The organism is Nocardia sp. NPDC056564, from assembly GCF_042793755.1.
Lineage (GTDB): Bacteria > Actinomycetota > Actinomycetes > Mycobacteriales > Mycobacteriaceae > Nocardia.
In genome coordinates this window covers 1-41,754 of sequence record NZ_JBHTUR010000036.1, presented here as the reverse complement: position 1 = coordinate 41,754, position 41,754 = coordinate 1, and the positions used below count along the sequence as shown (strand labels likewise).

The window sequence follows — 41,754 nt, the reverse complement described above, 5'->3', positions numbered from 1 at the left end:
GGACAGTTCGGGCGGGCTCGGCGGCGCTGTGCTCAGACTAGTTCGGGCGTGACCCGATGTCCCTCCTCGTCGTCGATGTGGGCCAGCCCGTCCTCGGTGATCTCGATGACCCGCGCGCTGGCGATATCGAAGAACAGACCCGACACGGTCACGCCGCGTTCGGCGACCGCCGCCCGGACCGCGGGATGCCGCTGCAGGTTCTCCAGCTGCACGGCCACGTTCACCATGCTCAACTGGTCGACCTCGCCGAATCCCGCCCTGGCGGCGGCGACGGCCACCGGGTGTCCGCGCTGGACCCGGTCCAGGCTCGGATGGGCGTGCGCGAGCCACTTGTCGATTTCCGGACCGGCCTTGGCGCCCGAGTGCAGCGCCTTCATGGCGCCGCACGAGGAGTGACCGCAGACCACGATGGAACGCACGTTCAGCTCCTCCAGGGCGAAGACCAGCGCGGCGTCCACCGACGGATCACCAACGGCCGGAACCAGATTGCCCACATTGCGCACCGTGAACAGGTCGCCGGGCCCGCTGTTGGTGATCATGTTCGGCACGATCCGCGAGTCCGCGCAGGTGAGGAAGAACGAATCCGGATCCTGACTGTCCCGCAGTTCGTCCAGGTGCGGCCGGACGACGTGCGCGTGGCTGCGGTGGTAGGCGGCCACGCCGGCCGCGATCGGGTCGGCGTGTTCGTCGCGCCGCCACGGGCCGAGGATGTCGGTCCACACCGCGCGCCCGAAGCTGCGCGAGGGCGGGCCCGCCGTCGCGTAGGCCATCCGCGCACTGCCGATCTCCACGAAATCGACGCTGCCGCCGCCGTTTTCCTGCTGTCGCACCCACTCCTCGATGGCCTCGAAGGCGGCGTGGTCGAGGAAGTCGACGGTCATCTCGACGGTGACGTCGGCGTCGGCGGGCACCTTCGCGAACTCGGCGGACAGCTTCGGCAGCGCGAGGAACGTGCAGGAGCCGTCGATGGTGATCATCCACCGCTGCGAACCCGGAATCTGCCTGGCGCTGATGGCGACTCGCACCACCCGCCACAGCAGCAGCGCGAAGGCCAGCGCGAGGCCGATCAGCACGCCCTCCAGCAGGTTCAGGAACACCACCGACGCCACGGTGACCGCGTAGACCAGCAGATCGCCGGTGCGCCGGGCCATCCGGATGTGCGCCAGTTTGACCAGCTGGATGCCGATCACGATCAGCAGGCCGGCCAGCGCCGCCTTCGGAATCTGTTGCACCACACCGGCCAACGCCACCGAGAACACCAGGATCCAGACGCCGTGCAGCACCGCCGACGCGCGGCTGCGCGCGCCCGCCTGCACGTTGGTCGCGCTGCGCACGATCACGCCGGTGACCGGCAGGCCGCCGAGCAGGCCGGAGAGCACGTTGGCCGAGCCCTGACCGATCAGCTCGCGGTCGAAATTGGTGCGCCGGCCCGAGTGCATCTTGTCCACCGCCACCGCGGACAGCAGGCTCTCCACGCTGGCGATCAGGGCGATGGTGATGATCATGATGACCACCGCCGACCAGTCGCCGCGCGGCAGCTCCGGCAGGCCGATCGCGTCGAACAGCGAGCCGTTCAACACGATTCGCTCGGCGCCGGTCGGCAGCACCATGGCGAGTATCGTCGCCACGAACACCGCGACCAGCGGCCCGGGAACGGCCCGCACCTTGGCGGGCATGTACTTCCAGCCGAGCATGATGGCGATCACCACCGCGCCGAGGAACGCGTCGCCGCCGTGCAGCGACATCAGCTGCTGGGGCAGCTGGGTCAGGTTCTTCCACGCCGAACTGTGCGACGAACCGCCCAGCAGCACGTGAATCTGTTGCAGCGCAATGGTGATGCCGATGCCGGCCAGCATCGCGTGCACGACCACCGGCGCGACCGCCAACGCGGCGCGCGCGATCCGGCTCAGCCCGAACAGGATTTGCAGCACACCGGCGGCGACGGCGATGAAACAGGTTACTTTCCAACCGAATTGGTTGATGGACTCGGCCACGACGACGGTGAGGCCGGCCGCCGGGCCGCTCACCTGAAGCACGGAACCGCCCAGCAGGCCGGCGACGATGCCGCCGATCACGGCGGCGATGAGACCGGCGGCGACGGGCGCACCGGAGGCGAGCGCGATGCCGAGGGACAGCGGCAGCGCGACCAGGAAGACCACGATGGAAGCGGGCACATCGTGGCGGAGGATCGATTGCAGACGATCGGACAGGGATCCGGGACCAGAATCCTTGCCCGCCGAAACCGGGGGTGTTATCGGTGGGGCCAAATCGTTCTCGACGACCATGACTATCTCCTTCGCCGAACTCGGCACAGCGGCCGAGGTCGGTTGACGATCAAATGTCCAGCAGGGCACACGACCGCGAACCGGCATCTCGCGGTGAAGCAGTACTCGACGCACCAGTGGGTCGAGTTGTAAACCTCAGCAAGGCTATTAGTAAAGACTAAGCAAAGCCTGAGAATCGTGCTAACTGCGCGTTAACACGACGTCAGGCCTGCCTGTCGGGCGCCGACGCGCCGCCGGGGACCGTCGCGACGGTTAAACCGGCTCTGCGGCGACACGGCGGCCCTCATCGTCGAATTCCGCGATGCCGTCCACGGTCACCTCGATCACCCTGGCCGTGCCGATGTCGAAGAACAGCCCGGACACCGCGACGCCCCGCTCCTCGACCCCCTGCCGCACCGCCGGGTGCGCGTGCAGGGTCTCCAATTGCAGCGCCACGTTCACCATGCCCAGCTGGTCCACCTCGCCGAATCCGGCCAGCGCGGCGGCCTCGGCGACCGGATGGCCGAGGCGGAAGCGGTCGAGACTCGGCCGCGCGTGCGCCAGCCAGTCGCCCAGGCCGGGGCCGGTCCGCACCTCGCGGTAGAGCGCCTCCATCGCGCCGCAGCCGGAGTGGCCGCACACCACGACCGCGCGCACGTCCAGCTTTTCCAGCGCGTAGATCAGCGCGGCCTCGACCGACACGTCGCTGCCCGCGGTGGGGACCAGATTGCCCACATTGCGGACGGTGAACAGGTCGCCGGGCCCGCTGTTGGTGATGACGTTCGGCACGATGCGGGCGTCGGCGCAGGTCAGGAAGAACGAGTCGGCGTCGGGCCGGTGCCGCAGGCCGTCCAGGTGCGGGCGCATCAGGTGCGCGTGACTGCGGTGGTAGGCCGCGATGCCCGCCGCGATCGGGTCCTCCCGGATGCCGGTGCGCCGCCACGGGCTGATCGCCTGGTCCAGGACCTGTCTGGAGTGTCCCCGCTCCGGTGGGCCCGCCATCGCGCGGGCCATCCGCGCGCTGCCGATCTCCACGAATTCGACAGTGCCGCCTTCGGATTCGTGGTGCGCCGCCCATTCGGTGATCCGCTCGTAGGACGCGTGATCGAGGAAGTCGACCGTCATCTCCACCGTGACCGCCACGCCCGCCGGAACTTTCGCCAGTTCCGCGGACAGCCTGGGCAGCGCGAGGAAGGTGCAGGTGCCGTCGATGGACACCACCCAGCGCCGCGCGCTCGCCACCGGCTCGGCGGTGATGGTCACCCGGACCACTCGCCACAGCAGCAGCGCGAACGACAGCGCGAGCCCGATCACCATGCCCACCAACAGGTTCAGGAACACCACGCTCAGCACCGTCGCCACGTAGACGTACAGATCACCGGTGCGCCGGGCGAGCCGGATGTGCGCGAGCTTCACCAGCTGCACGCCGATCAGGATGAGCAGCCCGGCCAGCGCCGCCTTCGGGATCTGCTGCACCAGCCCGGCCAGCGCCACCGCGAACAGCAGTACCCAGATGCCGTGCATGATGGTCGACGCCTTGGACCGCGCACCCGCCTGCGCGTTGGTGATGCTGCGCACGATCACCGCCGCCACCGGCAGACCGCCGAGCAGGCCGGAGACCATGTTGGCCGAGCCCTGGCCGATCAGTTCGCGATCGAGGTCGGTCGAGGTTCCCGGGCGCAGCTTGTCCACGGCGACCGCGGAGAGCAGGGTCTCCACGCTGCCGATCAGCGCGATGGTCACCACGGTGATCACGATCGCGGTCCAGCCGCCGGCCGGAATCGAGGGCAGTCCGATCGAGTCGAGCGGCGAGCCGTTCAGCACCAGCCGCTCGACGTGGGTCGGCAGCGCCAGCGACAGCACCGTCGCGATCACCACCGCGACCAGCGGCCCCGGCACCGCGCGGACCTGGCGCGGCAGGAACTTCCAGGCGATCAGGATGACGATCACCACGAGACCGATCAGCAGGTCGCCGCGATGCACCGACATCAGCTGACGCGGCAACTGGACGAGGCTGTCGAACGAGGAGCTCTGCGACGTGCCGCCGAGCAGCACATGCACCTGTTGCAGCGCGATGATCACGCCGATCCCGGCCAGCAGGCCGTGCACCACCACGGGCGCGATCGCCAGCGCGCCGCGCGCGATCCGGCTCAGCCCGAACAGGATCTGTACGGCGCCGGCGCAGACGGTGATGAAACACGTCGCGGCCCAGCCGAATTGGTGCACGCTCGCGGCGACGACCACGGTGAGGCTCGCGGTCGGCCCGGTCACCTGCACCGCCGACCCGCCGACCAGCCCCGCGACCACGCCGCCGGCCACCGCGGCGATCAGACCGGCGGCGACGGGCGCGCCGGAGGCGACCGCGACGCCGAGCGACAGCGGGAGTGCGACCAGGAAAACCACGATCGAGGCGGGCAGATCGTGCCGGCCGACAGCGGCCAGGCGTTCGGGTAAAGCGAAGTGGCGCAGCGACGTCCGTGGTGCGGAATCGGTGTCGGTGGACATATTTCTCCTTCGCCGGGCGGACGTGGACCGTCCCGGTTCATCGGTGGAACATGTACTGGCATCGAAAGCGAGCGGCGGGCGTAGCTCAACCGCTCGAGAGCGGCGACCCGGTTGACGCGAAGGTCTGGCTAATAGTAAAGACTTCGCAAAGCATTTGGAAAGGTTTCAAGTGGAATCGGCATAACCGTCACCGAATTGTGATCCAGATCACCGCCCGCTGGCAAGGGTCGGCTACTTCAGGTACCAGGCGATCAAGCGTTCGAGCAGGTCCAGATCGCAGGCCTCGTCCGGGACGGTGAGCACCGATTCGAGGTTGCGGCGATCGAACTCGATCCGTTCCAGCAGGTACTTGCCGGTGTAGGCCATGCGGGTGGCGACGGCCCGGTCCAGCGCGGTGAGCTTGCCGTCGTCCCATTCGCCCGGGGTGACGGGACGCAGGGTCATGCCGAGGCCGGCGCCGATCATGCGGACCGTCTCGTCCGCGGGAACGCCGACGCGGTCGGTCAGGTTGACGATCCGTGGCAGATTCTCGGCCTCGGCCAGCCCCAGCAACCACTCCACCGTCGTGTCGATCGGGACCAGGTTGAGCGTCGCCCCGTCGGCGACCTGCACGGCCGCGTCGCCGCCGGGGAATCGGCGGACGACCCGCTTCATGTTCGACATGAAGTTGTAGATGCCGAAATCCGAAGTGGTGTGGGCGGTTTTGGCCGAACCGACCACCTGGCCGAGGCGGAACACGGCGCCGTCGACGCCGTGCTCCCGGATGAAGTCGCGGAAGACCAGTTCGCCGCCGCATTTGGTCGCCTCGTAGACCGTTCGATACTGCGTGGCGTCGGTGGGCGGCAGCCAGGTTTCCGGGCTCGGTGTATCCGAGACGCCGCCGACGTAGGCGGTGCTGATGAGAAAGAACCGGGAGCCCGGCCTGCTGTGTTCGGCGAACAGTCGCAACGCCCGCTCGGTTCCCCGGGTGTTGACATCCTGGAGCAGCGCGGGCCGATTGGGCGAAAGATCCACCGCGGCAGCGAAATGCCAGAAATCGCAGGGCTCGGAGAAGATCGCGGCCGCTTCGAAGTCGTTGATGCCCAGGTGTTCCTGGGTCAGTTCGCAGTCGTAGGTCTCGAGCCCGGTGCGGTCGGGCGGCGTCTCACCGTCGATGATCGTGGCCGCCGCCAGCGCCTCGGGAACTCGTGTCCGTGCGCCCCTGGCCAATGCTTTCACCCGGACGCCGCGGTCGAGCAGCGCGCAGATCGTATTGCTGGCCACGTAGCCGTTCGCGCCGTCCACCACGGCCACTCGCGCATGTCCCATCAGACGCTCCACATATCGCGATCGAAGCGGCGGTCGATGGCGCCGGCCAGCCGATGCAGGCCGACGCCGGGATCCCGCGCGGCGTCGACGCACAGGCCGACCACGCTCGCGCACATGGCGGCGGCCAGTTCGTCGGTCCACAAGCGCTGTGCCGCATTGAAAGTCATCGCCATCGCCGCCTGGGTCCCCTTGATCGTGAGCATGCCGTCGATCGGCAGCACGTTGCCCACCGAGGTCCCGCGCAGCGCGTGCTCCGCGGCGACGCACTCGGGCCCGAACAAGCCCTCCCCCTCCGAGGCCTTCGGCACGTTCAGCATCTGCACCGGGAACAGGGCGCTGTGCGGATCGATCAGCGCGACGGACAGGTCCGGGCAGTCCTCCAGCACCTCGATGAACGGATACCACTGAAATCGGTAGGCCGACAGGCAGTTCTGCTTGAACGACGCGACGAGGTCGGCGAACGACAGCTCCGGCGACCAGCGGAACGCGACCATGAACGGGTTGAACAGCATCGCCACCGACTCGTGGAACCGCGGGTCCCTGCGTCCGTGACTGAAGGTCGGCATGAGGTACGCGGCGGAGCCGCTGAGCTGACCGAGGACCACGCCGTAGGCTGCGGCGATCACCATGAACGGTGTCGCACGCAGCTTTCCGGCCAGGGCGCGCACCGCGGCGATTTCCGCGGGCTCCCACCGGCGATCGCCGCGGCAGGTGATCGCCCGATCGTCGGGCGAGGCCTTCGCGGCGATCTGCAGAACCTCCAGGGAGCCGAGGTATTCCGGCCAGAACGCGCGGGCCGCGTCCGCCTCCGGTGTCTCCAGCGCGGCGAGTTCGTCGAGCACGAGCCGGCCGTAGCGCACCGCAGGCGGTTCCGGTGTCGGTTCCAGCCCGGCGGCGGCGCGATAGAACCGCCCGATATCGCGTTTGAGCACTTCCAGCGACCACGCGTCGGCGACGCTGTGGTGCACCGTCACCTGGAGCAGCCGCTGCTCCGCGGCGCGTTCGAGCAGCAGCACCCGGACCAGCGGCGGGAGGGTGAGATCGAAGGGAGAATTGTTGTGCTCGACCAGCTTTCCCGCGATCTCCGGATCATCCCAGGACGCGGCGCGGACCCGCTCGACCGTCGTCTCCGGTTCGATGTCGGCGCCGATGACCTGTTCGTCCATGCCCCGGCCGCGCACGATGGCGGTGCGGAGCGCGTCGTGCCGTTCGACGGTCCTGGCGATCGCGTCGAACAGCCGATTCCGGTCCAGCGCCCCGTCGATGGTGAGCCGGAAGGAGATGTTGAACGCCTCCGCCGCCCCGCCGGGCCGGATCGATTCGAGGAAATCCAGCAGATGCTGCCCCGGCGTCAACGGCAGCCGCTCGATCGATTCCGTCGGGCTCATTGCGAGCCCTGACGTAGAAAAGCCTGCGCGGCAACGGCATATGTCAAGGCATAGCGCTTGAGGTCGCGCACTTCCACGTACTCGTCGGTCTTGTGCGCGATCCACTTGTCCCCCGGCCCGTACACCACGCTCGGGACATTGCCGAAATGGGTCAGGATGGTGCCGTCCGTGGTGCCCGGCACGCCGCCGAGCACCGGCCGGACACCGTTGACCAGTTCATGCGCGCCGACCAGCGACGTGACAAGGGTTGTGTCCGAACCGGTTTCGACCCACGGACGATCATCGATCACGGTGATCGCGGAGCCGATCTCGCACTCGCGGGCGGCGGTGTCGACACACTCACCGATCCGCTTGAGCAGCATCTCGTGATCCACCCCGGGGACGGTGCGGACATCCAGGTACAGCGAGCTCGTCCCGCAGATCACGTTCAGCTGATCCGCGGTTCCGGCATGGACCACCGTCGGCGTGATGGAGGGTGCGCCGAGCGCGGGCGTCGTACCCGCCTCCGCGATCAGCTTGCGCTCGAGCGCCTCCAGGCCGAGTACCACCCTGGCCATGGCGGGCACCGTGTTCCGGCCCTGAAACGGCATCGCGCCGTGACTCATCACCCCGGTGAACTCCACCCGCACCCGGATCGCGCCCTTCGAAATCGGGCACACCTCATCGCCTTCCGGCTCGCAGCAGATCACCCCGTCGACATCGCGGACGAAGCCCTGTGCCACCGCCGCTTTGGCGCCGGTCATCATGCCCTCTTCGTCACACAGCAGGAGCAGCCGGATCCGGCCGGGGAACGGGCCTGCCTGCTGAACCGCCCGCGCGCCGTAAAGCATCGCCGCGACACCGGATTTCATGTCCGCGGAACCACGCCCGTAGAGCTTTCCGTCGCGGATCTCGCCGCCGTACGGGTCCACGGTCCACTGGCCGGGGTCGCCCTCGGTCACCACATCCAGGTGGCCCTCGAAGGCCAGCGTCGGGCCCGCGCCACCGCCGCCGGTCAACGTCACCACGATATTCGGGCGGCCACCCGCGTCGAAACGCTCAGCGCGCCAACCCCATTCCTCGATCTTGGCGAGCAGGAAGGCGGCTACGGCACGCTCGCCGCGGCCCTCCTCGTGTAAGGCATGGGTCCGCACGAGCTGCTGTGTGAACTCGATGAGTTCCGGCTCGTCGATTCCGGCATCCAGCGAAGCGATGTCCACGGTGTGACCCCCAGAAGTCAGATTGGTCCATGCTACGGCGCGGACGGTGTCTCCGGGTTAGATCCGCGTCCGTTGTGTCTTGATCCACGACATCGCCTGCCGCAGTCCGGTGACCTCGCCCGACTCGGTCACGACGGTCGTGCCGAAGGTGCCGTCGTCGGTCATCGGCCCGAGCGCCGACAACTGCCGCCGAATCTCGGCCGCCTCCCGCGCGCCCGCGCCGCCGTCGTCGAGCCACTCGTCCAGCGGCCGGAAACTGGTGGTGCGATGGCCTTCGACGATGTCGAGCGAGTTGTCCAGCAGCAGGTCGATGAGCTGGCGCTCGGTGAGCGTGCACGCGTGTCCCGGATCGCGCAGGCGCTGCAGCTCCTCGAAATGGGCGTGCGTGGCGCCGGTGAGGCCGGTGACGTTGTCCGCGATGATGACGTGCCCGCCCGGCCGGACCACCCGCGCCATCTCGGCGACGACGAGGCCGGGCCGTTTGACGTGGTGCAGAGCGCGCGTACACAGCACGAGATCGAAGGTCGCGTCCGCGAACGGCAGCTCCTCGACCAGGGCGACCACCAGCTGCACACCGCTGACGCCGTCGTTCACGCGCGCCTGTTCGAGCATCTGCGCCGACGAGTCGACGCCGACGATCTGCGCCCGCACACCCACTTTGGCGGCAACGGCCGCCGCGGCGGCGGTCCCGGTGGCGACGTCGAGGGCCCGTTCGAAGGCCAACGGGCGGATCATCTCGGCCAGCAGTTCCACGTCGAGGCGGCGCGCCTGCCCGCCCGCGTACGCCTGCGCAATTGTCGCGAACCTCAACTGGTTTCGGGAAACCTGCTCGCGGTAGCCATCGGTCATCTGTCGCACCTTCGGCGGCGTAAGTTCCGGCGATGTCACGGAACTGGTGGGACGGCGAACTCGGATATTCGCCGATATTCAACCGCCCTACGGTACCGTGTATTCACGCAAAAAGCCGCGTCCGTACACCGGGGGGACATCATCGGGACTGCCCGGTTCGTGGTCGCCACGGCGACCGGCCGACGATGCCCGAGATGTTGCCGGAGTCCGTATCTCGGTGCCCTGCGGTAGATCTCGTCGTTCGTTGGAGGCAGGTGGTCGATGGACGCCGCCCAGGTCCGGGTCAGCACCCTGTTGCTCGACTCGCCGCGCACGATCGTCGGAATGCGCGCCGCCGAGGTCGCCGCCGACGTCGTGGCCGCCGCCGCCCGGACGAGGGTTCCGCGCGTGCTGGTGATCGTGGGCAGTGGCTTCGCGGCCCGCGGCTGGTCCGAGCCGCTGCTGGCGGCGTTGCGGACGTTCCCGCTGCGCCTGGTGACCCAATCCGGTTTGCCGACACCCGAATCCGTGGCGCGGCTCGCGCACGACGTGCGGGCGCACCGCGCCGACGTGGTGGTCACGGTCGGCGGCGGCAGCGTCATGGACGCGGGCAAAGCCGCTGCGGCCCTGTCGGTCGGCCCCGATCCGACTCCCCAGTTCGTGGTGCGGACGTGTGCGGAGGAAGCGGGCGCCGAGGGCGTGCCGCCGGTCATCGCGCTGCCGACGACACCGGGGACCGGCGCGGAAGCGACACCGTTCGCCACCATCTGGCACCGCGACCAGGGTCGCAAGCTCTCCCTGCGCGGGTCCGCGCTCCAGCCGGTGACCGCGATCCTCGACCCCGATCTGCTCGTCGGCCTGCCCGAGGCCCAGCTCGTCAGCTGCCTGCTCGACACTCTCGCGCAAGGCCTGGAGGGCGCCTGGTCGATCCGGGCCGACGAGCGGTCCGAATGGCTGGGCGCGACCGCGTGGTCCCTGCTCGCCGATCTGCTCGACGAGCCGCACGCGGGCCTGGGCGCGGCGCAACGGCACGCTGCCCTGCTCGCCGGGCACTTCGCCGGACGCGCGATCGCCATCGCGGGAACCACTGTGTGCCATGCGCTCTCGTACCCGCTGACGCTGCGCTACGGGCTGAGCCACGGCCATGCCTGCGGGCTCACGCTGGCGTCGGTGCTGCGCTACAACGCACTCGTCGGCGACGACTGCACCGACCCGCGCGGCGCCGGTCGGGTGCACGGCGCGATCACCCGGGTGGTGCGGGCGGCCGGGTTTGGCACGGTCGACGAGCTGGCCCGGAAGATCGAGGCACTGGTGCGCTCGCCCGCGCTACCGCCTGCCCCCGATCTTCGCCACGAGGCGACTCGGATCGCCACCGAGGCCCTCGCTTACGACCGTGCGGGAAACAACCCGCGCCGCGTCGACGGAGACGGCCTGTCGCGCCTATTGGCCGGGACCGCGGAGAGAGACTATGCGCGTTGACAATTACAAGCTCATGCACTGGCTGAACACCCGGAAGATGACCACGGGGCAGGTGGCCGAAGCCGTCGGCCTGGACCACGGGCAGTTCGAGAAGCTGCTGTCGGTCAGCGACGAGTGGCCGGACGAGAGGGCCGACGCGGTGGCCCGAGCCCTCCAGATCACCCCCGAGCAACTGGTCGCCAGCGGTCGCTCCGACCTGACCGTGCTGGTCCGCACGGCCGAGGAACTGCGCGGCACCCGGCGTCCGATTCAGCGCGACGGCATCCATTTCTACAACTACTACACAATGGCGGCGCCGCAGGGCGCGGTCGCGCCGGTCATTCTCGACATCCTCTGCCCGGCGGATCGATTGCCCGCCTTGAACAATGGGCACCTGGAACCCGCCATCACCATCAATCTCGGGCCCGGAGACATCCACGGACGGTGGGGTGCGGAGCTCGGCGCGGCGACCTGGCAGGTGATCAACGCCAATCCGGACGAGGACAGGTGGATCGTCGGCGACTCCTACGTCGAACCGTCCTATTGCCCGCACACCTACTCCCTGGCATCGGCCGCCCCGGCCCGAATCGTCTCCTACACCGGTCAATCCTCCCTTGCCGGGCTCATCGACGACCTCAACGACTGGTCCGATCCCGCCGCGAACGCCATGCTCGGCTGGCTCGACGAGACCCCGACGCCGCAGGAGGTGGCGACCCTGCTGCTTGCCCGGCGCGGGCACACCATCGAGTCGGCCGCCGAGGCACTGGGCAAGCAGGCGAGCGACCTGACCGCGGCGCTCGACGAGGGCTCGCTCGAGCTATTGCGTGACCTGGGAACGACTCTCGGCTTCGACTACCGGCTGCTCCTCCGCCCGGCCACCCGGCACGACGCGGTGGGCAAAACCTTCAAGGACATCGCGGAGTGCCGCAAGGAGATACGCGACTTCCGCGGTTACCCGGTCACCTCGCTGGCCTCCGCCCCGCATCTGCCCGATCTCACCGGACTCTTCCTGCGCGTGACCGGTGAGTCCGGCACGAACCTCTGCGAACCGGCCGAGTCCCACTACCTGGTGACCGCCGGATCGCCCACGCTGCACTGGACCGATGCCGCAGGGCAGGAACGACATTCGGAGCTGGCGGTCGACGCGTCGGCCTGGGTCGCGCCGTTCGTGACCCATCGCTGGTCCGGCGACGGCGCGCTGATCAAGCTCGGCTCCGGCCGGCATCTCGGCTACCTCGACCTGTACGAGCTCACCAATACCTATGCCGCGGTGTCGACGTTGCGGCGCGGCCGCCGCGACCGTCGCGGCTGGGGTTACGACTCTTGAGAAATACCCTGCGTCACAACGGGAGACAAGATTGCGCGTCGTCTACACCGATCCCGCCTGGGCACTGAACGACCAGGGGCAGCCGGATCTCGCCCGCGCCGATATCGAACGCTCGGTGTTCGGCGCCGGCATCGATCTGCGTTTGGGCCTGTTCGACGGTCGGTACCGGTTGCAGGGTAACGACTTTCACGACCATGTCCGTGGCGCCGACGCGCTGGTGATCTATCGCTGTCAGGTCACCAAGGAACTCCTCGAGACGATCGAGCCGACCTGCCGGGTGATCGCCCGCAGCGGTGTCGGCATCGACAACCTGAACGCACCGCTGCTCGACGGAACCGGCATCGTCTCGTTCAACGTCCCCGACTACTGCGTCGACGAGGTCAGCACCCACACGCTGGCGCTGCTGCTCGCGCTGGAACGCAGGGTCTGCACCCAGGACCGCCTCGTGAAGGCCGACCAGTGGAACATCCACGCGGGCGGAGTACCCCGGCGAGTATCGGCCTGTACCGCGGGCATCATCGGCTTCGGCCGCATCGGCCGGGCGACCGCGCGCAAGCTGCAGGCGTTCTACCGCACGATCATCGCCTACGACCCCTACGTCTCGGCCGACCTCATGGCCGGTTACGGCGTCACCGCCGCGACGGATTTGGCCGAATTGTTCGGCACCGCGGACGCGGTCGTGGTGCACGCGGCGCTGACCGACGAGACGGACCGGCTCGTCGACGCCGCGGCCCTCGCCGAGAGCCGGCCGGGCGCCCTGCTGGTCAACACCGCCAGAGGCCGACTGGTCGACCCGGCCGCCGTGCTCGCGGCGCTCGAGTCGGGCCGGCTCGGCGGTTTCGGCTCGGACGTGTTCACACCCGAGGACCCCAACGACGATCCGACCGCCCGCAAGCTGCTCACCCGGGAGGACGTGGTGGTGTCCGCACACCGCGCGTTCCTCTCGATCGAATCCGAACGCAGCTGCCGGCGCCGGGTCGCCGAGGGCGTCGCCAGTGTCCTGGCCGGCGGTGCGCCGCCCGCCGCAGGCAGAGTGACCTGATTCGAGAGGCAGTGCGCGTGAGAGAGAACTTCCCTGCTCAGACGGGATCACCGACCGAGTTTTCCGCCGGAGCGCGGTTGCGCGGGCTACTCGCCGAGCCCGAACCGACGTACCTGATGGGCGCGCATGACGGCCTCAGCGCCCGCATCGCGGCCGCCGCCGGATTCACCGGCCTCTGGGCATCCGGCCTCTGTATGTCGACCGCCCTCGGCGCTCGGGACAGCGACGAGGTGTCCTGGGGCGAGCTGCTCGACCTCGCCGCCAGGGTGGTCGACGGGGGCATCCCGGTCCTCGTCGACGGCGACACCGGCTACGGCAACTTCAACACCGCCCGGCGCTTCGCCGCCCGCGCCGAGCAGATCGGCGCGGCGGGGATCTCCATGGAGGACAAGGTCTTTCCGAAGATGAACTCCTACTTCGGCGACAGCCACCCGCTGGCGCCGGTCGGTGACATGTGCACCAAGATCGCGGCCTGCCGGGACCGGGTCGGCGCGGAGTTCGTGCTCGTCGCCCGGACCGAGGCGCTGATCGCCGGGGCCGGACTGGCCGAGGCATTGCGGCGGGCCGAGGCGTATCGGCAGGCCGGCGCCGACGCCATCTTCATTCACTCCAGGAAGCAGACCGTCGACGAGATCGCCGAGTTCACCCACGAGTGGGCGGGGCGGCTGCCGCTGGTGATCGCGCCGACGACCTATCACACGGTCCCCAGGGAAACCTTCGCCGAACTCGGCATCGCCGCGGTCATCTGGGCCAATCAGGCGATGCGGGCCGCGGTGTCCGCGATGCGGCAGGTGTGCCGGGCGCTGCTGCACGACGGCGCGGCCGCGGTGGAGCCGACCATCGCCTCGCTCACGGAAGTGTTCGCGCTCATGGGTTATCCGGAGCTCGAGGACGACGAGGAGCACTACCTCGAGCTGGCGCGCAAGTGGGTGGAATCGTGATCGACGCCGACGATCTGCTCGGCGGGCTGATCGCGCGCGGCGTGGTCGACGTGGTCGGGGTGCCGTGCTCGTATCTGACGCCGATCATCAACCGGGTGGCATCCGGTTCGGCGGCGGGGTACCTGCCGGTCACGCACGAGGGTGAGGCGGTGGCGATCGCCGCGGGCTGCTGGCTGGCCGGTGCCACGGCCTGCGTCATGGGGCAGAACTCGGGGCTCGGCAATATGGTCAATCCGCTGACCTCGCTCACCCATCCCGGCCGAATTCCGGTGCCGCTGATCATCAGTTGGCGTGGGGAGCCGGGGCGCCCGGACGAGCCGCAGCACGAGCTGATGGGGGCGATCACGCCCGGTCTGTTGGAGCTGATGCGGGTCGGTCATGCGGTGATACCCGCCGAGGCTGCCGAAGTCGACGCCTGCCTGGCCGAAGGCTGGGCCGAAATGGACCGGGAGCAGCAGCCTTTCGCCTTCATCCTGCGCGACGGGGTCATGGCCGCGCAGCGGCTCGACGAGCCGTCGCTGGCCGCCGCGACGACGCCAGCGGTCGGCCCCGCCCCCGGGATCCGTGCTGCGCCAACGCGTTCGGCGGCGCTGGAGTCGCTGATCGGCGCGCTCGACGACTCCGCCGCCGTGGTGTCGACCACGGGCAAGACCAGCCGTGAGCTCTACACGATCGCCGATCGGCCGCAGCACTTCTATCTCGTCGGCGCGATGGGGTCGGCGAGCGCCGTCGGGCTCGGCGTCGCGCGGCATGCCCGCCGCACCGTGGTCGTGGTCGACGGCGACGGCGCGGCGCTCATGCGGCTCGGCACGCTGGCGACCGTCGGCGCGCACGCCGGGCCGAACCTGCTACATGTGCTGCTGGACAACGGGGTTCACGATTCCACCGGCGGGCAGCAGAGCCTCGCGGCCCAGGTCGACTTTCCGGCCGTCGCGCGGGCCTGCGGATACGCCCGGGTATACGACTGCGCGGATCTTGCCGAATTCACCGAGGCCATCAAGATCGCGCAGGTCGCGGCCGGACCGGCGTTCGTGTATCTGGCGATTCGACCGGGCTCGATCGCCGAGTTGGGCCGGCCCGCGGTCTCGCCGGCCGAGGTGGCACGCCGGTTCCGGGATTTCGTGACAGGAGGCGAACATGTTTCGTGACGGCGCGGTACAGTCCTCGTCCGCTGAACTCACCGTGCGCAACCCGTGGAACGGGGAGACCGTCGGTGCGGTCGCGCGGGACACGGTCGCCCAACTGGACGAGGCGATCCAGGGCGTTCGATCCGGTTGGCGGCCGTTGCGCGCGGACCAGCGGGCGGCGGTCCTCGGCCGGGCCGCCGAACTGATCCGCGCGCGATCCGGCGAACTGGCCGAACTGATCTCCCGGGAGTCCGGCGTGTGTATCGCCGAAACCCGCAGGGAGACCGAACGCGCCGCGGCCAACCTGGTCGTCGCCGCGACCGAGACCGAGCGGTTGCGCGGGGAGAGCATCCCGGTGCCGGGTCAGGATCGGTTGGCGCTCACCAAGTTCGAGCCGATCGGCGTGGTCGCGGCGATCACGCCGTTCAACCGGCCGCTCAATCAGGTGGTCGTGAAGGTGGCGCCCGCCGTCGCCGCCGGTTGTGCGGTGGTGCTGAAACCCTCGGAGAAGACGCCGCTTACGGCACTCGCGTTCGCCGAGATCCTGCTCGAAGCAGGGCTGCCGGCCGAAAACCTGGTCGTCACAACGGGTGAGCCCGGCGTGCTCGGTCCGGCGCTGGCCGGGCATCCGGACATCGACATGGTCACCTTCACCGGCTCCGTACCCACCGGACGCGCCGTCTCCGCGGCGGCCGCAGGCAAAAAGACCCTGCTGGAGCTGGGCGGAAACGATCCGCTGATCGTCCTGCCGGACGCCGACCTCGCGCTTGCCGTGCAATTGGCGGGCCAGGGCGCCTTCGCCACCGCCGGACAGTCGTGCCGGGGGATCAAGCGGATCATCGTCGCCGGCGCGGTAGCCGACGATCTGGTCGAGGGGCTGGTCGAGGCGGCTCGGCGCAGACGGTCGGGCGATCCCCTGGATCCTGCCACCGACGTGGGGCCGCTCATCAGCGAGGAGGCGGCGAAAACCGTCGAACGACGAATCGGAGACGCGGTCGCCGCGACGGCGAAGCTCCTGCTCGGCGGCGACCGGCGCGGTCCGCTCATCACCCCCGCCGTCCTTGATAACGTGCCTGCCGACGCCGAATTGGTGGTCGAGGAGACGTTCGGTCCGGTCGCCCCGGTCATCCGGGTGACCGACGCCGCGGCGGCGATCCGGGTCGCGAACAGCACGCGGTACGGGTTGCAGGCCGGGGTGATCACCTCGGACGTGGCCGCGTTCACCGAGATCGCGGCGGCGCTGCGGGTCGGTGCCGTAAACCTCAACGCGGGACCACATTTCGACTCACCACACATCCCGTTCGGCGGGGTGAAGTCCAGCGGGATCGGCCGCGAGGGCATCCCCTACTCGATTCGGGAGATGAGCACCGTCAAGACCATCACGCTGCCCTATCCACTACATCAAGGTTAGGACGACCATGACCGCGGAACCCGCTTCTCCCGACTACCAGGCCATGTTCCGACTCGACGGGAAACGCACCCTCGTGATCGGCGCGGGCAGCGGCATCGGCCGCGAATCGGCGCTCGCCCTCGGCGCGCTCGGAGCCGAGGTGACCTGCGCCGATATCGATCTCGCGACGGCCGAGGAAACCGCGAAGGCGGCCGGGCCCCTGGCCGCCGCCATCCCGCTGGATGTGCGGGACGCGGCGGCCGTCGACGCGGCCGCCGCGGCGCTGCCGGAGCTGGACGTGCTCGTGTTCACCACCGGGCGCAATGTCCGCAAGCGGCTGCTCGATTACGCGGTGGACGAATTCGACTCCGTGGTCGACCTGAATCTGCGCGGCGCCTTTCACCTGCTGCGGGCGTTCGGCCGGGGAATGGTGGCGCGCGGGAGCGGTTCGATCGTGGGGATGTCGTCGATCCGGGCGATCACCGTGGAGCCGGGGCAGGCCGTGTACGCGGCGACGAAAGCCGGTCTGCTCCAGCTGATCCGCGGGGCCGCCGCGGAGTTCGGTCCGGCCGGGGTCCGGGTGAACGCGGTCGCGCCGGGGGTGGTCCGCACCCCGCTGACCGACCCGATCTTCGAGGTGCCGCAGTGGCAGCAGGCCTACGCGGACAAGAGCGCGCTCGGGCGGTGGGCGCGGCCGAGCGAAATCGCCGGGGCGGTGGCGTTTCTGGCCTCCGACGCGGCCAGCTTCGTCACCGGCACGATGCTGACCGTCGACGGCGGATGGACCGCCGTCGACGGTCGCTACGAACCGCCGCGCTAGGCCGGCGGCGAATCGACCAGCGGGACCGCGTCGTTCACGAACGTGCCCATGTCCGGCGCCTCGAACAAGAGGTTCATCGGGATCTCGACGCCGAATTCGGCACGGAGCGCGGACATCAGCTCGCCGGCCAGGAGGGAGTCACCGCCCAGTTCGTAGAAGTTCGCGGCCGGTTCGGTATAGCCGGTGCCGCACACCTGCCCGACGATGACCCAGATACGTTCCTGCACAACCGCTCTCCTAGTCTGTCCGGCGCAGCTTGCCCGCGGCGGTCCGGCGCACGTCGGCCACGATCTCGATCGCCCTGGGGGTCTGGGCTCTGGTCAGTTCCGCGCGGCAGCGGTGCCACAGTTCGGCCGAGACCTGCTCCGGGTCACCGCGGTACAGACTCACCGCGACATGCACGACCTCGCCGAGCGCGGGGTCGGGTATGGCGCGGACGCGGACGTCGCGGACGGCGGGATGGTGTTCCAGCACCCGCTCGACGTCGCGGGGAAAGACCATGACGCCGCCGACGTTGATCGCGTCGTCCTTGCGGCTCACGAGCGTGACATAGCCTTCGGCGTCCAGGTACGCGAGGTCGCCGACGCTGAAATGCCCGTCTACCTCCGCGAGTTTCGGCCCGCCGCCGATATACGCAGGCTGGGTGGCGTTGTCGTCGGTCATGAACAGCTCGCCGGTCCGGCCGACCGGCACCTCCTGGAGGAATTCGTCCAGGATTCGCACCGAGCAGTGCCGCGGACGGCCGACGGAGCCCGGGTGTTCCAGCCACTCGTCGCCGCGGATGCTCAGCACGCCGATCCGTTCGACGCTGCCGTACTCCTCGTACACCCTGGACGGTTCGATCAGTTCCAGCCAGCGGCGTTTCACCGTTTCCGGGCACCTCGCGGCGGTGTGCACGACCAGCCGCAGCGACGAGAACCGCCGCCGGTTCCGGTGACTGGCTTCGATGAGCGTGCCCATCTGGGCGGGTACGGTCCGAAGTACCGCCACCCGTTCGGCTTCGAGCAGATCGAGGAACAGCTTGGGCGAGGCGTTGGCCGGGATGACGAGGCGGTGGCCCAGCGCGAGGCCGTGATAGAGCGCGCCGAAACCTGCGTGATAGAGCGGGAGTCCGATGATCTGGGTCTGGCCGTAGGCCATTCCCCGTTCTTCCTCCTTGCTGCTGAGCGGTCCGGTGTCCGGGTACGCCCACGGACGGTTCCGGATGATCAGCTTGGCGACGCCGGTCGTTCCGCCGGAGAGGGATATCGATCTCGGGATCCCGTCTGCCGGTAGCTCCGTCGGGACGGCCATGTCGTGTGCGGCGATCAGACTCAGGTCGTCTCCTTCGACGACCCAGCCGCGTGAATAGCGTTCGACGATGCCGGATCGCACGGTGTCCGACCAGCGGTAGTCCACCGGAAGGACGGCGGCGCCCACCTGCCACAGCGCGAGCGTCGCGACGACGTGGCCGATACCCGGCGGCAGCGCGACCGCGACGATGTCGCCCGCGCGTAAACCGTTGTGCCGGTACGCCTCCGCTCGCTCGCGCGAGGCGATCAGCAGGTCGTGCCAGGTGATCTCCGCGCCGTCGGTGAAGCCGCGCACCGTGACGGCCGCCTGCTGCGGCCGGTCCCTGGCGGTTCGCGCCACCAGTTCGCAGATCGAGACGGTCATGCGTTCATCCCTCGGTGCGGACGTATTCGTCGGCGATGGACAGGGTTTCGTCGAGCAGGGCCATGCCCTCGTGGATCTCGGCCTCCTCGATGATCAGCGGGGGGCAGATCAGGATGATGTTCCAGTGGGTGAGCAAATACAGGCCCTTGCGGAACGCCGCGGCCGTCAGCCTCGACATCGGTTCGGCGGCAGCGGCATCCGGGTTGTACGGGACCAGCGGTTCCTTGGTTTCGCGGTCCACCACCAGTTCGATGCCCCAGAAACAGCCGCTGCCACGGATATCGCCGATCGACGGATGCCGTTCGGCCAGCTTGCGCAGCTCCGTCTCGATCATCGGGCCCAGCCGATCCGCGCGTTCGATCAGCCGTTCCTTCTGATAGACGCTCAGCACCGCGACGGCCGCCGCGCAGCCGACGGGATGGGCGCTGTGGGTCAGGCCGTACGGGAAGACCGAATCCTGCAGCCAGCCGGAGAGCCGATCGCTCACCGCGACGGCGGCCAGCGGCACATAGCCGGCCGTGAGCCCCTTCGCGCACGTGATGATGTCGGGCACGACATTCCACCGGTCACAGGCGAACCAGCTTCCGGTGCGGCCGAATCCGGTCATCACCTCGTCGAAGATCAGCAGGATTCCGTGCTCGGTGCAGACCTCGCGGATCGCCTCGAGATATCCGTCGGGCGGGACGATCACGCCGTTGATGCCGGTGATCGGCTCGATGATCACGGCGGCCACGTTCTCGGCGCCTTCGTACCGGAGCAGCTCGCGCAGATGGGGCGCGCCCGTGCACACCGGGCACGGCGTGGGATGCCCTGCGGGACAACGGTACGTGTAGGGATCGAGCATGCGGACCACGCCGGGCACACCCGGCTCGCCCACCCAGCGGCGTGGCTCGCCGGTCAGCGTGAGGGCGCCCGCGGTGCTGCCGTGATACGAGCGGTAGCGGGCGATGACCTTGCTCCGCCCGGTGTAGGCGCGGGCCAGCCGGATAGCCGCCTCGTTCGCCTCGGTTCCGCTGCACGCGAAGAAGAACGAGTTGAGGTCGCCCGGCGTGACCTCGGCGAGCCGGTCCGCCAGCTCGCCGACGATCTCGACATCCCAGGGACGGCCGAGGGTCGCCATGGTGGCCACCTGCTTCTGCACCGCCTCTTGCACCTCGGTGCGGCTGTGTCCCAGATTCGCGTTCACCAGCTGGGAACCGAAGTCCAGGTAGGAATGTCCGGCGGCATCGAAGAATCGGCAGCCGTCGCCGCCGACGATCCGCGGTGGCGGCTGCACCCCCTGTCGCGACCATGACTGTATTACCCGCCCGCTTGACTCTGCCATTGGCGAGACACCTCCCGAATTACCTTGGTACTACTAGATTTCGACCTCAGCGAATGGCGACGCGACGCTGCGTACCAGGGTCGAAGGCGAAGGTCGCGATGATCGAGAGGACGCAGGCCCACCCGGACAGCACGACGATGTTCGGCACGATGCTGGACAGCGCGCCGTGCTCGGCCAGCACCCGCTTCATGCCGTCGACCGCCCAGTACTGCGGGGTCAGCGGGGCGAGCGGGCGGTCCCAGGCCGGCAGCAGGCGGACCGGCACGACGGCGCCGCCGACCGCGCCCATGCCGAGAACCACCAGCTGGCAGAGGTTTTGCATGGCGGAGACGTTGCGCGTCAGGGAGACCAGCACCAGGCCGAGGGAGATGGCGGTCCAGGCGATGGCCAGGATGAGGACGGTCAGCGCGAGCAGCGATCCGTTGATCGTGCCGCCGAACAGGAACCGTCCGGCGACGATCAACAGCGCCATCTGCACCGCGGAGAGAACGAAGTACGGGATCGCGAGTTGAATCGCCATGTTTCCCCGGGACAGTCCGCTGGTTCGCACCGAACTCCAAGCGCCCGAGGCGTGTTCGCGGTAGTGCGAGGTGCCCATGAACATCATGACGTAGAAGCCGAACATGATGGTGAAGCCGGGAACCGTCTGGTTCGCGCCCGCGCTGCCGGTGATTCCGGAGAAGGCGTCGCTGAGCAGGGCCTGCAGCAACAGCGGGGCGGCGAAGAGGAAGACGAACAGGGTGGGGTCCTGCCGCCAGGTCGCCAGCTCTTTCCGGGCGAAAGCCAAGGTGATCGTCATGGTTTCGCCGATCCGGGCCGCTCGATGGCGTGCAGGAACGCGTTTTCCAGGGAGGTCGGGACCAAGCGCACGTCCTTGATCGGGACGTGGCTCTCGTCGAGGACACGGACCACGGCGGGCAGGATCTCCGCGTCCGGCGCCGCCACCCGAATCCGCTTGCCGTGCACCGTTATCCCGGTGCCGGGCAACGCGTTGTGCAGCAGTGTCGTCACCGCCGAGGTCTCGTCGCTGACTATCTCGCAGTAGGGACTGCCGTATTCGGCGACAAAGCTTTTCACGTCGGCGGTGACAATGATCGAACCGGCGTCGAGCACGCCTATTCGGTCGCACAGGATCTCGGCTTCCTCCAGGTGATGCGTGGTGTAGAGGATCGTCGAGCCTGCGCCGCGCAGCTCCCGGAGCAGGTTGTGAATGGCGTGGCGCGAATCGATGTCGACGCCGGTGCTCGGCTCGTCGAGGACCATCAGCGGCGGCGAGTGGACGATGCCCATGCCGATCGATAGTCGGCGGCGCTCACCGCCGGACAGGTGCGCGCCGCCCCGGTCGGCGATCTGGCTCAGGCCGAGGCGTTCCATCACCTCGGCCGCGCTGCGCTGCGCGGCGGAGCGGGACAGACCGCGGATGACCGCGGCGAAGCGGAGGTTCTGCCAGACCGTCATGGCCAGGTAGACCGTATTGTCCTGCGGGACATAGCCGATGTGGCGGCGCACCTTCCGGCCGTGCTTGCGCACGTCGATGCCGAATACCTGCACCCGGCCCGCGGTGGGTTTGATCAGACCGCAAATGATATCCAGCGCAGTGGATTTGCCGGCGCCGTTGCGGCCGAGGAGGCCGAAGATCTCGCCGCGGCCGATCGCCAAGCTCAGCTCGTTCAGGGCGCGCACCGAGCCGTACCGCTTGCAGAGGCCGTCCACCGAGACGACCGGATCGTCGGGAGTCAGGTCCATGATTGTCTTTCCACGATCGAGCGGACCAGATCGCGGTAGTGCACCGCGCGGCCGTAGCGCTGGGTCATCAGGACCGCGCCGCCCCCGCTGGGGACGTGGTACACGAAACTGGTTGCGGCACGGCCGAGCCAGCCGACGGTGCGGGCGTTCGGGTCGAGGGCCGCCCAGGCCGGGTCGCTGCTCGGGACGTGGAGTCCGTAGGAGAAGCCGTAGCCCTTGCCGGGGATGTAGTCCGGGCCGGTGCCGGCCAGGGGGCCGATCTGATCGATGAAGAGTTCCTTGGTGATCGGCCCCAGGGCGGGGATCGAGAGTCGGCCGTCCCGGCCGGGCGTGATCGCGCAGAGCAGCTCGGCGAAGTCGCCGACGGTCGAGTAGGCGCCCGAACCGGCGGACAGCCACGCGGGCGTTTCCCGGTGTGCCACAAGCCCGTCCGGTGTGCCTTCGGCGAGCGGCTGGACGACGCGATCCGGAGACCGAACGCTGAATCCGGTGTCGCGCAGGCCGAGTGGACGGCAGACGCGCCGGTCGATGATCTCGTCGAGGGGGCGGCGGTCCGCTATCTCGAGAATGCGGCCGAGCACGTCCATGGACATGCCGTACTCCCAGACGGTTCCGGGATCGGCGGCGAGGGGTTGCCGCGCGAGGTCGCGCACGGCCTCGTCCAGTGTGTATGTGCCGGTGCGGTGTTCGTACTTCCGGACGTTCGCCGCCGCGTAGTACGGCGCGATGTTCTCCGAGCAGTGGTAGCCGCCGCCGATGCCCGCGGTCTGGCGCATCAGGTCCCGGACCGTCAGCGGACGGCTCGGCGGCCGCAACCCGCCGTCGTGGACGCTCGCGTCCGCGAAGCAGGGCAGCCATTCGGCGACCGGATCGTCCAGCCGGAGTCGGTCCTCCGCCACCATGGTGAGCGTTGCCAGTGCGGCGAAAACCTTTGTCATGGAGTAGATCCGAAAGACGGCGTCGGTCGGCATCGGACGCGCGCCGCTCGCGTCGAGGTCACCGATCGCCTGCAGATCGATCAGCGACCCGCGCTCCGTCACCGCGACCACCACACCCGGTATCCGGCGCGCTTCCACGTCGGCCGACACGGCCTTCAGCAGCTCGGTGATCATGTCCATCGTCGCCTCCCGCGCCCCCCAGTGCATCCCGCCGGTTCCCAGCCGCGGGCTAGACCTCCATGTTGTCGATCAGGCGTGTACTCCCCACCCACACGGCGACCACGAGGCGGTTGCCACGTTCGGCTTCGCGAACCGGGTCGAGCGTCGCGCTGTCCACCAGTTCTAGATATTCGATCCGCTGCACGCCCGCCGTTGTTAACGACCGACGCCCCTCGGCGAGCACCGCGTCGACCGACGACCGCCCGTTCCGCAACTGGTTCGTGAGCTCGGTCAAGATCCGGGAAATCGACGCGGCGACCGGACGCTGATCAACGGTCAGATAGGCATTCCTGGACGAGAGTGCCAGCCCGTCCGGCTCCCGCACCGTCGGCACCGCCCGCACCTCCAGCGGCAATCCCAGATCCCGGACCAGCGCCCGCATCACCACCAATTGCTGAAAGTCCTTCTCCCCCAGATAAACCGCGGTGGGCGCGAGAAAGATCAGAATCTTGCCCATTTCGGTGGTGACCCCCGCGAAATGCGTTGGCCGCCCTACCCCGCACAGCACATTCGAGAGTCGCGGAACCGCGATCGTCAGCCCGAACCCGGCCGGAAACAGCTCCTCCGCCGAAGGCAACCAGGCGATATCCGCCTCTGCCTCGGCCAGGAGCGCCAGATCCCGCGCCTCGTCCCGCGGGTATGTCTCGAAGTCCTCATCCGCCCCGAACTGCAACGGATTCACGAAGACCGAGGCCACCACCACATCGTCCAGCCCCCTGGCCGCCCGCACCAACGCGAGATGCCCGTCGTGCAGCGCCCCCATGGTCGGCACATACCCGATACTCTTCCCCCGCTCCCGCGCCTCCCCCAACGCACGCCGAAGCTCCGCCCCACTCCTGACCACGATCATCGCGTCGATCCCTCAGCGGTACGACACGCGGCAACCGCCGCCACCAACGCGCGAAACCCCCCACGCTGTGTACATCCCGCGATCCTAACAAGCACCCATAGCTCGCGCTCTCGAATCCGCGCTACTCAGAAGGGTTTTCGAGGGTGTTCGGACGGCATCGGCCGGGGACTATCGATCGTGGACGGGTTCGCCGGCGCGGAAGACCAGCCGGACGAAGGTCTCCACGTGCCGGTGAATATCGGCACGGGCGTTCGCGCGGTCCTCGTCCGTGGCGTCGGCGTGCAGGTGCAGGATTCGGGTGAGGCCGATGGGGCCGGTGAAGGACAGGGCGAGGTCTTCCGGTGTGGCGAGGTCCGGGGGGATCAGGCCGGCGGTGATCCAGCGGTCGAACAGGAGGCGGACCGGGGTGCGCATGGCCGAGAGCGCTTCGCGCAGGGCCGGGCTGTGCAGCAGGCCGTCCCGCGCCATCACGCTGATCAGCAGCCGGGCGTTGTCGGTCTCCCATTCGTCCAGGACGGCGCGGATCAGTTCGCGCAGGTACTGCGGAGGGTTCGTGTCGATGAGAGTGGCGGCGGCGTCGTTCATCGCCTCCAGCGGGTTCTTCGGGCCGAGTGCGGCGAGCGCGGCATCGAATATCGCTTGTTTGCTGGAGAAATGGGCGTAGAGCACGCTCTCGCTCAGGCCGACCTCGCGCGCGATGGACCGAATCGAGGTCCCCGCGTAGCCGTTGCGCGCGAACAGTTGCAGCGCGGCGTTCAACAGGGCGGCCTTGGTATCGCCTGCGTCCGTCTTTCGCGGCCTGCCCGGCCCGCGCCGTGGTGTCGTCATCGGGCTTCCACACCTCTTCCTCGGGGTATACAATTAATCGAACGATCGCTTATTTTACTCTAACGAGGAGAAGCGCATGACCATCGACACGCGTACGCATACCAATCCCCCCGCTCCGTACGTGGACCCGGCCCCCTACGGCTACCTATACCTCGGATTCCGCGCCGACCCACCGCGCCGGGTGCCGTTCGTGCCGCGCAGCTCCCGGCGCCGCCACGTACTGCGCCGATGTCAGGAAGTGACTCGCCGACTGCAAGCGATGGATCAGGTGGTCTCGGCCAGGGTCTACCGGGCGGTGGCGATCCAGCCCTCCGCGGTGAGTCCGCGCTTCGACGTGATCGTCCTGATCGAGACCACCACACCGGACACGGTTGCGGCAGTGCGGGTTACGCCGGAAGTCCAGCAGTTGGACGCCGACTTCGCCATGCCCGCGCGCAACATCAGGCGCCTCGGCGACATCGACCGCTCCCCCTCGGGCACCTTCCTGTTCAACCACTTCACCGCCGACGACCCCGAACGCGCCTTGCGATACTTCGACTCCGTCGCAGGCTGGTTCACCCACGACGCCAAGGTGGACGACATCGCCCTGATCGGCCCACTCGAAGACGCCCCCTACGTCTTCATCAACCAGGTACGCCTCCCCGGCACCCTGGCCGCATTCATCCTCGCCCTGCTACGCCCGAACTTCCGAAACTCGGTCTACCGGAAGATGCGCGCAAACCGAGTCGGCTTCGCCTCCATCATCTGCAAACCCGTCTGATGATTCCGACGGCGACGGGCCGGAACCTGCTCAGTCGAATCGATCGCGCGCCCGGACTCGTTTACGCGCCCCCGCCAGCGACGCGGACACGATTTCCCCCAGCCGATACCCGGGCGGCCCGGTCCGCCGCGCCGTTCCGTTCGCTGGTGGTGCAACGTTCGCCGAGCAGGTTCTTGTGGATCTTGCCGTCTTTCATGATCACCGACAAGCTGGTCTCCGGGGTGGCGAGCAGGTTCAGGTTCTCGACCGGATTGCCCCGCACCAGCAGCAGATCGGCCAGCGCGCCGGGCCGGATCACACCGAGCTCGCCGGGATACGGGTTACGCGGACCGCACATCGCGACCGTTTCGGCATTGCCCGAGGTCGCCGTGCGCAGCACGGTGCCCGCCGACTGCCATCGGCCCGTGGCGGCGAGCATCGCCCCCTGCTGCGCGGTCGCGGCGGCGTCGAACAGAATGTCGGTACCCCAGGCAGACTTGATCCCGTACTTCTCCACGAAGCCGAAGGTGCGCTCGGTCCCCTCGGCCACCTGGAGGAACCGTGCCTTCTGATCGGGAGTGAGCATGGCCGACTGTTCGGCGCTCACCCCGAAAGGTTGCAGGCTCCACCGGATGTCGTGCTCGGCCATCATCTCGACGGTCTCCTCGGTCAGCAACTGGCCGTGCTCGACACACCGCATCCCCGCCCGGATCGCCTGCTGCACAGCACGATCGGTGTAGGCGTGCACCGTGACGTAAGTCCCCCAATTTTCCGCGGCCTCGACCGCGGCGCGGAGTTCAGCCTCGGTGTATTCGGTGACATCGAGCGGGTCGTAAGCCGAGGCGACACCGCCGCCGGCCATCACCTTGATCTGGGTGGCGCCGCGCATCAACTGCTCACGGGTCGCGCGCAGCACTTCGTCGGGACCGTCGGCAATCGCGGTAGCACCGGCGACCTCGGAATGGGAGTGGTGGTTGCACACGCCACGCGGAAGTTCGTACCGCATCCGGAAATCGCCGTGACCGGAGGTCTGCGAGATCATCGCCCCGGACGGATAGATCCGTGGGCCCTCGATCACACCTTCGTCGATCGCACGTTTCAGGCCGAATGTCGGACCGCCCACGTCCCGGATCGTGGTGAATCCGCGCAGCAATGTCTCGCGGGCCGCCTGGGTGCCGCGGATCGTCACGTAGTCCACATCGGCGGTCATCATCTGGAACATCGGCACGGTGGACATGGCCAGGTGATAGTGCGCGTCGATCAAGCCCGGCATCAGGGTGTGGCCGGCGCCGTCGATGACCGTCACCGTTTCGCTTCCCTGCACATCGCCGGCGGCGTGGTCGCCGACCGCGGCGATCGTATTGCCGCGTACCAGCACATCACCGGCTGCGCTGAGCGTGTCCGAAATACCGTCGAAGACGCGGACATTGCGAAACAACGTCGCCGTCGTGGTGGATTGCGCAGTGTTCATGACGTACTTCCTCTCCGACTGCGGGATCGAAACAGGCAGGTGCTGAACCGCACCGGTGTGACGTCTTCAGCCATGAATGTAGCACCATTCTGTCTCAATGTGACAGCTTGACTGCAACTGACCTTGTGTCCTCTATCTCACTGGCACGTTGAGACAAGTATGGTTGCCGGAAACGTCGTCCGCGCAGGCCCGAATCCCTTCGAGCCGCGCGTTCGAGCGGCTCCACCGAGGCCAGGGCGAGGTGCGATGACAGAGACAGGTCTGCGTGAGCAATCGAAAGCGAGGGTTCGAGCGCAATTGGTCGATGCGGCACTGCGATTGTTCGAAGAAGACGGTTTCGACGCGGTGACCGTGCAGCAGATCGCGGATGCGGCAGGCGTCACCCGACGCACGTTCCACCGACACTTTCCCTCGAAAGCGGCGGTGGTGTTCGCCCACGAGGACATCCTGATGGACCAACTGCTCACCGCATTAACGCGCCGCCCCGCCACCGAGTCGGTGCTCACCGCGCTCTATGCCGCCATGCGTGATCTGCTGTTCGGCGACGCGGCAGTGGCCCTGCGGGCACATCAGCTGGACACGATGCGGCGGGCACGCCAACTGCTGACCACCAATCCCGAACTGCGCCAAGCGAATTTCACCGGAGCCGCCGGGCGCCAGCAAGCCCTCGCGCACCATTTCGCCGAACGCAGCGGACTGCCGGTGTCGGATCTGCGGATTCGACTCGCGGCCGCGACCTCCTTCATCGCCACCGGCACCGGCATCGACCAGTGGATCACCGACGGCAACCACAGCCTCACCTCCCTGGCGGCGATCCTCGACACCATCATCGAGACGCTGGCACACGGCATCGACATCCCCGCCGCGGACAACCACGGACAGCAGGCAAGCGACGCGTAGCTCGGCACAACGTCTCATCGAACTGTGTGTCACGCCACGAACTCTGTGATCCGATCCGCGAGACGGCTAGAGTAAAGTCGCGTCTCATTGAGACACCAATGAGACGCTGTGAATGCAACGAGTAGCCGTTCGCCCCAGATCGAAGCCCTGTCGCGCCACGAGAGGATTCGCCATGGTTACTGTGCGGGATGCGACTCTGGATCTGTTTCGTGCCCACGGATTGACGACCTGGTTCGGCAATCCCGGCTCGTCCGAACTGACCTTGCTCGAAGACTTCCCCACCGAAATGCGCTACATACTGGGCCTGCAGGAAATGGTCCCGGTAGGTATGGCGGACGCGTTCGCACAGATCACCGGACGACCCGCCTTGGTCAATCTGCATACCGCACCAGGTATGGGCAATGCGCAGGGCGCCTTGTACAACGCTTACCTGAACAAGGCTCCGCTGATCGTCACGGCGGGCAATCAGCGCAGGGTCATGCAGAACCAGAACAACCTGCTGACCAACATCGAGGCGACCACGGTACCGAAGCCGTTCGTGAAGTGGGCGGCCGAACCTGCCATCGCCAGCGAGGTGCCCGCGGTGCTGGCGCACGCGATCCATGTGGCCCAAACCCCGCCCACCGGACCGGTTTTCGTATCCTTGCCGATGGACGACATGACCGTGACGCTGACCAGCGATCAGCTGGCTGACATTACCCGGGTGCAAGACCGGAAAGTCGTGCACGCCAGGGCGTTTCCCGATGACCCGGCCCGGGATCTCGCCGCGAGGATCAATGCCGCTCGGTCCCCGGCGCTGGTCGTCGGCGCCGAGGTGGAGCGATCAGGTGCGTGGGCGGCGGTGATCGAGTTGGCTGAGCGTCTCAAAGCAAGCGTGTGGTCGGCGCCGCTGACCGGACTGCCCGGCTTCCCGGAGAACCACCCGCAATACCGCGGCGCCCTGCTCCCTGGACGCGGCTGGGTCTCGCAGACGCTCGCCGGCCACGACCTGATTCTCGCCATCGGAACCCCCGTATTCCGCTACTACCCTTTGGTTCCCGGCCCCTACCTCCCCGACAATGCCGAGCTCATCCATCTCACCAACGATCCCGACGAGGCCGCACGCGCACCGATCGGCGATGCGTTCGTCACCGATGTGCGCGCCGCCGTCGAAGCCGTGCTGCCGTATATCGGCGTGGCCGGTCGGCCCGCACCACCGCCGCGACCGCAACCGGCCGCGAGTACCTCCGCCGCCGCCCCGCTGACACCGGAGGTCTTGTGGTCCACGGTGGGCCGGGCCGCACCGGCCGATGCGCTGTGGATCTCCGAAGCCGGGAGCAACGAACCCGCCATCGACGCGAATATCCGCTCCGGATTACCCTTTTCGCATCTGACGGCCGCGGGCGGCGGCCTCGGCTTCGGGCTGCCCGCCGCCGTCGGTGCACAACTGGCAGCACCGGATCGCCCCGTGATCGCCCTCATGGGCGACGGATCGATCCAGTACGCGATCACCGCGCTGTGGACGGCTGTGCAGTACCGGATCCCGGTCACCGTCGTGGTCGCCTCCAACGCCGAGTACGGCGTCCTCGAGCAGTTCGGACTCCTGGAAAACACCGCCGGCGTACCAGGATTGGACCTGCCCGCCCTCGACATCGTCGGCACCGCCGCCAGTTACGGCCTCGACGCCTACCGGGCCGCGGACGCCGACGAACTCGGCGACCTCGTGGCGAAAGCCACTACCGACCACAACCGGCCCACCCTCATCGACGTACGGACAACGCCGGTCACCGACTAGCAGAAATCGTTGTCCACCAATGATTTTCACCGGCGAAGGCCGATCACACCACACGACCCGACGACATCGCGCTCGGGTCGGCGCACCCGACAAGAGCAGCACGAAGGAGAGGTAGATGACCACGGCCACCGCATCGAGCCACCGGGCGCAGCGCGAGTTCGGCAGCGATAACACCGCGGGTACCCCGACCGCCATCCTCGAGACCGTCGCTGCCGCGGCGGCCGGGCTCGCCGCTCCCTACGGCGCCGACAGCTGGACCGACGCGCTGACCCGGCAACTCGGGGAGGTATTCGACCACCCGGTCGACATCGCGCTGGTATCCACCGGCACCGCCGCCAACGCCATCAGCCTGGCCACCCTCACCCCCTCCTGGGGCAGCGTGCTCTGCCACCGCGACAGCCACATCCACAACGACGAGAACACCGCGCCCGAACTCTTCACCGGCGGAGCCAGGCTCACCCCGCTCGACGGCGCCGACGCCAAGATCGACTCCGACGAACTGCGCGCCGCGGTCGACCGCAAGAGCGGCGATCTGCACAAGGCAAAACCCGCTACCCTCAGCATCACCCAGGCCACCGAAGCCGGCGGCGTCTACACGCCCGGCGAAATCCACCAGCTCACCATCATCGCCCAGAACGCGGGACTACGCGTCCACATGGACGGCGCCCGATTCGCCAATGCCCTTGTCGCCCTTGGCTGCCGGCCAGCCGAACTGACCTGGCAGATAGGCGTCGACATGCTCTCGTTCGGCACCACCAAGAACGGCACCATGACCGCCGAAGCGATCATCCTGTTCGATCCCGACCTCGCCACCGAGCTCGGCTATCGAACCAAGCGCGCCGGTCAACTCACTTCCAAGGCCCGCTTCCAGGCCGCACAGTTACACGCCTACCTCACCGACGATCTCTGGCTGCACAACGCAACCCATGCCAACGCCATGGCAGACCGACTGCGCGCGGGCCTGTCTGCCATACCCACGGTTCACCAGCAAGGCAACGCCGAAGCCAACATCACGTTCTATCACCTGCCCCAACCCGTCATCGACGGCTTACTCACCCGAGGCTTCAATTTCCACGCCAACCGCTGGGGGCCACAGGTGGCTCGATTCGTCACTTCGTTCGCCACCACACCCGACGACATCGACGCCCTGATCGACACCATCGACCAACTCACCGGCCGTGTCCATCGGTGATCGTGGCCCACTCGTGCACCAGCACGCTCATGGACTGCTTTCGAGCGGATCTTGCTGAGCAAAGGAGGTTTGATGTCACGGATTTCGCTGGTTTACGGAGGTTGCGACTATTGGGACCGGACCCGCCCGCTGATCGACGGCCGGGTGAGGCCCGAAGGAATCGACCTGACCTTCGTCACGATCAACCCCGACGACCTGGGCCGACGCTGCTTGTTCGGAGCGGAATTCGCGGCCTGCGAGATGTATGCCGTCTCCTACATGATTTTGCGAGCCCGCGGCGACGACCGATTCGTCGGACTGCCGATCTTTCCCTCACGCACGTTCCGGCACCACAACATTTTCCTTCGCTCCGACGCCGGTATCGAAGAGCCGAACGATCTACGCGGCAAGCGGATCGGCATCGCACAGTACTCCAACACGGCGTCGGTATGGGCCCGCGCGGCCTTGCAACACGACTACGACGTAGCTCCGACCTCCATCGAATGGGTGGAAGGCGGCTTCGTCGTGCCTGGCACCCGAAACGGCCACGCCGACATCGAGTTTCCGCCCGGCCTGCACGTCAGCCGCAACGACACCGAACCATTGGAGGAGTTGCTGCTCGGCGGTCGCCTCGACGGGCTCATTCACTACGGACAACCGCGCGCGTTCACCGCCGGCGACCCTCGGGTTGTCCGTTTGTTCCCGAACAGCCGCGAGGTCGAGCGGGCGTACTTCGTCCGGACGGGCTTGTTCCCCATCATGCACGTGGTGGTTTTACGTCGTGAGGTTTACGAGCGGCACCCGTGGATGGCCAATTCGCTCGTCGCCGCCTTCAGCGAGGCCAAAGCGATGGCAGCCCGGCGACTGCACGACACCAGCGCAATCGCCGCGCCACTGCCGTGGTTGTCCGACGACCTCGACGAAATCGCCAGCCTGTTCGCCGACGCACCGTTTCACGGCGACCCATTTCCCTACGGATTCGAAGCCAACCACGCCACCCTCGACACCATGACCACATACCTGCGTGAACAAGGCCTGACTTCGGGCAAGCTCGACCCTCGAACATTATTCGCACCGCAAACACTGATTGCCCCGTTGTCGTGACGGCCGGGAACTCCAAGAACGAGGGAGCCTCGCCGCAACCTGCGATCGATTGTGTCGGTCACCGACACCGCGGGAGGACGCGAGCCGGGGCGCGCAGATCTTCTGGCATCTCCGATGGCCGAAAGTGCTGAGCCGATGCAGCCGACCTGATGAATCTCGGTTATGCACTCGTCCGTGGCACCAGCTCCACGGCGAGTCTTGTTGTGCCGCTTCGCATGACCGACGAGCACGCTAGGTGGTCGAATGGCACGGAATCTTTCGCACCCGGCGGTGAGGGTGCTGCGGTCGAGTTCGAGGCCCGCGTGCCACCGAGCGAGAATCTGTCGATCCGAGAGGCCTCGTCGCCAAGACAGGTCCAAGGGCCGCTGGTCGCACTGGTGAACCCGGTCTATCGGTACACAGGCTGCCGACATCGGCCGCCAAGTGGCTGCTGATCTGCGGGGCGAGAATCTCGAGCTGAAGACCGAGATATCCAAGCTGGATGAGAAGGTCGATCAGTTGCAGGATGTGGTCTTCGATCTCCGGCAGGTGGTGATGGTGGCGGTGTTCCGGCGGGAGGCCAACGGCGACACCGCGGGCGCAGCCGAGATCCGGGCCGCGCTCAACCGGCCAAGAGTGGTGTAGCAGCGTCCGCTTTTTCGCTTTTGGATACAGTTTTGGATACAGTCGCGGATTTCGGCCATATGAAACGAAACAGCCCCTGACCTTGCAATGCAGGTCAGGGGCTGTTTCTTGGGGTGGTCCCAGCTGGTTTCGAACCAGCGACCTTCCGCGTGTGAGGCGGACGCTCTCCCGCTGAGCTATGGGACCTGAACTCATGCCACATGGTGGCGGCCGGTGGGTTGGTACCCGCCGAACGAGATGGAACATTAGCATGCGGCACCGGCGGTTCACCAAATCGCCATCAGGACAGGGGTGGAACGTGGTGGGCGGCAGGCTGTCTCGGTGGGAGGGTGTGGGGTGGCCCGCTCCCCCGTCGGCCTCCCCACGCGAGTCCGAAAATCCTCCCAAACCACACCGGCCACCTACGCCACACTGGCAACCTTGCCGATTTCCCCCGTTCTACCAGCGGATTTGTAGCTTTCACCGGGCGTCCGCTAATGTTCTGTCTCGCACCACGGAGGCCAGAACAGCCACCGAGATGCAGAATGCGGATGTAGCGCAGTGGTAGCGCATCACCTTGCCAAGGTGAGGGTCGCGGGTTCGAATCCCGTCATCCGCTCGGAAGAGGTAGGGCCAGGCAAATTAGTTTAGCCGTCCCCCTTCGCACGGTGGAGTGGCCGAGTGGTGAGGCAACGGCCTGCAAAGCCGTGCACACGGGTTCGATTCCCGTCTCCACCTCGCGCGATTAGCTCAGCGGGAGAGCGCTTCCCTGACACGGAAGAGGTCACTGGTTCAATCCCAGTATCGCGCACCACCGTAGTACCAGGTCAGGCCCCCTTTCGAGGGGGCCTTTCTTGTTGTGCACGAGATATGCACCAGATCGCCTAGTCCGAGCCTTCGTAGCGAGGTGCCGCCTGTGAGCGACCGGTGTTGCCAACATCGCCACGCCGACCCGGTCAGTACGCAACGATCATCTTGTGACTGCACAAGTCGAGGCTGACGACGTTACGCCGTGGGTGGAACGACTCACCGTGGCAGCTGAGCGGGGTGAGTCAATCGACCTCGCCAAAGAGTTTGCTTCCGACTCGGTAGCCTCGGATCCTTCTGGTGGCCACAAGTGGGGGCCCAAACGACAGATACCGGCCACCGCACTACGCGCAGTCTTGAGCAACCGAAACCTTGCTGTCGATCCCCGTGGGATCCGAATCAATGGCGCTCGGATCATCGGGCCGGTCGATCTGGAAGACGTCAAGTTCGAACACCCTGTACACCTCACGGCATGCCACATCGAGCATCACATTGGTCTAACCGGTTCGGCGTTAAAACAACTGAACCTCAACGGTTCCCACATCAATTCACTCGACCTCGACGGCACAACGATCACCGGCGGCCTGTTCGCCAACAAGGTCACAGCGACTGGAAAAGTCCATGCCCGCGCCGCAACCATCGGCGGCCAGCTCGTGCTGAACAGTGCAAGTCTCACCAATCCCCACGGCGTCGCCCTGAACCTTGACGGCGCAACAGTCACCGGCGGCCTGTTCGCCAACAAGGTCACCACCACCGGAGAAGTCCGCGCCCTTGGCGCAACCATCGGGCACCTCGTGCTGGATGGCGCCGATTTCGCCAACCCCGACAGCATTGCCCTGAACCTCGACGGCGCAACAGTCACCGGCGGCCTGTTCGCCAACAAGGTCACCACCACCGGAGAAGTCCGCGCCCTTGGCGCGACCATCGGCGGCCAACTCTCGCTTAACGGTGCCAGTTTCGCCAACCCTGGCGGCACCGCCCTCCACCTCGACCAGGCAACGCTCACCGCCGGCTTGTTTGCCCGCGACGGGTTCACCGCCACCGGAGAAGTCCGCGCCCTTGGCGCGACGATCGGCGGCCAGCTCGTACTGAACGGTGCCAGTTTCGCCAACCCAAGCGGCGGTGCCCTACGCTTAGACGGGACGACGGTTACCGGCGACTTGTTCGCCGACAAGCTCACTGCCACAGGAGAAGTCCGCGCCATCGCCGCAACCATCGGTGGCCAACTCTCGCTGACGGGCGCTGTTCTCACCAATCCCGGCGGCACCGCCCTCCACCTCGACCAGGCGACGGTCACCGGCGGTCTGTTCGCCGACGACGGGTTCACCGCCACCGGAGAAGTCCGCGCCCTTGGCGCGACCATCGGCGGCCAGCTCGTACTGAGTGGTGCCGTTCTCGCGAACCCCGATGGCGTCGCCCTCCACCTCGACCGGGTAACAGTCTCCGGGGGCGTGTTCGCCGACGACGGGTTCACCGCCACCGGAGAAGTCCGCGCCCTTGGCGCGACCATCGGCGGCCAGCTCGTACTGAACGGTGCTAGTTTCGCCAACCCCGACGGTACCGCGTTGGACCTCGAATCCAGTGTCATCGCAACGCTAAGTTTGATTCCAGCCGACGTCGACGGGACAATTGACCTGACACGGGCCACGATCACCGATCTACGGACACCCCCGGAAACTCTGCCACCCGGGCGACTGATCGCCACCGGTTGGCAGGTCACCGATGTGCACGGTCTGATCCGCACCGACCGCAGGGCCGCGACACGTTGGCTGAAGTCAACTCCAACCGGGCGTGGGTTCACCGCTCAACCCTGGCACGCACTGGCCGCAGTCTACGACCGCAACGGACAACCGTCCGACGCGCGCCGACTCCGTTTCACCGCCGCAAACCAAACCACCGCACACGCCCCGTGGCCGACGAAACCACCGCGCTGGATGTACCTAGCTGTCGCCGGGCACGGCTACTACCCCCTCTTAGCGACCGTCTGGCTCGCGGGAGCATTACTGCTCGGGGTCGTAATCACCGACCAAAACACCGAACATTTCATCCCCACCGACAGAGCCGCCGCAAACAAAACCGCAACCGCATACGCCACCGAAACCAACACGCCTCCACCCCAGCCGATAACAGCAGCCGATTCCTGCACTCGGTACCCCGACTATCCATGCTTCAACGCAGTCAACTACGCCCTCGCCAGCGTCATCCCTACCGCGACCGGAGTAACGAAAGCTGACTGGACTGTCAGCTCCACCGCCCCCATTGCCCTGGCTCTCAGCATCCCCGCCCTACGCATCCTCGCCTGGATCTTCACCGCCGTCCTCCTTGCCGGTGTCACTGGACTACTCCGCAAAGGCTAGCTGCGGTGTCCCGGGAGATCGGGTTACGGGAGTGGTCGTGTTCGTTCGGCAGGGGCCGGTGAGTCGGTAGTTGCGTTGCAGGACGCGGCTGATGGGTTGGCGATGGCCGATGCTGGCGTGCGGCCGGGCACAATCGAAGTCGACCGTCATTCGCGCGGTTGAGCAAGGACTCGCGCGGCGTTCGGCAGACGCGCGGGCGGATCCAGTTGTTCCCCGCAGTCACGGCCGGGCTGCTTGCTGGGCTGGGCGTGGCCATCACTGCCTACAGCCGATCACGAATCCCCCTGCACCGCACGGGGTGACTGGCTGTGATCGCCGTCCGAGCACCCGCGGCAGCCCCTGTTCACTACGCGCAAGGCCCCGGATCAGCGACGAGGAAGTCGCGAGCCAGGACCAGCGTCGGCAACACTGGTTGCCCGCCGACTACCTGCTCATAGTCGAGATATCGCGGGTCATTCTGATTCAGAACATGCGGCGCCGTCATGTCGGAGACATGCCGCCAAAACAGTTGCTTGCCGGGGTACAAGTCCGGTCCGGGAAAGACATCGTTGCCCGGGTACAACGGACGACGCTCGGGCTCAATCTCTTTCACGACGTGATGGGTCATGTCGCCGCGGATCAAGCTGATCCCCTGTGCTACTCGGCCAGATCGTTGAGCAGCGGCTCTGTTCCAGTGAGCTTGATTGAGGGGGCGTCCCCCTTCACGGTGGCAACGAAGCCTGTACAGCTCGACGAGAGCGCCAGTTAGCGCTCGGCGTCGTTCGTCCTCATCCAATGCAAGCCGAAGGCGCTCGATAGCTGCGTCGAGGTCACCGATCAGGACTTGAACCCGAGTCATGCGCAGACCCTATCGGCTGGCAGGGTGGCGGGACATTGATTTATCCGACTACCGGTCGGGAGGCCCTGGTGGTGCGTAATCCATGTCTCCTCATGTCGGTAGTAGCGATGAGAATGACGGCAGGGCCCGCACACTCGGTTTCGAACACCTACCGACTACCGCTTCCTGCGCGCTTGACGGCGGTACTCCGCGATCGCCTGCCGCTTTGCTTCCTCGAGTCTGCGCTGGTCAGTCTCGGCTTGCAGTTGCCGTTTCCGGTCCGCAGCTGCTCGGCGTATCGCCTCTTCTTGCGCTCTCTTTCCAAGCTCCGCTCGAGCTCGCTCTCCGCGGGCGACCTCTAGTTTCGACCACTCCGCTCGTATCCGCTCTCGGTTCGCTTCCTCGGCCCGTGCTCGCTGCCGTCGCGCCCGCTCCGCTTCCGCCCGCTCTCGTTTCGCTTCCTCCACTGCCGCACGCTTCGCTGCTGCTCGATCTCGCCGGCGACGCGACTCGCGAACTTGTATCTGCGCTGCGGACAGCGGAGGTTGTGCTCGGGTGGTGAACTCGCGTAGCGCCCGGACGGCTATGGGATGAGCTTCGGGCGTGAGCACGTAGTGCTTGCGCGGGCGCCGGGCCTCCTTCACCGCGTCTATGACTTCGAGGCGCCCGACGATCCAGCCGGCCTTCTCCAGGCGGGCGAGAATCGGATACAGCGTGCCGCTGGCCAGGTTGCAGCGCTTCATCAGGTCGAAACCGTACTGCGGCTCTGGAGCGTTGACGACGAACTCGCGTAGTACGACCACCGTCCAGAGCGTCATCCGGATCTCACGCATCTCGGATCACCTCCGAATGGCTACTGACCAGTAGTGCAGCCGCTGGACGGTAGCCGTAGCATGAGCTTATTGCGATCGCACTCAAACCTTGCAGCACAAATGCCCAGTTGAGACCATTAATTTGACATAAGACAGTTGACATGTTGCATGAATTGGCTCGAATTGCCGTGTCGCGCGACGACTTTTGCAGATTTTCTACATAGGGTCTGAACTGCAAAGACAGTGCCTTCGTGGCACAGGTCACATTGACGACGCAAGGGGGGCGCGCAGAGACTAAAGGCCGTGCTAACCCGATCGGGTGTCCGGTTATCAAACTGTTACCTGCCGCTGTGACATAAGTCACATTGAAGTGGTTAGGTTGGGTTTGGCACGCGGAAAGACCCGAGTCACGTCGGTGTTGGCGCACCTCGGCGACCCGGGCCTTGAACCGAAGGATGTTACCGACGATCTGCGTTCGCCAGAGCTGCAATCACGTACAGGTACATCGCGACCGACCTAGCCGTTTCGGCTAGGTCGTTTCGGTTTACGGAGTCGAACACCAACGAGATGGCGTCGAACCCCACTCCGCCGGCGGTGAATGTCTTCTCCGCCAACTCCATCCAGTCCGGGCCTTCCCCCCAGGGGGGAGGGTCGTTCTGGACGGGGATCTCATCGCGGCACATCATGAACCTCGTTCTCCCGGTTGACCGTCCGACCGGCTTGACCGGACGGCAGGTCCCCCCCGCGCGGCGGGGGCCTTCCGAGATCACGTGGCCACCGAGGGTGCCTCGACGTACGAGATCAACGACAACCCTAAGCGGACGAACCGTACCGACGAATGTGATCCATGCCACGATTCCGGCGTCTACGGCGATAAGTTAATGAGCATTATGTACAGAATATTGACGTAAGAGGTTGGGACTCTTAACAATTGGCCGCTACAGGCGCCAAGGGGTCGAGGTCCCCACGGGTGGTAAAAATCCCGCTTGCTACTGACGAGTAGTACATGACACGCCGAACAACAGGCCGAACACCCGGGTTTCACATAATGTGAAAACGTCGCTGCCGCAACGGATACCCTCACAAATTCGTGGGATCTATCGCCACGCAAGCCACTTCCGAAATACTCTCGCCCGCCCGACGCGAACCCGTCTCCAGCTCCGCCGAAGTCGGCACGGGCCGTGTCGCCTTCTCCGCAGCCAGCATCGCTGCGGCTACGCGCCGTCGATCGGAACCAAGTCCGCGATACGCATCGGGAACTGGTAGCCGGCGTCGAGGACGGGCTTGATCAACACGATGTTCGCGTCACCGCCGTAGCCGACCTCGATCACGGTGAACTCGGAGCCACCGTTCGCGCCGATCTTGACCTTGGATCCTTCCGTAAATGACACGTCAGCAGACTAACTTGAGCGTCTGACCAACCGGCATCTCGACACGCTATGATTCGAATCTATGTTCGAATATTGGACGGACGAGTTCTCTTCGTCGCTTCGCATGGTCGTTGACCCGCCGAAGCCCGTCCTGGTCGAGCTAGGCACGGCGATCTCCACGATCACAAAGCTCCGACGTGGCGGTGTGTCCTTACGAGTCAAGGCCAAGGGGCTGGACCTGAAACGAACGGTGCCCGGTCTGGTCCACGCTTGGGCGGAATGCAACGACGGTTCCTGGATCGCGTTGTGTTCCTTCGTGATTCCAACCGCCGACCGACAGGGCCACGTCCCGGCCTTTCAATGGTGCCCGCGGCGATCGCTGATCGAACCGAACCGAGACAGCGGGAGTATGGGATGACGACAGCCGAAGAACGTCCTGGCGATGTGCTCTCCGTGGTGATGGCCGCCATCGATGACGAATGCGACGCCGGCGGTTTCGTGACCGCGGACATACTCCGTGTCGTTCGCCGCGACCTCGACCCGCCGCCGACCCGCGACGAGGTCATCGCGACACTGACGCTGCTGGCGCTGCCCATCATCGGCGGGCTTCGTGCAGACGGCGACGACTGGCAGGTGGCCGACCCTGCCGACGTGGTTGCCCGCCGGCTCCAGTTTCTGGCTGACGCGGTCGCCGACTATCGGCTCGGCTACTCCCGCGACCTTCACCTCGACGGCCCTTACTGACCCCGGTCAGCGTCAACTCCGGACACCCGGAGGACACTCCGCCCGCCGCCCGGAACTAGCGCGCCGGGCGCGACGTCGAACTGACCATGAAGAACCGCCCGAGCCTGCACCGCGCACCCCACTCCGAGCCACCACTCACCCCCGAACCACTCTCAGACGAAGACCGAACCATCAGGCGAAAGGTTGCGAATGCCTGGTTTCAGCAACACATTACGCAACCCGACGAACCGGCCACGACCGTTCGGATTCATGGACGGTCCAGGATGGATTGACTTGGTGCCGGCAACGCGGTCTGCCTGCGGCAGATTGGCCCGATCACCTTGCCGCGGCACCGCCTGGCGCCGCGGTGAGCTTGCCTCTGCCGTTTTGACCTCGGGCACCGGGGAGTACATCTCACCCCGGGGAACCGGTGTCGATGACCGTCGGGCGAGTCGTTCGCTGATTCGCGTTGACCAACACTGGGTGGATCCAGCGAACGACGGGTGTCGGTTGGTCTCGCGGGCCGGTGAGATAGGTGTGCCAGTGGGCGCGGCGAAGGTGGGACCGAACACTGCGACCGAGCTCCGCGGTCGATGTTGAATACGTTGTATCGCGGCGAGCGGCAAACAATTTGGGTCCGACATCGAAACCAACATCGATGATGGTGGCTCTGCCGGCGAGCTTGTTGCGGCTGCGTGTCTTTCGCTTGGGTTCCGGTGATGATGCTTGACTCACGTCCCGGTTGTCGCTGCACAGGTACAGCAGGAGACTCACAGCCAGGCCGTACGCGTGGCGGTCCTCACCCCATCCGGCTGACCCGAGCAGGATGTCCCCACGTTGATCGTTGATCATCTCTTCTATGGTCAACCGCGCCCGGGTAGGGACCTGAAGGGTGTACTCCTCGTAGCTGCGGTCGAGGCCCTCGTATTGCATGACCGCAGTCAATGCGATGCTCAGTTCCGCAACCTCGGGATCGGCACTTGAGCACGGGCGTCTGTCCTCGGTGTAGCCGGTGACGAGCATTCCAGTAAACATCGGTGGCTCGATGAAACTTTTGTCTGCGCTCTTCGGCGCTGGGATGCGCGTGGGGAAGACTACGAACGGATCCGGGTGCGGCAGCCGGGCGAAGACCTCGCACGGAATCGTTGTCCGGGGGTCGGTTTCCGACAGCCGGGCCGCCAGCTCAGGGTGAACGCGGTAGACCACACGGTGGCGCTGCCATCGGCGAACCATTTCATCGACCATGACCGCTTGGTGGATCGTGTCGACGGCTTGGTGCCCGAACATTGCGATCATGCGGTCCCGTTCGGGTAGAAACACTGCCGGATCCTGGTAGATCCCGATGCGGATTAGGTCGGCCATTCTCCCGATCGGCGGGTTGCTGCGCGCTAAAGTCAGCAGTTCGATTGCGCCAGTGGCGTATTCCTCGGCAGTTCGAGCTGCTTGTTTGGCCGTGATCCCCGAGCTTGTAACCCCTGCCATCGCTCCAGAATGCCAGCGATCACCGACAGATGTAGCGTCGGCGATGCGCCAAAAGGATTCGGACAGAAGCAGGTTGTGGGATCCGATCCGCGTCGACGGGGCGGGGCACGCGCCAGCGCCAGACATGCGGCTTGCCTAGCTGCGCCAGCTGTCGTGCTACTGCGTGTCCTTGCCGCTCGCACTCCGCCATCATCGCGGACGCGCCCACCTCGACCGTGAGGTCGCCGCCTCTGCCGTCCACGTCCACCCAACCGCCACCGCTTCGCCTGACCTCACCACCCACCCGACTGCGTACTCAACGCGACATCTGCACCCAACCCAGCTTCCACCCAACTCTCTTTTGATCTTTTCTTCTCTTTCTTCTCTTCTTCTTCCGTACCCAAAACCCTCCTCACCTCTACTACCTACTTAGGTTCCTGGTCCTGTTCCCGGGGCACACTTCATGCGCCCGCAGGGTGTATGAAGT

Annotated in this window: 35 protein-coding genes and 4 tRNA genes; 18 read left to right on the top strand and 21 right to left on the bottom strand. The window is 66.8% G+C overall.

Going from position 1 to position 41,754, the window contains the following annotated elements; translation table 11 throughout:
• Window positions 1–32: 32 nt before the first annotated feature.
• The 6 genes from ACFQ9K_RS44205 to ACFQ9K_RS44180 form a co-directional block, all read right to left on the bottom strand.
• Entirely contained in the window at window positions 33–2,285 is a 2,253-nt protein-coding gene (locus ACFQ9K_RS44205) for a SulP family inorganic anion transporter (protein WP_378723513.1), read from the bottom strand.
• A 252-nt stretch (window positions 2,286–2,537) separates the two neighbouring features.
• Window positions 2,538–4,769: a SulP family inorganic anion transporter gene (locus ACFQ9K_RS44200; protein ID WP_378723514.1), complete on the bottom strand. Its 2,232-nt coding sequence runs from the start codon at window positions 4,767–4,769 to the stop codon at window positions 2,538–2,540.
• Between the two features lie 231 nt (window positions 4,770–5,000).
• Window positions 5,001–6,077 (bottom strand): SDR family oxidoreductase, encoded by a 1,077-nt coding sequence (locus tag ACFQ9K_RS44195; RefSeq protein ID WP_378723515.1) that lies wholly within the window; start codon window positions 6,075–6,077, stop codon window positions 5,001–5,003.
• Window positions 6,077–7,465, bottom strand: coding sequence for a condensation domain-containing protein (locus ACFQ9K_RS44190; RefSeq protein WP_378723516.1), 1,389 nt, complete (start codon window positions 7,463–7,465; stop codon window positions 6,077–6,079). Before ACFQ9K_RS44190 ends, ACFQ9K_RS44195 begins: the two co-directional genes overlap by 1 nt.
• Window positions 7,462–8,664 carry a M20 family metallopeptidase gene (locus tag ACFQ9K_RS44185; protein WP_378723518.1) on the bottom strand — a complete coding sequence of 401 codons (1,203 nt, stop codon included), beginning with the start codon at window positions 8,662–8,664 and terminating at the stop codon, window positions 7,462–7,464. The genes ACFQ9K_RS44190 and ACFQ9K_RS44185 overlap by 4 nt, the downstream gene beginning before the upstream one ends.
• Before the next feature lie 57 nt (window positions 8,665–8,721).
• On the bottom strand, window positions 8,722–9,513 hold the full coding sequence (locus tag ACFQ9K_RS44180; RefSeq protein ID WP_378723520.1) for a class I SAM-dependent methyltransferase: 792 nt from the start codon (window positions 9,511–9,513) through the stop codon (window positions 8,722–8,724).
• Between the two features lie 261 nt (window positions 9,514–9,774).
• On the opposite strand from ACFQ9K_RS44180, the gene ACFQ9K_RS44175 reads away from it, so the two are divergent.
• Genes ACFQ9K_RS44175 through ACFQ9K_RS44145 form a run of 7 tightly spaced genes read left to right on the top strand, consistent with a single transcriptional unit; the run spans window position 9,775 to window position 17,597 of the window.
• Window positions 9,775–10,971, top strand: a complete 1,197-nt coding sequence (locus tag ACFQ9K_RS44175; RefSeq protein ID WP_378723521.1) for an iron-containing alcohol dehydrogenase — start codon at window positions 9,775–9,777, stop codon at window positions 10,969–10,971.
• Window positions 10,961–12,277, top strand: a complete 1,317-nt coding sequence (locus ACFQ9K_RS44170; protein WP_378723522.1) for a helix-turn-helix domain-containing protein — start codon at window positions 10,961–10,963, stop codon at window positions 12,275–12,277. Before ACFQ9K_RS44175 ends, ACFQ9K_RS44170 begins: the two co-directional genes overlap by 11 nt.
• A gap of 31 nt (window positions 12,278–12,308) precedes the next feature.
• A complete protein-coding gene (locus ACFQ9K_RS44165; RefSeq protein WP_378723523.1) occupies window positions 12,309–13,319 on the top strand; it encodes a C-terminal binding protein in 1,011 nt (336 codons plus the stop codon).
• 17 nt (window positions 13,320–13,336) lie between these two features.
• Complete coding sequence (locus ACFQ9K_RS44160) at window positions 13,337–14,260, top strand: isocitrate lyase/phosphoenolpyruvate mutase family protein (protein ID WP_378723524.1); 924 nt, start codon at window positions 13,337–13,339, stop codon at window positions 14,258–14,260.
• Complete coding sequence (gene aepY, locus ACFQ9K_RS44155) at window positions 14,257–15,408, top strand: phosphonopyruvate decarboxylase (protein WP_378723526.1); 1,152 nt, start codon at window positions 14,257–14,259, stop codon at window positions 15,406–15,408. Before ACFQ9K_RS44160 ends, aepY begins: the two co-directional genes overlap by 4 nt.
• Window positions 15,398–16,798 (top strand): aldehyde dehydrogenase family protein, encoded by a 1,401-nt coding sequence (locus ACFQ9K_RS44150; protein ID WP_378723527.1) that lies wholly within the window; start codon window positions 15,398–15,400, stop codon window positions 16,796–16,798. The genes aepY and ACFQ9K_RS44150 overlap by 11 nt, the downstream gene beginning before the upstream one ends.
• Window positions 16,799–16,805: 7 nt before the next feature.
• Entirely contained in the window at window positions 16,806–17,597 is a 792-nt protein-coding gene (locus ACFQ9K_RS44145) for an SDR family NAD(P)-dependent oxidoreductase (RefSeq protein ID WP_378984529.1), read from the top strand.
• Here ACFQ9K_RS44145 and ACFQ9K_RS44140 read toward each other — a convergent pair.
• From ACFQ9K_RS44140 to ACFQ9K_RS44105, 8 genes are all read right to left on the bottom strand, one after another.
• Window positions 17,594–17,824 carry an acyl carrier protein gene (locus ACFQ9K_RS44140; protein WP_378723675.1) on the bottom strand — a complete coding sequence of 77 codons (231 nt, stop codon included), beginning with the start codon at window positions 17,822–17,824 and terminating at the stop codon, window positions 17,594–17,596. The two genes, ACFQ9K_RS44145 and ACFQ9K_RS44140, sit on opposite strands and share 4 nt — an antisense overlap.
• A gap of 10 nt (window positions 17,825–17,834) precedes the next feature.
• Window positions 17,835–19,253: a class I adenylate-forming enzyme family protein gene (locus tag ACFQ9K_RS44135; RefSeq protein ID WP_378723673.1), complete on the bottom strand. Its 1,419-nt coding sequence runs from the start codon at window positions 19,251–19,253 to the stop codon at window positions 17,835–17,837.
• Window positions 19,254–19,257: 4 nt separating this feature from the next.
• Window positions 19,258–20,577, bottom strand: a complete 1,320-nt coding sequence (locus tag ACFQ9K_RS44130; protein WP_378723671.1) for an aminotransferase class III-fold pyridoxal phosphate-dependent enzyme — start codon at window positions 20,575–20,577, stop codon at window positions 19,258–19,260.
• A 46-nt stretch (window positions 20,578–20,623) separates the two neighbouring features.
• Window positions 20,624–21,376: an ABC transporter permease gene (locus tag ACFQ9K_RS44125; RefSeq protein ID WP_378723670.1), complete on the bottom strand. Its 753-nt coding sequence runs from the start codon at window positions 21,374–21,376 to the stop codon at window positions 20,624–20,626.
• Entirely contained in the window at window positions 21,373–22,323 is a 951-nt protein-coding gene (locus tag ACFQ9K_RS44120) for an ABC transporter ATP-binding protein (RefSeq protein WP_378723669.1), read from the bottom strand. Before ACFQ9K_RS44120 ends, ACFQ9K_RS44125 begins: the two co-directional genes overlap by 4 nt.
• Window positions 22,314–23,441, bottom strand: a complete 1,128-nt coding sequence (locus ACFQ9K_RS44115) for a serine hydrolase domain-containing protein (RefSeq protein WP_378723667.1) — start codon at window positions 23,439–23,441, stop codon at window positions 22,314–22,316. The genes ACFQ9K_RS44120 and ACFQ9K_RS44115 overlap by 10 nt, the downstream gene beginning before the upstream one ends.
• A gap of 49 nt (window positions 23,442–23,490) precedes the next feature.
• Window positions 23,491–24,330 carry a pantoate--beta-alanine ligase gene (gene panC / locus ACFQ9K_RS44110; protein ID WP_378723666.1) on the bottom strand — a complete coding sequence of 280 codons (840 nt, stop codon included), beginning with the start codon at window positions 24,328–24,330 and terminating at the stop codon, window positions 23,491–23,493.
• 168 nt (window positions 24,331–24,498) lie between these two features.
• Window positions 24,499–25,158 (bottom strand): TetR/AcrR family transcriptional regulator, encoded by a 660-nt coding sequence (locus tag ACFQ9K_RS44105; RefSeq protein ID WP_378723665.1) that lies wholly within the window; start codon window positions 25,156–25,158, stop codon window positions 24,499–24,501.
• A 76-nt stretch (window positions 25,159–25,234) separates the two neighbouring features.
• On the opposite strand from ACFQ9K_RS44105, the gene ACFQ9K_RS44100 reads away from it, so the two are divergent.
• Window positions 25,235–25,918 carry a hypothetical protein gene (locus ACFQ9K_RS44100; protein ID WP_378723664.1) on the top strand — a complete coding sequence of 228 codons (684 nt, stop codon included), beginning with the start codon at window positions 25,235–25,237 and terminating at the stop codon, window positions 25,916–25,918.
• A gap of 61 nt (window positions 25,919–25,979) precedes the next feature.
• On the opposite strand, the gene ACFQ9K_RS44095 is transcribed toward ACFQ9K_RS44100, so the two are convergent.
• Window positions 25,980–27,368: an amidohydrolase family protein gene (locus tag ACFQ9K_RS44095; protein WP_378723661.1), complete on the bottom strand. Its 1,389-nt coding sequence runs from the start codon at window positions 27,366–27,368 to the stop codon at window positions 25,980–25,982.
• A 246-nt stretch (window positions 27,369–27,614) separates the two neighbouring features.
• Here ACFQ9K_RS44095 and ACFQ9K_RS44090 point away from each other — a divergent pair, with 246 nt between their 5' ends.
• The 5 genes from ACFQ9K_RS44090 (at window position 27,615) to ACFQ9K_RS44070 (ending at window position 32,941) form a co-directional block, all read left to right on the top strand.
• A complete protein-coding gene (locus ACFQ9K_RS44090; RefSeq protein ID WP_378723657.1) occupies window positions 27,615–28,268 on the top strand; it encodes a TetR family transcriptional regulator in 654 nt (217 codons plus the stop codon).
• 172 nt (window positions 28,269–28,440) lie between these two features.
• Window positions 28,441–30,042: a benzoylformate decarboxylase gene (gene mdlC / locus ACFQ9K_RS44085; protein ID WP_378723655.1), complete on the top strand. Its 1,602-nt coding sequence runs from the start codon at window positions 28,441–28,443 to the stop codon at window positions 30,040–30,042.
• A 115-nt stretch (window positions 30,043–30,157) separates the two neighbouring features.
• Window positions 30,158–31,234, top strand: coding sequence for a threonine aldolase family protein (locus ACFQ9K_RS44080; RefSeq protein WP_378723652.1), 1,077 nt, complete (start codon window positions 30,158–30,160; stop codon window positions 31,232–31,234).
• A 72-nt stretch (window positions 31,235–31,306) separates the two neighbouring features.
• Window positions 31,307–32,317: an ABC transporter substrate-binding protein gene (locus tag ACFQ9K_RS44075; protein ID WP_378723649.1), complete on the top strand. Its 1,011-nt coding sequence runs from the start codon at window positions 31,307–31,309 to the stop codon at window positions 32,315–32,317.
• A 423-nt stretch (window positions 32,318–32,740) separates the two neighbouring features.
• Entirely contained in the window at window positions 32,741–32,941 is a 201-nt protein-coding gene (locus ACFQ9K_RS44070; protein WP_378723647.1) for a hypothetical protein, read from the top strand.
• 114 nt (window positions 32,942–33,055) lie between these two features.
• On the opposite strand, the gene ACFQ9K_RS44065 is transcribed toward ACFQ9K_RS44070, so the two are convergent.
• A tRNA-Val gene (locus ACFQ9K_RS44065) sits at window positions 33,056–33,127 on the bottom strand.
• A 340-nt stretch (window positions 33,128–33,467) separates the two neighbouring features.
• Here ACFQ9K_RS44065 and ACFQ9K_RS44060 point away from each other — a divergent pair.
• From ACFQ9K_RS44060 to ACFQ9K_RS44045, 4 genes are all read left to right on the top strand, one after another.
• Window positions 33,468–33,539, top strand: a tRNA-Gly gene (locus ACFQ9K_RS44060).
• A gap of 48 nt (window positions 33,540–33,587) precedes the next feature.
• Window positions 33,588–33,658: transfer RNA gene (locus tag ACFQ9K_RS44055), tRNA-Cys, on the top strand.
• Between the two features lies 1 nt (window position 33,659).
• Window positions 33,660–33,734 (top strand) — tRNA-Val (locus ACFQ9K_RS44050).
• Between the two features lie 163 nt (window positions 33,735–33,897).
• Window positions 33,898–36,084 carry a hypothetical protein gene (locus tag ACFQ9K_RS44045; RefSeq protein WP_378984525.1) on the top strand — a complete coding sequence of 729 codons (2,187 nt, stop codon included), beginning with the start codon at window positions 33,898–33,900 and terminating at the stop codon, window positions 36,082–36,084.
• Window positions 36,085–36,430: 346 nt separating this feature from the next.
• On the opposite strand, the gene ACFQ9K_RS44040 is transcribed toward ACFQ9K_RS44045, so the two are convergent.
• From ACFQ9K_RS44040 to ACFQ9K_RS44030, 3 genes are all read right to left on the bottom strand, one after another.
• Entirely contained in the window at window positions 36,431–36,922 is a 492-nt protein-coding gene (locus tag ACFQ9K_RS44040; RefSeq protein ID WP_378726501.1) for a hypothetical protein, read from the bottom strand.
• Window positions 36,923–37,077: 155 nt separating this feature from the next.
• Window positions 37,078–37,734 carry a helix-turn-helix transcriptional regulator gene (locus tag ACFQ9K_RS44035; protein WP_378726503.1) on the bottom strand — a complete coding sequence of 219 codons (657 nt, stop codon included), beginning with the start codon at window positions 37,732–37,734 and terminating at the stop codon, window positions 37,078–37,080.
• A 1,193-nt stretch (window positions 37,735–38,927) separates the two neighbouring features.
• Window positions 38,928–39,104, bottom strand: a complete 177-nt coding sequence (locus ACFQ9K_RS44030; protein ID WP_378984523.1) for a hypothetical protein — start codon at window positions 39,102–39,104, stop codon at window positions 38,928–38,930.
• Window positions 39,105–39,497: 393 nt separating this feature from the next.
• Here ACFQ9K_RS44030 and ACFQ9K_RS44025 point away from each other — a divergent pair, with 393 nt between their 5' ends.
• A complete protein-coding gene (locus ACFQ9K_RS44025; protein WP_378726506.1) occupies window positions 39,498–39,827 on the top strand; it encodes a hypothetical protein in 330 nt (109 codons plus the stop codon).
• 152 nt (window positions 39,828–39,979) lie between these two features.
• On the opposite strand, the gene ACFQ9K_RS44020 is transcribed toward ACFQ9K_RS44025, so the two are convergent.
• Both ACFQ9K_RS44020 and ACFQ9K_RS44015 read right to left on the bottom strand, forming a co-directional pair.
• Window positions 39,980–40,207 carry a hypothetical protein gene (locus ACFQ9K_RS44020; RefSeq protein WP_378726508.1) on the bottom strand — a complete coding sequence of 76 codons (228 nt, stop codon included), beginning with the start codon at window positions 40,205–40,207 and terminating at the stop codon, window positions 39,980–39,982.
• A gap of 13 nt (window positions 40,208–40,220) precedes the next feature.
• Window positions 40,221–41,288 (bottom strand): hypothetical protein, encoded by a 1,068-nt coding sequence (locus tag ACFQ9K_RS44015; RefSeq protein ID WP_378726510.1) that lies wholly within the window; start codon window positions 41,286–41,288, stop codon window positions 40,221–40,223.
• Window positions 41,289–41,754 lie beyond the last annotated feature (466 nt).

What these genes read in the sequence shown, in the direction of transcription:
- ACFQ9K_RS44145 (WP_378984529.1), top strand. Translation starts at nt 16,806, where the DNA reads ATGACCGCGGAACCCGCTTCTCCCGACTACCAGGCCATGTTCCGACTC.
- ACFQ9K_RS44080 (WP_378723652.1), top strand. Translation starts at nt 30,158, where the DNA reads ATGACCACGGCCACCGCATCGAGCCACCGGGCGCAGCGCGAGTTCGGC.
- ACFQ9K_RS44170 (WP_378723522.1), top strand. Translation starts at nt 10,961, where the DNA reads ATGCGCGTTGACAATTACAAGCTCATGCACTGGCTGAACACCCGGAAG.
- ACFQ9K_RS44090 (WP_378723657.1), top strand. Translation starts at nt 27,615, where the DNA reads ATGACAGAGACAGGTCTGCGTGAGCAATCGAAAGCGAGGGTTCGAGCG.
- ACFQ9K_RS44175 (WP_378723521.1), top strand. Translation starts at nt 9,775, where the DNA reads ATGGACGCCGCCCAGGTCCGGGTCAGCACCCTGTTGCTCGACTCGCCG.
- ACFQ9K_RS44180 (WP_378723520.1), bottom strand. Translation starts at nt 9,513, where the DNA reads ATGACCGATGGCTACCGCGAGCAGGTTTCCCGAAACCAGTTGAGGTTC.
- ACFQ9K_RS44125 (WP_378723670.1), bottom strand. Translation starts at nt 21,376, where the DNA reads ATGACGATCACCTTGGCTTTCGCCCGGAAAGAGCTGGCGACCTGGCGG.
- ACFQ9K_RS44115 (WP_378723667.1), bottom strand. Translation starts at nt 23,441, where the DNA reads ATGGACATGATCACCGAGCTGCTGAAGGCCGTGTCGGCCGACGTGGAA.
- ACFQ9K_RS44120 (WP_378723669.1), bottom strand. Translation starts at nt 22,323, where the DNA reads ATGGACCTGACTCCCGACGATCCGGTCGTCTCGGTGGACGGCCTCTGC.
- ACFQ9K_RS44035 (WP_378726503.1), bottom strand. Translation starts at nt 37,734, where the DNA reads ATGCGTGAGATCCGGATGACGCTCTGGACGGTGGTCGTACTACGCGAG.
- ACFQ9K_RS44195 (WP_378723515.1), bottom strand. Translation starts at nt 6,077, where the DNA reads ATGGGACATGCGCGAGTGGCCGTGGTGGACGGCGCGAACGGCTACGTG.
- ACFQ9K_RS44130 (WP_378723671.1), bottom strand. Translation starts at nt 20,577, where the DNA reads ATGGCAGAGTCAAGCGGGCGGGTAATACAGTCATGGTCGCGACAGGGG.
- ACFQ9K_RS44040 (WP_378726501.1), bottom strand. Translation starts at nt 36,922, where the DNA reads ATGACTCGGGTTCAAGTCCTGATCGGTGACCTCGACGCAGCTATCGAG.
- ACFQ9K_RS44150 (WP_378723527.1), top strand. Translation starts at nt 15,398, where the DNA reads ATGTTTCGTGACGGCGCGGTACAGTCCTCGTCCGCTGAACTCACCGTG.
- ACFQ9K_RS44075 (WP_378723649.1), top strand. Translation starts at nt 31,307, where the DNA reads ATGTCACGGATTTCGCTGGTTTACGGAGGTTGCGACTATTGGGACCGG.
- ACFQ9K_RS44105 (WP_378723665.1), bottom strand. Translation starts at nt 25,158, where the DNA reads ATGACGACACCACGGCGCGGGCCGGGCAGGCCGCGAAAGACGGACGCA.
- panC (WP_378723666.1), bottom strand. Translation starts at nt 24,330, where the DNA reads ATGATCGTGGTCAGGAGTGGGGCGGAGCTTCGGCGTGCGTTGGGGGAG.
- ACFQ9K_RS44200 (WP_378723514.1), bottom strand. Translation starts at nt 4,769, where the DNA reads ATGTCCACCGACACCGATTCCGCACCACGGACGTCGCTGCGCCACTTC.
- ACFQ9K_RS44015 (WP_378726510.1), bottom strand. Translation starts at nt 41,288, where the DNA reads ATGGCAGGGGTTACAAGCTCGGGGATCACGGCCAAACAAGCAGCTCGA.
- ACFQ9K_RS44100 (WP_378723664.1), top strand. Translation starts at nt 25,235, where the DNA reads ATGACCATCGACACGCGTACGCATACCAATCCCCCCGCTCCGTACGTG.
- ACFQ9K_RS44025 (WP_378726506.1), top strand. Translation starts at nt 39,498, where the DNA reads ATGACGACAGCCGAAGAACGTCCTGGCGATGTGCTCTCCGTGGTGATG.
- ACFQ9K_RS44135 (WP_378723673.1), bottom strand. Translation starts at nt 19,253, where the DNA reads ATGACCGTCTCGATCTGCGAACTGGTGGCGCGAACCGCCAGGGACCGG.
- ACFQ9K_RS44190 (WP_378723516.1), bottom strand. Translation starts at nt 7,465, where the DNA reads ATGAGCCCGACGGAATCGATCGAGCGGCTGCCGTTGACGCCGGGGCAG.
- mdlC (WP_378723655.1), top strand. Translation starts at nt 28,441, where the DNA reads ATGGTTACTGTGCGGGATGCGACTCTGGATCTGTTTCGTGCCCACGGA.
- ACFQ9K_RS44095 (WP_378723661.1), bottom strand. Translation starts at nt 27,368, where the DNA reads ATGAACACTGCGCAATCCACCACGACGGCGACGTTGTTTCGCAATGTC.
- ACFQ9K_RS44205 (WP_378723513.1), bottom strand. Translation starts at nt 2,285, where the DNA reads ATGGTCGTCGAGAACGATTTGGCCCCACCGATAACACCCCCGGTTTCG.